The 53,394-nt window shown below is 47.8% G+C and carries 47 protein-coding genes (1 of these 47 only partly in view); 45 read left to right on the top strand and 2 right to left on the bottom strand.

Annotated elements, in window-relative coordinates; translation table 11 throughout:
* From HMPREF9469_RS10025 to HMPREF9469_RS09935, 19 genes are all read left to right on the top strand, one after another.
* On the top strand, window positions 1-601 hold a 601-nt coding region (locus HMPREF9469_RS10025), incomplete at its 5' end, for a polysaccharide biosynthesis protein (RefSeq protein WP_007861524.1).
* 288 nt (window positions 602-889) lie between these two features.
* Window positions 890-1,402 (top strand): antiterminator LoaP, encoded by a 513-nt coding sequence (gene loaP, locus HMPREF9469_RS10020; protein WP_007861517.1) that lies wholly within the window; start codon window positions 890-892, stop codon window positions 1,400-1,402.
* Between the two features lie 17 nt (window positions 1,403-1,419).
* Window positions 1,420-2,664: a DegT/DnrJ/EryC1/StrS family aminotransferase gene (locus HMPREF9469_RS10015; protein ID WP_007861515.1), complete on the top strand. Its 1,245-nt coding sequence runs from the start codon at window positions 1,420-1,422 to the stop codon at window positions 2,662-2,664.
* A gap of 25 nt (window positions 2,665-2,689) precedes the next feature.
* Window positions 2,690-3,331: a sugar transferase gene (locus tag HMPREF9469_RS10010; RefSeq protein WP_007861513.1), complete on the top strand. Its 642-nt coding sequence runs from the start codon at window positions 2,690-2,692 to the stop codon at window positions 3,329-3,331.
* Window positions 3,328-4,527 (top strand): ATP-grasp domain-containing protein, encoded by a 1,200-nt coding sequence (locus tag HMPREF9469_RS10005; protein WP_007861512.1) that lies wholly within the window; start codon window positions 3,328-3,330, stop codon window positions 4,525-4,527. The genes HMPREF9469_RS10010 and HMPREF9469_RS10005 overlap by 4 nt, the downstream gene beginning before the upstream one ends.
* A 14-nt stretch (window positions 4,528-4,541) precedes the next feature.
* A complete protein-coding gene (locus HMPREF9469_RS10000; protein WP_007861511.1) occupies window positions 4,542-5,849 on the top strand; it encodes an ATP-grasp domain-containing protein in 1,308 nt (435 codons plus the stop codon).
* A gap of 19 nt (window positions 5,850-5,868) precedes the next feature.
* Complete coding sequence (locus HMPREF9469_RS09995; RefSeq protein WP_007861510.1) at window positions 5,869-7,233, top strand: MmgE/PrpD family protein; 1,365 nt, start codon at window positions 5,869-5,871, stop codon at window positions 7,231-7,233.
* A 21-nt stretch (window positions 7,234-7,254) separates the two neighbouring features.
* Window positions 7,255-8,220, top strand: a complete 966-nt coding sequence (locus HMPREF9469_RS09990) for an aldo/keto reductase family protein (protein WP_007861509.1) — start codon at window positions 7,255-7,257, stop codon at window positions 8,218-8,220.
* 14 nt (window positions 8,221-8,234) lie between these two features.
* Window positions 8,235-9,389: a phosphonopyruvate decarboxylase gene (gene aepY / locus HMPREF9469_RS09985; RefSeq protein WP_007861508.1), complete on the top strand. Its 1,155-nt coding sequence runs from the start codon at window positions 8,235-8,237 to the stop codon at window positions 9,387-9,389.
* A 2-nt stretch (window positions 9,390-9,391) separates the two neighbouring features.
* A complete protein-coding gene (locus HMPREF9469_RS09980) occupies window positions 9,392-10,285 on the top strand; it encodes a hypothetical protein (protein ID WP_007861507.1) in 894 nt (297 codons plus the stop codon).
* 6 nt (window positions 10,286-10,291) lie between these two features.
* Complete coding sequence (locus tag HMPREF9469_RS09975; RefSeq protein ID WP_007861506.1) at window positions 10,292-11,446, top strand: HpcH/HpaI aldolase/citrate lyase family protein; 1,155 nt, start codon at window positions 10,292-10,294, stop codon at window positions 11,444-11,446.
* A 15-nt stretch (window positions 11,447-11,461) separates the two neighbouring features.
* Window positions 11,462-11,965: a fumarate hydratase C-terminal domain-containing protein gene (locus HMPREF9469_RS09970; protein WP_007861505.1), complete on the top strand. Its 504-nt coding sequence runs from the start codon at window positions 11,462-11,464 to the stop codon at window positions 11,963-11,965.
* A gap of 12 nt (window positions 11,966-11,977) precedes the next feature.
* A complete protein-coding gene (locus HMPREF9469_RS09965) occupies window positions 11,978-12,832 on the top strand; it encodes a fumarate hydratase (RefSeq protein WP_007861504.1) in 855 nt (284 codons plus the stop codon).
* Between the two features lie 46 nt (window positions 12,833-12,878).
* On the top strand, window positions 12,879-13,886 hold the full coding sequence (locus HMPREF9469_RS09960; RefSeq protein ID WP_007861502.1) for a glycosyltransferase family 2 protein: 1,008 nt from the start codon (window positions 12,879-12,881) through the stop codon (window positions 13,884-13,886).
* A 29-nt stretch (window positions 13,887-13,915) separates the two neighbouring features.
* Window positions 13,916-15,415, top strand: coding sequence for an O-antigen polysaccharide polymerase Wzy family protein (locus tag HMPREF9469_RS34065; protein WP_007861500.1), 1,500 nt, complete (start codon window positions 13,916-13,918; stop codon window positions 15,413-15,415).
* The gene (locus HMPREF9469_RS09950; protein WP_007861498.1) at window positions 15,412-16,860 is read left to right on the top strand and encodes a flippase; all 1,449 of its coding nucleotides are present in this window, start codon (window positions 15,412-15,414) and stop codon (window positions 16,858-16,860) included. The genes HMPREF9469_RS34065 and HMPREF9469_RS09950 overlap by 4 nt, the downstream gene beginning before the upstream one ends.
* 20 nt (window positions 16,861-16,880) lie before the next feature.
* Entirely contained in the window at window positions 16,881-18,311 is a 1,431-nt protein-coding gene (gene glmM / locus HMPREF9469_RS09945; RefSeq protein ID WP_007861484.1) for a phosphoglucosamine mutase, read from the top strand.
* Between the two features lie 22 nt (window positions 18,312-18,333).
* Complete coding sequence (locus tag HMPREF9469_RS09940; protein WP_007861482.1) at window positions 18,334-18,780, top strand: AfsR/SARP family transcriptional regulator; 447 nt, start codon at window positions 18,334-18,336, stop codon at window positions 18,778-18,780.
* A 36-nt stretch (window positions 18,781-18,816) separates the two neighbouring features.
* Window positions 18,817-21,063, top strand: a complete 2,247-nt coding sequence (locus HMPREF9469_RS09935) for a PspC-like choline-binding domain-containing protein (protein ID WP_040415879.1) — start codon at window positions 18,817-18,819, stop codon at window positions 21,061-21,063.
* A 110-nt stretch (window positions 21,064-21,173) separates the two neighbouring features.
* On the opposite strand, the gene HMPREF9469_RS33765 is transcribed toward HMPREF9469_RS09935, so the two are convergent.
* Complete coding sequence (locus HMPREF9469_RS33765) at window positions 21,174-21,266, bottom strand: DUF6783 domain-containing protein (protein ID WP_322746753.1); 93 nt, start codon at window positions 21,264-21,266, stop codon at window positions 21,174-21,176.
* Between HMPREF9469_RS33765 and HMPREF9469_RS34060 the strand changes: the two genes are divergently transcribed.
* The 16 genes from HMPREF9469_RS34060 (at window position 21,240) to HMPREF9469_RS09860 (ending at window position 40,539) form a co-directional block, all read left to right on the top strand.
* The gene (locus HMPREF9469_RS34060) at window positions 21,240-21,347 is read left to right on the top strand and encodes a hypothetical protein (RefSeq protein ID WP_306797695.1); all 108 of its coding nucleotides are present in this window, start codon (window positions 21,240-21,242) and stop codon (window positions 21,345-21,347) included. The two genes, HMPREF9469_RS33765 and HMPREF9469_RS34060, sit on opposite strands and share 27 nt — an antisense overlap.
* Window positions 21,326-22,522, top strand: a complete 1,197-nt coding sequence (locus HMPREF9469_RS09930) for a nucleotide sugar dehydrogenase (RefSeq protein WP_007861478.1) — start codon at window positions 21,326-21,328, stop codon at window positions 22,520-22,522. Before HMPREF9469_RS34060 ends, HMPREF9469_RS09930 begins: the two co-directional genes overlap by 22 nt.
* Before the next feature lie 26 nt (window positions 22,523-22,548).
* On the top strand, window positions 22,549-23,703 hold the full coding sequence (locus HMPREF9469_RS09925) for a glycosyltransferase family 4 protein (protein WP_227884201.1): 1,155 nt from the start codon (window positions 22,549-22,551) through the stop codon (window positions 23,701-23,703).
* A complete protein-coding gene (locus HMPREF9469_RS09920; RefSeq protein ID WP_007861473.1) occupies window positions 23,700-25,214 on the top strand; it encodes a lipopolysaccharide biosynthesis protein in 1,515 nt (504 codons plus the stop codon). Before HMPREF9469_RS09925 ends, HMPREF9469_RS09920 begins: the two co-directional genes overlap by 4 nt.
* A 42-nt stretch (window positions 25,215-25,256) precedes the next feature.
* On the top strand, window positions 25,257-26,294 hold the full coding sequence (locus tag HMPREF9469_RS09915) for a glycosyltransferase family 2 protein (protein WP_007861472.1): 1,038 nt from the start codon (window positions 25,257-25,259) through the stop codon (window positions 26,292-26,294).
* 10 nt (window positions 26,295-26,304) lie between these two features.
* Complete coding sequence (locus HMPREF9469_RS09910; protein WP_227884200.1) at window positions 26,305-27,570, top strand: O-antigen ligase family protein; 1,266 nt, start codon at window positions 26,305-26,307, stop codon at window positions 27,568-27,570.
* Window positions 27,567-28,838: a hypothetical protein gene (locus HMPREF9469_RS09905; RefSeq protein ID WP_007861468.1), complete on the top strand. Its 1,272-nt coding sequence runs from the start codon at window positions 27,567-27,569 to the stop codon at window positions 28,836-28,838. The genes HMPREF9469_RS09910 and HMPREF9469_RS09905 overlap by 4 nt, the downstream gene beginning before the upstream one ends.
* Window positions 28,835-30,658 (top strand): diguanylate cyclase domain-containing protein, encoded by a 1,824-nt coding sequence (locus HMPREF9469_RS09900; protein ID WP_007861466.1) that lies wholly within the window; start codon window positions 28,835-28,837, stop codon window positions 30,656-30,658. The genes HMPREF9469_RS09905 and HMPREF9469_RS09900 overlap by 4 nt, the downstream gene beginning before the upstream one ends.
* Window positions 30,659-32,368 carry a glycosyltransferase gene (locus tag HMPREF9469_RS30620; protein ID WP_050814447.1) on the top strand — a complete coding sequence of 570 codons (1,710 nt, stop codon included), beginning with the start codon at window positions 30,659-30,661 and terminating at the stop codon, window positions 32,366-32,368.
* Window positions 32,369-32,438: 70 nt separating this feature from the next.
* Window positions 32,439-33,338 (top strand): 6-hydroxymethylpterin diphosphokinase MptE-like protein, encoded by a 900-nt coding sequence (locus tag HMPREF9469_RS09890; protein WP_007861462.1) that lies wholly within the window; start codon window positions 32,439-32,441, stop codon window positions 33,336-33,338.
* On the top strand, window positions 33,335-34,375 hold the full coding sequence (locus HMPREF9469_RS09885; protein ID WP_007861460.1) for a glycosyltransferase family 2 protein: 1,041 nt from the start codon (window positions 33,335-33,337) through the stop codon (window positions 34,373-34,375). Before HMPREF9469_RS09890 ends, HMPREF9469_RS09885 begins: the two co-directional genes overlap by 4 nt.
* 18 nt (window positions 34,376-34,393) lie before the next feature.
* Window positions 34,394-35,065: an acylneuraminate cytidylyltransferase family protein gene (locus HMPREF9469_RS09880; protein WP_007861451.1), complete on the top strand. Its 672-nt coding sequence runs from the start codon at window positions 34,394-34,396 to the stop codon at window positions 35,063-35,065.
* The gene (locus tag HMPREF9469_RS09875; RefSeq protein ID WP_007861447.1) at window positions 35,065-36,276 is read left to right on the top strand and encodes a glycosyltransferase; all 1,212 of its coding nucleotides are present in this window, start codon (window positions 35,065-35,067) and stop codon (window positions 36,274-36,276) included. The genes HMPREF9469_RS09880 and HMPREF9469_RS09875 overlap by 1 nt, the downstream gene beginning before the upstream one ends.
* A gap of 56 nt (window positions 36,277-36,332) precedes the next feature.
* Complete coding sequence (locus tag HMPREF9469_RS09870; protein ID WP_007861444.1) at window positions 36,333-37,331, top strand: radical SAM protein; 999 nt, start codon at window positions 36,333-36,335, stop codon at window positions 37,329-37,331.
* A 22-nt stretch (window positions 37,332-37,353) separates the two neighbouring features.
* The gene (locus HMPREF9469_RS09865; RefSeq protein WP_007861437.1) at window positions 37,354-39,093 is read left to right on the top strand and encodes a two-component system response regulator; all 1,740 of its coding nucleotides are present in this window, start codon (window positions 37,354-37,356) and stop codon (window positions 39,091-39,093) included.
* A gap of 42 nt (window positions 39,094-39,135) precedes the next feature.
* On the top strand, window positions 39,136-40,539 hold the full coding sequence (locus HMPREF9469_RS09860; protein WP_007861436.1) for a sugar transferase: 1,404 nt from the start codon (window positions 39,136-39,138) through the stop codon (window positions 40,537-40,539).
* 88 nt (window positions 40,540-40,627) lie between these two features.
* On the opposite strand, the gene HMPREF9469_RS09855 is transcribed toward HMPREF9469_RS09860, so the two are convergent.
* Window positions 40,628-41,755, bottom strand: a complete 1,128-nt coding sequence (locus HMPREF9469_RS09855) for a glycoside hydrolase family 88/105 protein (protein ID WP_007861435.1) — start codon at window positions 41,753-41,755, stop codon at window positions 40,628-40,630.
* A gap of 431 nt (window positions 41,756-42,186) precedes the next feature.
* Between HMPREF9469_RS09855 and HMPREF9469_RS09850 the strand changes: the two genes are divergently transcribed.
* The 10 genes from HMPREF9469_RS09850 to HMPREF9469_RS09800 form a co-directional block, all read left to right on the top strand.
* Window positions 42,187-43,536, top strand: a complete 1,350-nt coding sequence (locus HMPREF9469_RS09850; RefSeq protein ID WP_007861434.1) for an ABC transporter substrate-binding protein — start codon at window positions 42,187-42,189, stop codon at window positions 43,534-43,536.
* 80 nt (window positions 43,537-43,616) lie between these two features.
* Window positions 43,617-44,510, top strand: coding sequence for a carbohydrate ABC transporter permease (locus HMPREF9469_RS09845; RefSeq protein ID WP_007861433.1), 894 nt, complete (start codon window positions 43,617-43,619; stop codon window positions 44,508-44,510).
* Window positions 44,511-44,516: 6 nt separating this feature from the next.
* Window positions 44,517-45,368: a carbohydrate ABC transporter permease gene (locus HMPREF9469_RS09840; RefSeq protein WP_007861431.1), complete on the top strand. Its 852-nt coding sequence runs from the start codon at window positions 44,517-44,519 to the stop codon at window positions 45,366-45,368.
* A gap of 178 nt (window positions 45,369-45,546) precedes the next feature.
* Entirely contained in the window at window positions 45,547-47,145 is a 1,599-nt protein-coding gene (locus HMPREF9469_RS09835; protein WP_007861429.1) for a glycoside hydrolase family 28 protein, read from the top strand.
* 35 nt (window positions 47,146-47,180) lie between these two features.
* Window positions 47,181-48,227 (top strand): LacI family DNA-binding transcriptional regulator, encoded by a 1,047-nt coding sequence (locus HMPREF9469_RS09830; protein ID WP_007861427.1) that lies wholly within the window; start codon window positions 47,181-47,183, stop codon window positions 48,225-48,227.
* Window positions 48,196-49,047, top strand: a complete 852-nt coding sequence (locus HMPREF9469_RS09825) for a sugar phosphate isomerase/epimerase family protein (protein ID WP_007861425.1) — start codon at window positions 48,196-48,198, stop codon at window positions 49,045-49,047. The genes HMPREF9469_RS09830 and HMPREF9469_RS09825 overlap by 32 nt, the downstream gene beginning before the upstream one ends.
* A gap of 41 nt (window positions 49,048-49,088) precedes the next feature.
* The gene (locus HMPREF9469_RS09820; protein WP_007861424.1) at window positions 49,089-49,913 is read left to right on the top strand and encodes a TrmH family RNA methyltransferase; all 825 of its coding nucleotides are present in this window, start codon (window positions 49,089-49,091) and stop codon (window positions 49,911-49,913) included.
* 703 nt (window positions 49,914-50,616) lie between these two features.
* Window positions 50,617-51,114, top strand: coding sequence for a QueT transporter family protein (locus HMPREF9469_RS09810; RefSeq protein ID WP_007861423.1), 498 nt, complete (start codon window positions 50,617-50,619; stop codon window positions 51,112-51,114).
* Window positions 51,115-51,291: 177 nt separating this feature from the next.
* On the top strand, window positions 51,292-52,677 hold the full coding sequence (gene murC / locus HMPREF9469_RS09805; RefSeq protein WP_040415866.1) for a UDP-N-acetylmuramate--L-alanine ligase: 1,386 nt from the start codon (window positions 51,292-51,294) through the stop codon (window positions 52,675-52,677).
* 350 nt (window positions 52,678-53,027) lie between these two features.
* A protein-coding gene (locus HMPREF9469_RS09800) for a DnaD domain protein (protein WP_007861421.1) crosses the window boundary here: on the top strand, window positions 53,028-53,394 show its 5' portion. Its footprint extends 1,085 nt past the window's final position; 367 of the gene's 1,452 nt are visible here — the first part of the coding sequence; it begins with the start codon at window positions 53,028-53,030; its stop codon lies beyond the right edge, outside the window.

The raw sequence follows: 53,394 nt of genomic DNA, 5'->3' as shown, positions 1-53,394 counted from the left end.
CAACGGAAGTGTCATCCCGCTGTTTAAAAGACAGATTGAAAGCGGCGGACCGGTAACTGTGACACATAAGGATATCATACGGTACTTTATGACCATACCGGAGGCGGTCAGCCTGGTGATACAGGCAGGAGCCTATGCAAAGGGCGGGGAAATATTTGTCCTGAACATGGGAAATCCGGTCCGGATTCTGGACATGGCCGAGAACCTGATCCGTTTGTCCGGCTATGAGCCGTACAAGGACATTGATATCTGCTTTACCGGACTCAGACCCGGGGAAAAACTGTATGAGGAGCTGCTCATGGATGAAGAAGGTCTCCAGAAGACGGAGAATGAGCGCATTTTCATAGGAAAGCCCATAGAAATGGATTATGACAGGTTTGAGCGGGCGCTTTACCGTTTGGGGGAGGCTGCCAAAAGCGAGACAGGAAACGTACGCCAGCTGGTACATGAACTGGTGCCGGAATACCATTACAAGGGTATGGACTCAGATCTTGCTGCCGCAGAGGCTGCAGCGGGTCGGGAATCCGGTGTTGTGGCTTTGAACGCAGACCGGTTGACCGGGCATAAGAAGGTTGCAATGTATCAATTGGGATTAAAGTAGGATGAAAAGGGTATGAAAGCAGAATTGTCGCTTTGCCGCATTCTGAGGTCATACCTGTTATATTGTTACTCTCAGTGGACAAGGGGACACATGCCGCAGAAGCGCAAATCTGTGGCGCAAAGCCGTGTGTCCCCTTGTCCACTTAGGGTAAGCCTTTTTCTATGGAAAGATTGCCGGATCCTTTGGAGAAACGTAAGGCGGCAGGTCTTGTCCATGGGATGGCGGAGCATGCCCTTTTGAAAGGTATATTCTCCCGGAGTATATATAGGACAAGTGGAGGAGACAGTAGTGGAAGATTGGTATGCAGTGCAGGTAAGAACTGGCAGGGAAAGAACTGTGGTACTGTTAAGCCAAAAAATTGCAGACAGAGCTGTGTTGAAAGAATGCTTTATTCCGTACTGTGAACGCATGAAGCGTTATCAGGGAAAATGGCATGTAGAACATCATATTCTATTCCCTGGATATGTTTTTATGGTTACAGGGCAGGTGGAGAAACTGTTTTGGGAGTTAAAGAAGTTATCGGGTTTTGCAAAAATTCTAGGGAATGGAGTTGACTTTATTCCTATAAGTCAGGAAGAAAAGTCGCTTCTTCTGCATATAGGAGGAGAAGGCCACCAGTCGGGAATGTCCCAGGGAGTTATTGAAGGAGATACGGTGATTATCACATCCGGTCCGTTGACAAAGCTGAGTGGGGAGATTACTTATATTGACAGACATAAGCGTCTGGCAATGGTGAGGGTGGAGATGTTCGGCAGGTTAATGGATGTGAAATTAGGACTGGAAATTGTACATAAGGAATAAGAAGGAGAATGAATGTTGTGGGAAAAATTAAAGATTACAGAAGTATACCTTTCAGCCCGCCTGATATCACAGACGCTGAAATCAATGAGGTGGTGGATGCACTAAAATCCGGGTGGATCACAACAGGGCCTAAAACAAAAGAATTGGAGCGGCTTGTTGCGCAGCGCAGCGGGACGTCAAAGGCAGTCTGTCTGAACTCCAATACTGCCTGTGCTGAAATGACCCTTCGTATTCTTGGTATTGGTCCCGGTGATGAGGTGATCGTCCCGGCGTATACATATACGGCTTCCGCCTCTGTGGTGGAACATGTAGGTGCAGATTTGGTACTTATTGACTGTGAACCCGGACGCTTTACAGTGGATTATGACAAATTGGAGGCCGCTGTTACGGAGAGGACTAAAGTAATTGTTCCGGTGGACTTGTTTGGCATACCGGCGGACTATGAGCGTATCATGGAAATTGTGGAGAAGAAAAGACCGCTTTTTACTCCTTCTGCCAACCCTATTGTAAAGGCAATCGGCCGCGTGATCGTTATGGCAGATGGTGCTCATTCATTTGGTTCCATCTATAAAGGAAGACCTACTGCCTGTTATCCGGACTTTATAAATTACAGTTTTCATGCTGTGAAAAATCTGACCACAGCTGAAGGCGGGGCGGTTACATGGCGGGATATCCCGGGAGTTGATAACGAGGAACTGTACCATCAGTATATGCTGATAAGCCTTCACGGACAAAGTAAGGATGCCCTTTCAAAGACAAAGCCGGGCTCGTGGGAATATGATATAGTCGCTCCCTGGTATAAATGTAATATGACAGATGTACATGCAGCCATCGGGCTGGGGCAAATAAGACGATATGATGCCATACTCGACCGCAGGAAATCTATCATCGAGCAGTATGACCGCGCATTTAAAAGCCTTCCGGTAAAGGTAGAGAAACATTACACAGAGGAATATTCCAGTTCAGGGCACTTGTATATCATAAGGCTGTTCCATAAGAATGGAGCTGCTGTAGAAAATGAGGTCAGGAATGACTTTATAACCAAATTAGCTGGATTAGGAATTTCGGCTAATGTCCATTATAAGCCGCTGCCCATGCACACAGGATACAGGTTACTTGGGTTTGACTGTAAGGATTATCCGAATGCATGTAACCAATTCCAGAATGAAGTGACCCTGCCTCTGCACACTTGCCTGGGAGAAGAGGATGTAGAATATGTGATTGAATGCGTTAAGGCGGTATGCAAAGAACTGCTGGAATAAGGCTGTAAAAGGACAGGAATATACTATGTACAAAAAACATATAAAACGCTGGCTGGATTTTCTGCTTGCGCTGATGGTAATGCCATTTGTTCTGCTTTTGATTATCATAATGGCACCGTTCATATATTTATCGGATCCAGGACCGGTTTTTTATAACGGAAAGAGGAGAGGGAAAGATGGAGTTCCCTTTAAAATGTTTAAGTTTCGATCCATGTATGTAAATTCGCCGGATATCAGAAATTCTGATGGATCCACCTTTAATGGGGATCGAGATCCACGAGTGACAAAGATTGGCAGATTCATGAGAAAAACCTCAATTGATGAAATGCCGCAGCTGTTAAATGTTTTATTGGGAGATATGAGTTTTGTGGGACCAAGGCCTACATTGGCAACAAAACCATTTGATGAAGTGGAAGAAGAAAGAAAAAGACGGTATGATGTACGTCCCGGCATAACAGGGTACGCGCAGGCGTATTATCGAAACTCAATTTCACAGGAGGACAAATTTAAATATGATCTGTATTACGTGAATCATATATCTTTTGTGCTGGATATGAAGATACTGTTTAAAACAGTGATGTCCGTACTAATGCGAGAGAATATTTATGTTTCCAGAGAGAATGCCGTGGGTCATGGCGGCAATGAAAAGGAGACCATACATAAATGAAACGATTGTTAATAATTGGTGCCTCTATATTACAGCTTCCAGCCATTGAAACGGCAAAGAAGATGGGACTATATGTGGGAGTTGCGGATTTTGATCCCACAGCAGTGGGAATTCCCTATGCGGATCGGTATTTTAATATCAGCACCATTGATGAAGAGGGGATCTATCAGGCGGCAAAAGAAATGGAAGCTGATGGTATCATGACATTGGCTACGGATATGCCAATGCGTTCTGTGGCGTATGCTTCTCAGCGGTTGGGACTTGTAGGAATATCCTACGATACGGCAATCAAGGCCACGGATAAGGGCGAGATGATCAAAGCTTTTGAAGCTGCGGGAGTGGAGCATCCCTGGTACTTTATCTTGACAGACATAAGGGACCTGGAGCATGTGGCAGATAATATAATATATCCCTGTATCAGCAAGCCGGTGGACAATGCCGGAAGCAGAGGTGTTATGCTGATCAAATGCAGAGAGGAGTTAAAGGAAGCGGTTCGGTACAGCTTTGCAAATGGGCGCAGGGGCGGAGTCATTATTGAGGAGTATCTGCAGGGAAGTGAAGTTAGCGTTGAGGTCATGGCATTGGAAGGAGACATACATATCCTTCAGGTAACAGACAAACTGACAACCGGGGCTCCCCACTTTGTGGAGATGGGGCACAGCCAGCCAAGCTGTCTGGGAAAGAAAGCTGTTGATTCTATTAAGGACCTTGCGGTCAGAGCAGTCAAGTCCCTGGGAATCTATAACGGTCCGGCTCATGTGGAGATCATGCTGACTGAGGCGGGTCCCAGGCTCATTGAACTGGGAGCCAGAATGGGAGGAGATTGTATAACTACTCACCTTGTTCCACTGTCTACCGGAATCGATATGGTGGAACTTGCAATCAGGATCTCTCTTGGGGAAAAGCCTGATATTGGGCCGGTATACGAGAAGGGCTCTGCAATTCGGTATTTTAAGGCTCGGCCTGGGAAAATAAAGAAAGTATCCGGTATAGAAGATGCAAAGAAACTATATGGAATTTATCAGATTACCTTGATTAAGAAACCAGGAGATGTGATAGGAGAAATTGGCAGCAGTGTGGACCGCATTGGATATGTAATATCCCAGGCAGATAATGCAGAATCTGCAGTACGATGCTGTGAGCGTGCAATAGAGGGGATCACTATTACGGTAGAAGAACAGAGCGAGAATGGATAATGGCGGTAAAGCAAATGGAGATTGATAATCAGGAATTTCGGGACAAACGTCTGCTGGTGTTAGGCGGAACATCTGCATCACTGGATCTGGTCAGGCTGGCGCGGACAATGGGTGCATATGTTATTGTTACAGATGAGGCGGATGTGAGCCAGAGGATTTCCAAACAAATTGCAGATGAGGCAGCTATGGTTAGTACGGATGACATACCGGGACTGATACAGCTTGTGAAAGATAAAAAAATAGATGGGGCGTTCTGCGGCCCAAGTGAATTTAATCTAAAAAATTTAATAGAGCTTTGTGATCAGTCAGGACTTCCCTGTTATGCATCACCAAAACAGTGGGAACTATGTTCCAATAAGAAAATATTTAAGGAATACTGCATTAAAAATAAAGTTCCCACAGCACAAGAATATTCCATTGACAGGTTTACGAGAGACGGGCAGGATCACGGGGTTGAGTATCCTCTTATTGTTAAACCTGTGGACGGATGCAGTTCCAAAGGAATATCCATATGTAATAACAGGGAAGAGGTGACAAGGGCTTATGAAGCGGCTCTGGCTGCATCAGTGTCCAGGCATGCCGTAATAGAGCAATATATTGATAATGGAGGTGAGATATTCAGCTTCCGTTATATTTTGGATGAGGGTGCTTATGATCCGTATCTGACCTTTGATACATATATTGCCGATCCAGTTAATAAGAAATATCTGATCAGTGCATTTACCTGCTTTCCCTCCAAACACACGGAGGCATTTCTCCATGACCTGGACCCAAATGTCCGGAATATGTTTGAGGACATGGGATTAAAAAATGGAGTGGCATTTATACAGTCCATTCCCTATAAAGGGAAAATATACTGCCATGAGATGGGGTACCGGCTTAGTGGTGGAATGATCTATAAGATCACGGAACCGCTTATGGGAATCAATGATATGAAAATGATGCTTCGCTATGCACTTGGCGGAACAATGGTCAGACCGGAAGAAATAAAAAAAATTCGGTTAGATTATGAGGACATTGTTATGGCACAATTGATGATCCCTCTGGACAGCGGAACCATAGGCTCTATTGAAGGACTTGATGAAATCATGAAAATGGAATGCATTGTGGATTTTCTTCAATATTACAAATCAGGGGACACCATTGGTCCCGAGGTTATGGGAACCTTGGGACAGCACTTTGGACGGTTTACCCTGAAAGCCTTTAATAGGGAAGACATGAAGACCGCCGTACAGATGATCCAGAGCAAACTGCTTGTGAGGAATACGCTGGGGCAGGATATGTATTCCATGAAATTTGATATGGGAAGATGCGGATGGTAGGGAAAGGAAAAGCAGACGGATGAATGATACAACATCAAAAACAAGTACAGCAATTTTTTTACATGGAATCATGGAGTTGTTCAGAAAGGATATTCCACAATCTGTACTTGATAAGGCGAGATTATCATTGGCTGATTATATAGGTGTGACCCTTGCCGGAGCAACGGTAATGAGGGATAAGATCGAAAGATATGTACAACAGGAACAGCTAGAACCCGGTGAAATAAAGGCTATTGGCATGGATCAGGGAATGAATTTGAAGGATGCTGTCTTTTTTAATGGTCTGAATGGGCATGCATTAGATTTTGATGACGGTACCAACACAGGTATTATCCATTTGGGCTCTCCTATTTTTTCTGTATTATTGCCGTTAGCCCAAAAGTATAAAGTTGACAGTACAAAGTTTTTGGAAGCGGCGGTAATTGGGTACGAAACATCATTTACAATGGCAGCATCCATTCAGCCGACACATAAAGAGCTGGGATATCACGCAACAGGAACCTGCGGAGTCCTTGGTATTTCCCTTGCTGTAGCATATATGCTGGATTTTACTGAGGAGCAGGCCCAAAATGCTTTTTCAATTGCATGTGTCTCTGCAACCGGAATGTTAAGCGTATTGGACGACCATTCTGAATTAAAACCATATAATGTTGCAAAAAGTGCCTTGCTCGGTTTGATATCCATACAGATGGCCAGAATGGGGTTTTTAGGTCATTCAGATCCTCTTGGCGGGGGCCGGGGATATCTGAAAATGATGACAGGAGAAGCATTGGTTGATTTTAAGCAGCCTCATCTAAATGGAACTTATGCTATAGAAAAAACATATACAAAACCATATGCGGCTTGCCGATATTGCCATCCTGCAATTGAGGCAGCTATTACCCTGAGAGAAAAATATAGAATTATTGCATCAGAGGTTTCGGCCATCCATGTCAAAACCTATTATTGGGCTGTCAATAAACATGACCATACAGATATTTCAGGAGTTTCTTCTGCTAAAATGAGTATTCCTTATGGAATTGCGGTAGGCTTGATCTATGGAAAGGCTGGCCTTTCAGAATATACAATGGAGCAGGTGAAAAATAGGACGATCTTAGACTTGACATCAAAGGTGTCTGTAGAATCAGATGATGAACTGACTGCCCAGTTTCCGGCAGTCACAGCGGCAGTTCTCACGCTGACAACTAAGTCAGGTCAGGAGTTTATGGAACGCGTGGATTTCCCTAAGGGAGAACCTGAAAATCCGATGACTGAAAAGGAGTTTACAGAACGATTTATAGAATTAGCGGTATACGGAGGGAAAAAAAGGGAGGAGTCAGCAGAAATGCTTGAATTCATCAAAAAGATGGACGGATGTATGGATAGATTATATCAGTATCTTTAATGAGAACGGAGGAATAAAAATATGCCGTCATGTGTAAATCTGGTTCTCGGGACCATGACATTTGGTGAGCAGGTCTTTGGGGAAAATGCAGCAGAGATGGTGGATCGTTTTCTTTCATACGGATACCGGGAATTGGATACCGCCTATGTTTATAACAATGGGGAGTGTGAACGGATTCTCGGTGCGGTGCTAAAAGGGAGAGAGCGGGGCGCGTTCAAATTGTCAACCAAGGTAAATCCAAGGGTAACCGGGAGACTGGATAAATACGCGGTGCTCACCCAACTGAATACATCACTGGACAGATTGGGACTTGACAAGGTGGACACTCTTTATCTCCATTTTCCTGATCCCGACACGCCGGTGGAATCCGCATTGGAGGGCTGCGCCCAGTTGTACGATGAAGGAAAGTTCGGTGAATTAGGACTGAGCAATTTTCCGGCATGGATGGTGTCTGAAGTTTACAATATCTGTAAAATGCATGGGTGGATGCTGCCCGGGGTTTATGAAGGTTTGTATAATCCTCTCAGCCGTTTTGCCGAACGCGAGTTGGACCAGGCCCTTAGTTATTATGGGATGAGATTCTATGCCTATAATCCTTTGGCAGGCGGTATGCTAACCAGTAAATATTCAGGTAAAGACAGAACAATAAAAGAAGGCCGTTTTATCAACAGGCCCAATTACCAGCAGCGGTACTGGAAGGATTCCTATTTTGATGCGGTAGATAAAATCAAAGAGATATGTGCCTCTTACTGCATGGACGCTGCGGAGGCGGCCTACAGATGGCTTGTGCATCACTCCATGCTGAAAGCAGAAAGAGGGGATGCGGTCATTGTGGGGGCATCGAGGCTGACACAGCTGGAACAGAATATGCAGGCAGCGGCCGGAGGAAAACTACCGGATGATGTTGTGGAGGCGGTCAATCATGCCTGGGAAATCAGCAGAGTGGATGCACCGGAATATTTTAAATATTATGAACCGAAGAAATAAAGTGGAGGCGAAAAATGATTAATCCGGCAAGATTTTTAAACGTGCTGCAATCAGAAGGGGTTGAGTTTTTTACAGGAGTTCCGGATTCTTACCTGAATGGATTCTGTAATTATCTGTTGGGGAATGTTCCGAATAATAAACATGTGATTGCTGCCAATGAGGGGAATGCTGTGGGAATTGCTTCCGGCTATTATTTCAGTACTAATACCATGGCGCTGGTATATATGCAGAATTCAGGGATGGGAAATGCCCTGAATCCAATCATCTCACTGGCGGACAGGCATGTGTACCGTGTACCGATGGTGCTTTTGATCGGATGGCGCGGAGAACCGGGAAGCGGTGACCATCCTCAGCATCAAATGCAAGGGGAAATAACAGTAAAGACATTAGAAATGCTGGATATCCCTTATGTGATCGCGGAAGACGATGATGACAGGCTGGAGGAACAGACAAGATGGGCGGTCGAAACTGCAAAAAACAGCTGTAATCCAGTTGCGATCATTGGAAGAAAGGGTGTATTTGCAGGTGAGAAGAAGTCAAATATGACAGATTCAAGATATCCGTTAAGCAGGGAGGACGCAATTGAAATAATTCTTGATACAATGCCGGCAGATACTATCTATACAGCTACCACAGGAAGAGCGACCAGAGAACTTTATTTCTTAAGAGAGCGCAGAGGGGAAGGACATGGATATGATTTTTTGAATGTTGGGTCCATGGGGCATGCATCCTCTGTTGCATTGGGAATTGCACTTGCCCATAAAAACCGCAGGGTGATCTGCCTGGATGGAGATTCTGCTGCTCTTATGCACATGGGAGCATTTTCCATGGCTGGAAAAATCGATGTGCCCAATATGATGCATATCATTCTTAATAATGGCGCCCATGAGTCTGTGGGAGGACAGCCCTCCGCAGGACATTTGGTGGACTTTACCCGGATTGCGGAAGGATCCGGATATCTGACAATGGGGCATCCGGCCGAGGATAAGGAAGAACTGGTAAATGCATTGAGAATACTGTCTTCACAGCAGAAAACTTCTTTTATTGATGTGAGAATCCACAAAGGATTGAAAAACAATCTTCCGCCTTTAAAAATATCACATCAGGGGCTGATTGCAGAATTAATGGAAGAATTACAAACAAAAAAAATTGACATACGGAGGGATTGATCGTGCAGAAGACAAGAGCTTTTTTGAAATCAATAGGAATGCCGGAAGGGGATGCTTATCATCTGCCCACATCGGAAAAACGTTTTGCTGATGGAGCTCAGTATCGTTTTGAGGTTCCGGGTATTCAGGGGCCGAAGGTTATGGAGGCCCTTTTGGAAGCAATGGACCAGTACGGTATAGCCCTGCACCGTGTCACGCAGACCAAGGGAATTATGATGCTTACGGACCAAGAGATCATGGAAATGGTACGGTTGTCCAAGCAGGCGCAGACAGATTTGATCCTTGCAATAGGACCGCGGGCTACTACAGATACCAGTGCATCAGTCAACACTCCGGAAGGCGTACGGATGGGATACCGTCTTCGCGGCCAGGAGCAGGTGGTCCGGGCAGTGGAGGATGTAAAGAGAGCAGCAGCATTTGGCTGCCGTTCATTTCTTGTATATGATGAGGGCTGCCTGTGGCTTCTTAATGAAATGAGAAAATCCAGAGAGATCCCAACCGATTGCCGCTTTAAGATATCCGCACATGCCGGGCATGGAAATCCGTGCTCCGCAAAGCTTCTAGAGCTGATCGGAGCTGATTCCATTAATCCGGTCCGGGATATCCAGCTTCAGATGCTGGCTTCCATGCGGCAGGCAATTGACATTCCCATTGACATCCACACGGAAAATCCCAAATCTACAGGCGGATTCATCCGTCATTATGAAGTGCCGGAAATGATACGTGTAGCTGCCCCGATTTATTTGAAAACCGGAGGTTCTGTTGCACAGACCCACAGTTGGGAATCCTCGGCGGATGATGCGAAAAAACGCGCAAAACAGGTATCTCTTGTGAAAAGAATGATCGATACATATTACCCAGAGGCAATTAGCTCAGAGAAAGGTTCTATTAGGTGACAAAAGATGAGACATCATAAATATAATCCGGATTTTAAGTTTGTAAAACAACCAGAAGAATTTAATAAATACACAGACAGAGAGGTCCTGCAGTATTGTCTTGGGGCTACTATGTACATGCCCGGGACAAAAGATTTTTCACAGAAAATACTGGATCACCAGCTGCCGGGCCTTACCTCCATGGTGTTCTGTTTTGAAGATGCCTGCCCGGAGGGAAGGGTTGAGGAAGCGGAAAAGAATGTGATCCATGTTCTGGATGTACTTGCAACCGCGCTTGACAACGGTTCCCTGACTTATGATGATCTGCCGCTTATTTTCTGCCGTGTCAGGAGTCAGGAGCAGTTCATCCGTTTTGCAGGGCAATTGACAAAGCATCATGTGAAAGCCCTGACAGGTATCAATTTCCCCAAATTTAATGCCCACAATGGAAATGTATATATGTTCTATCTAAAGCAGCTCAATGAAAAATTCGGAGAGATTCTTTATGGAATGCCGATTATTGAGGACCCAGAGGTTGCATTTAAGGAAAACCGGATAACAGAACTTATGGGTATAAAAGAAATCCTTGATAAATATAGAGAACTTGTTCTACAGGTACGTGTAGGAGCCACGGATTTTTCATCCTGTTTTGGTGTGCGCAGAGGTGTAGATTATTCAATCTATGATATTTTGACGGTCCGTGAAATCTTATCCGATATTATCAATGTGTTTGGACGAAATAATAACTATGTTATTTCCGGCCCGGTGTGGGAATATTTCCGTGCCAGCAAACAGATGATGTTTGAGGAACTGCCAAGCTATGATATTGAGGACTGCCTGCTCAAGAGGATACCGATTGTCAATACGGAGATAGATGGATTGTTAAGGGAAGTCATTATTGATAAGGCGAACGGCTTTGTTGGAAGGACAGTGATCCATCCCACCCATATTAAATATGTAAATGCCATGCAGGCCGTAACAAAGGAGGAGTACCAGGATGCTGTAAATATCCTCCAAAGTGGCGGGAGCGGGGTATTTAAGGGAGAGAGCGGAAATAAGATGAATGAGGTAAAACCACATACCAATTGGGCAACCAAAATTTATATGAAATCCCGTGCCTATGGCGTTATTGAAAATGAAAACAGCTACATTAAACTCTTCTCTCCCCAGTCTGAAGCTTGACAAAAGGAGAACAGAATGAAAACACTGACAACACCAATATCAGAAGAGGCAGCAGCCCAATTACATACAGGTGACATGATTTTGATTACCGGGAGGATTTACTGCGGCAGAGATGCGGTGCTTCCTAAAATTTGCAGACTGATTGAGAAGAATGCCCTGGGTCAATATGGCATTGATCTGCAGGGAAGCGTAATCTTCCACACGGCAGTGAGTCCTGCAGGGGTAGGTCCTACCTCAAGCAATAAACTTGAAATTGAGGAAAGTTTTCCCGCATTGTCAAAAGCAGGAGTTAAGATCCATTTGGGAAAGGGTGCAATTGGAAAGAATACGGTTGCAGCTTTGAACCGGTTTAACAGTGTGTACGCGGTTATACCTCCGGTTACAGCGCTGCTTGGTGAAAACATGGTATCCTGCAGATTGGCTGCATTTCCGGAACTGGGGATGGAGGCTTTTTATGAACTGGTAGTAAAAGAGTATCCGGCAATGATCGGCGCTGCACATGATAAGAGTATCTATTAAGGGAGATTAGGTATGGATTATGATGAAATAATTGTAAATAAGGTATGCAAAACACTTGTCCGTGCCGGTTCAGCCTTTCTTCCCGATAAAATGGCAGCATATGAGAGGGCGGTCCAGAGAGAGACAAATGAACAGGCAAAGTGGACAATGGAGATGATCCTTCAGAACGCCCTGATTGCTGAAAAGAATGCCAGTCCATTATGTGATGATACAGGTATACCTCACCTGCTTTTGGAAATAGGACCTGACAGAGCAGTAACCGGCCGCATAATGGAGTCTATTGAGGAAGGCGTGAAACAGGGATTAAGAACTTTGCCTGGCCGCCCGATGGCTGTAAGAGGTGATGACTGCGACCGGATCAGCCAGGCATTGGGCATGGAGGAGGATCCAGGGGCCCTAAAATCAGCCCCGATTCTCATAAGAACAATTGAAGAAGATGTGATAAGGCTTCATGTGATGATGTTTGGAGGCGGACCCGCGATCAGGGCAAAGACTTACCGAGTATTTCACAAGCATAGTGTTCAGACTGTACTGGACGAGATTGTGTCCTGGGCCACAGATTCTACGGCTTTGCTTGGTTGTACACCATGTACCATTGCAGTGGGCGTGGGGCGCTCCCATTATGAGGCGGCGTCCCTGATGCTTCAGGCCCTTGTAGATGGAACCTATGACAGGCAAAGCAGCATGGAGAAGGAGATAACCGACAGGGTTAATGCTGCCGGGATCGGTCCACTGGGACTTGGCGGAAAGACAACGGTTTTGGCTACATTTATGAAAGTTGGACCACAGAGAGCCAGCGGTGTAAGGATAGTCTGTATGAGACCATGCTGCTGTTTTGAGCCAAGAATTGCGGCGGTAGAATTATAGAGAGACATGGAATCTGTCGGTATCATAGCAGTGGGAAAGGAAATTTATGGCAAAAGTATCAATAATCGTACCCGTTTATAATGCGGAAAAGACACTGGTCCGGTGTTTAGAGAGTATTGTGGGACAGACTTATCTGGACAGGGAGATCATTCTAGTAAATGATGGGTCCACGGATAACAGTCAGGCAATCTGTGAGGAATTCGGACGTAAATGGCAGGAGATATGCTTGATCACCCAGAAGAATGCGGGGCCTGCTTCCGCACGCAATACAGGTATCGATAATGCCACAGGCAAATACATCGCCTTTATTGATGCAGATGACTATGCAGAAACAACAATGATCGAAGCCATGGTCCATGCAGCAGAGGCTAACCGGGCGGAGATGGTGATCTGCGGATATTATCAGGAATTGTCAGGGAATGTCTGTGAACATAAATTTGCGTATGATCCTGGTTTATATGAGGGAGAGCATGCCAGGAAGATTGGGATCGATCTGATCAGTGATGTGTCTGACACAAGAATTCCACCGTATTCCTGGGTGCGCATGGTTCTGCGCAGCGTTTTGGAGCATCCTAAGATGCGTTATCCGGCGGGCATGGTACGAAGCGAAGACTATTACTTTTATGTTCAGCTTCATTTTCGTATTAACAGACTGTATTTGCTTACCGATCAACCCTTATACCATTATATGGAGGTCAATGAATCTATCACACATCGATATGTTAAGGAATATTGGAAGTCGGTGAAGGAAATCTATCTGGGGTTAAAGGAGAAGCTTCCGGAACAGAGCGATATAAGGGCCCGGTTAGATATTATGCTTATTCAGCGATCTTTAATTGCGCTGAATAATTCCAGCAGGTATAGGGATAAAAAAGTGTTTAAAAGAGAGATAACGGAGATAACCAAAGATCGTCTTTTGAATTCTGTGATTAAAAAAATGCCGTTAAGTGAAGGAATCAGACAGTTTGGAACATATTATATTTTGATGAGGACCAGAGTATATTTCCTGGTGTTTGGCCGGTATTTAATTAAATACTATAAACATAATGTATAATTTCCTGCACAGGTCAGGCGGAGGGATATATGCTCAAAGTAAATGAAAAAGACTTTAAAATATTTATGTTTTTGTTCCTGTTGTTTTCTCTTTTTGGCTTATACATATTGGCAGCAGAAAAGTACTCCCTGCTGATCATTTTGCCCTGTATTGTATTTGCGGGCGGTATCTTATATGCTGTGCGATCCTTTTATGATAACATTTTTTTGTTTTGTTTCTTATTGTGCCTGTTCACCTTTTTGCTGTGCGGCCAGGTTATCAATAAGTTCATGCACGTATACGGTTATAACTTTTCAAATGAAATAGAGATGCATGCAGATATAGTGCTGTTAATCAGTCTGATCGGCCTGCTCTCAGGATATATAATCACGAACCACTGCAGCAAAAATAAATCGGGAAAAGCCCGGGTTGCCTACAACACCAGTTATTGTAAAAGTATTCGGTATATTAGTAAACTGTATTTCTATGCAACATATCTGCTGTGGATCTTGACTTTATTGGATACAATCCTCTATGTTGTACAGTATGGCTATGCCAGTTATTATCTTTCATACTCAAGCAGAATACCTGCTCTTATACGGGAAATCGGATATATGGCTCCTGTAGCATTATACATTTTTCTGGCTGCGATGCCCGGAAAAAAGGAAGCAAGGCTGCCGCTTATCATGTATATTTTGTATTCCCTGCTGTCATTGGGGACAGGCAGGCGGATACATTTTATGACGGGTTTATTGTTTGTTTTTGCATATATGATGTTTAGAAATGTTATCTGTCCGGAAGAGGAACCATGGATCAGCAAAAAAACAATTATCGGTATTTGTATTGCAGTTCCAGTTTTACTGGGATCCATGTATATATTTGAATATGTGAGATCAGAGTATTCAGTTGGAACCGCATCTCAATATTCACCGGTAGCAGGATTCTTTATACGGCAGGGGACCTCGATCAATGTGATAAAATACACAGAACTGTTTAAGGACCGCCTTAACCCGGAAGCTCATTATTCTTTGTATAATACAATGCAATGGTTACAGGGAAACATTATTGACAAATTTTTGGATCTGGATCTGTCGTTTCAGTTCGGAAAACAGTCTAAAAGTACTGCATCCTATGGAACGTATTTGGCGGATTTTGTATCATATAATGCCAATGCCTCCATCTATTTGGCCGGTATGGGGTATGGGTCGTGCTACATTGAAGAACTATATGTGGATTTTGGGTATATGGGTGTGTTTTTAGGTAATGTGTTATATGGATTTCTATTGTGCAAGCTTTTGAGGAATGCCTCATCCCAACGCAATATCTGGCTGACTGCAATTGGTTTTTTTATGGTAAATGAGTTGTTTAAGGCGCCACGTGCAACCTTTGACGCATTTTTTGGACGGTTCCTATATTTCAGCTATTGGGGACCCATTGTACTGATATATATATTTGTTACATTGAATCATCGGAGACGGAGTACGAACAATGCCAGGAGAATACAGCGAGATGGAGGATGGATAGCAGAAAGGGAGCAAAGGGGTCGATGAGCAAAAAGAAATCATTAGGAATCAACGCGGTATTAAATGGAATACGGACCCTGCTCAATATGCTGTTCCCCCTGATCACATTTCCGTATGTATCAAAAGTACTCCAAGTGGAGAATATTGGGAAATATAATTTTGCCGCCTCGGTGAACAATTATTTTCTGCTTTTGGCGGCCCTGGGAATCTCTACTTATGCCATAAGAGAAGGAACAAAATTCCGGGATAACGGGAGAAAATTCGATAGGTTTGCCAGTGAAATATTTTCAATTAATATGGTGTCCACCCTGGTGGCGTATGTGCTTTTGTTTGCCTGTATTTTTGTTGTGCCCAAGTTCCGGGGTTATATGGTGATTATTCTGGTGTTCAGTATTGAAATTATCTTCACAACACTGGGAACTGAATGGATCTATTCCATATTTGAGGAATACGCCTATATTACGGTCAGGAGTATCCTGTTTAAAGTTATTTCCATTGTACTGCTTCTTCTATTTGTGAAAGCGCCGGATGACTATATTGTGTATGCAGCCATTACTGTTTTTGCCAATGCCGGATCGAATATCCTGAACTTCATACGTGCTAGGCGTTACTGTGATATAAGGCTGACCCTGCATTGTAACTGGGGGAGGCATTTGGCTCCCATATTAGTCATATTTGCATCATTGGCAGCAACTTCTATTTATGTAAATTCAGATACCACAATGTTGGGATTTATGGCATCTGATTATGAGGTGGGTATTTATTCGGTTTCATCTAAGATATACAGAATTGTTAAGCAGATGTTGTCCGCAATCCTGATTGTCTCAATTCCCAGGCTGGCACTGCTGATGGGACAAAGACGTATGAGGGAATACCGGAAAACATTAACGCAGATTTTTAATATACTGACAATGCTTGTTCTGCCCGCGGTGGTAGGTTTGTTTATACTGAGTAAAGAGATTGTGCTTCTGATTTCTAGTTCTGCCTATATAAGGGCTGTCAGTTCGCTGCGCCTGTTAAGCATAGCCCTTATATTCTGCATATTTGGCTGGATTTTTAACCAATGCGTTTTGATCCCTGCCAAAAAAGAAAAGGTTGTTTTAGCTGCAACTGTTATCAGTGCAATCGCAAATATTGTAATCAATTTTTTCTTAATACCAATATGGAAGGAAAATGCAGTTGCCTTTTCAACGGTTATAGCAGAGGCGATCATGATGATCATCTGCTCTTTTTACGGCTTACGGATCATAAAGTTAAATTACGGGATAAGGAACAATATGATTACAGTGATTCTTGGGTGTATGGTTATTTCAGTTATCTGTGTATCTATTCAGAGACTTAACCTTTCTGCTGCATGGACTCTGATTCTTAGTGTGTTTGCATCAGTACTGGGCTACGGTATATCGCTGATTGTTTTCCGAAACCGTGTTGTATTAAATTTTGTATATAAAATGTATTCCCATATTATGTAATTAAGGAGAGAAAAAAACTCATGGCCAAATACTTCGGCACCGATGGCTTCCGCGGCGAAGCCAACAAAACACTGACAGTGGAGCACGCATACAAGATCGGCCGGTTCCTGGGCTGGTACTATGGCAGGGAACATGATGGCAGGGAAGAAGGAGACAGGGAACAAGGAGACAGGGAACAAGTGGACAGGGAACAAGTGGACAGGGAACATAAGACATGCCGGGTTGTCATCGGAAAAGACACCCGGCGTTCTTCCTATATGTTTGAGTATGCCCTGGCAGCGGGGCTTACAGCGTCCGGCGCGGACGCCTATCTTCTCCATGTGACCACAACCCCCAGTGTCTCATATGTGGCCCGGACGGAAGGATTTGACTGCGGTGTTATGATCTCGGCCAGCCACAATCCCTATTATGACAACGGCATTAAGCTCATCAACGCCCAGGGGGAGAAGATGGATGAAGACACGATCCTTCAGGTTGAAGCATACCTGGACGGCATTTCCGGGGAGATACCCCTAGCGGTCAGGGAGCGGATCGGCCGCACCGTGGATCATGCCTCGGGCCGGAACCGGTACACGGGCTATCTCATTTCCCTGGCCACCCGCTCCTATAAGAACATGAAGGTGGGACTGGACTGTGCCAACGGGAGCGCATGGATGATCGCTAAAAGCGTGTTTGACGCCCTGGGGGCATCCACCTATGTGATCAACAATGAACCGGACGGACTGAACATTAACACAGGCTGCGGTTCCACCCATATGAAGGGCCTGATCCGATTTGTGAAGGAAAAGAAACTGGATGTGGGCTTTGCTTTTGACGGAGATGCGGACAGGTGCCTTTGTGTGGATGAGAAGGGAAATCTGGTTGACGGGGACCTGATCCTCTACATCTATGGCCGCTATATGAAAGAGCGGGGGAAGCTGGCTGGGAATAAGATCGTCACCACGGTCATGTCCAACTTCGGCCTGTATAAAGCCCTGGATGAAGCGGGCATTGAGTATGAGAAAACAGCGGTGGGAGATAAATACGTGTATGAAAACATGGCCTTAAACGGTTACCGCATCGGCGGTGAGCAGTCGGGCCATATTATTTTCCGGAAATATGCAACCACAGGGGACGGTATTCTCACAGCCATCAAGATGATGGAGGTGATCCTGGAGAAAAAGCAGCCCCTTAGCAGGCTTGCGGAGCCGGTCCATATCTATCCTCAGGTCCTTGAGAATATCCGTGTAAAGGACAAACAGGCGGCCAGGGAGGACCGGGATGTGCAGGATGCGGTGAACCGCGTGGAACAGGAACTGGGAACAGAGGGGCGCGTCCTGGTAAGGGAAAGCGGTACGGAACCTGTCATGCGTGTAATGGTGGAGGCCCGGGACGGGCACAAGTGCAGGGAATATGTGGACCGGATCATACGGGTGATGGTGGATAAAGGCCATCAGGATGTGCTGTCTTAAGGGGAAAAGAGGAGAACGGGAAATGCCGGAAACAGAAGATATTTTCATACAGACCTTTAACGGGTTTGATGTATGGATCAATGGCAGGGCTATCTACTTTTCCAGCAGCAGGGCCAAGGAGCTTCTGGCGATCCTGGTGCATAAGAGGGGAGGCAGCGCCTCCCTGGCACAGCTGGCATACCTTTTGTATGAAGAGACGCCGGAGGATACGGCCAAGCAGAATATAAGGGTGGTGGCTCACCGCCTGTGCAGGATCCTGAAGGAACATGGGTGTGAGGAGCTGGTGATCCACAGACGGGGAGTTTATCTGATCGATCCAGGGTTATTTACATGCGATGTATATGAATTTATGAAAGGGGACAGGAAGTATTTGTCCGCTTACACCGGAAGCTATATGCCGCAATATCCATGGGCTTCTGATACGGTTCCCTATCTGGATGTGATATATGGGAAATACAGAGAGGGATAAGAAGCCGGGAGGGGGAGAAAAATGGGATACATAAAAATGATCATCGGGACAGCTGCATTTGCTGCCGCGGTTTTGATCATGCCGGCTATCCCTGCAAAGGCAGCGGATGGCTGGCAGCAGGACTCGGCCCAGGAGTGGGTCTATGTGGAACACGATAAAAAACTGGTGAACCAATGGGTTCTCTGGCCGGACGGAACCATGCGCTATGTGGGGGACAACGGCCGGATCGCTGCGGACCGCTGGGTCAATGTGGGAGAAGCCCGGTACCGTGTGCGCGCAGACGGTTCCAGGTATGAAAATGAGTGGTTCAGCCTTGTATCCAAGCCATCGCTGCCCTCAGCCTCCCCTGTCACCAGCTGGTACTACGCGGGAAATGACGGAATCATTCTGAGAAACGGATGGTATGAGCTGGGAGGAAAGGACTACTATTTCTATGAGTGGGGCAATTCTCCCAGAAAGGCATTCTTTAATCTGGAGGACAAGCGGTATTACGTGGATGAGGAAGGGGCCAGGAAGGCCCCGGGCTGGTTTTCCATTGACAAAGTGGACAGCAGGGGGAACCCCTACAGCAACTGGTATTACGTGACCGGGGACGGCTCCCTTTTAAGGGACGGGTGGCATGAAGTGGAAGGCATGACCTGCTATTTTGATACCTACGGCATAGCCTACCGCAACCGATGGTTTAACCTGGGCGATGACCGGTATTATGCGGATAAAAACGGAGCCCGCCAAAGCGGCTGGTTCTCCATTTCCGGCACGGGGGGCAATGGACAGGAATATACCAACTGGTATTACGGCGGCTCCAACGGCGTGCTCTGGCGCAACGGCTGGAGAGAGATGGACGGAAACTGGTACTTTTTTGACACCAACGGCCTGAATTACAGAAAGCGCTGGTACACGGACGGAAACGGGGAACGGTATTATCTGGATGAAAATGGAGTCCTTCAGGAGGATGGCTGGTTTAAGATTGAGAATACCAACAGCAGCACCGGTGCCGTGTCCGAGAGCTGGTACTATGCCTTAGAATCGGGTGCGGTGCTCAAAGGCGGTTTTAAGGAACTGGAGGGAAGGAAATACTATTTTGATTCCAACGGCTATAATTACCGGAAGCGGTGGATGAATGACGAGGATGGCAGGAGACGCTACATCGGGGAGGAGGGGTTCCTGTACCAGGACCGGTGGTTTGTCATGAGCGGCCTGGATTCCAGAAATTCGGAGTACAATAACTGGTACTACGCGGGCAGCGATGGATATGTACGCAGTGAAGGCTGGTATAAGATTGATGGGCAATCCTACTGTTTTAATTCTTCCGGCGTGATGCGTACGGGTTGGCTGACAAAGGAGGCTGACCGTGATGATGACGAGGATTCCTATTACTACTGCGGGGAGGACGGCGCCAGGGCCGCGGGATGGCAGTGGCTGAAGATCCCGGACAGCTGGCTGGATCAGTCCTACGTGCTGGATTATGTGCAGGAGCACGGACAGTACGCCTATTTTTATTTTAACCGGTCCACGGGGAATAAAAAACGTTCCTCAGGCTGGAAAAAGGAAGTCAAGGTGGATGGGGTGACCTATTGCTTTGATGAAAAGGGGATCATGCATCTGGGGTGGGTGAAGCTAAGCGGCACAACACCGCAGATAAAGGGATACCGCTATTTTTACCAGCCGGAATCAGAGGGGGATCAGGCGTTTACAGAGGGAGAAAAGGCAGCCGGGACATGGTTAAAGCTGGAGGGGCCGCCCGACCTTGGAAGCGCGGGGCAAAAGGAATGGTACTACTTTGACCGGTCGGGGAAACCCATATGCGGGCCGGAAGACGGCTACGCCGTGGAAAAGATCCACGACAGCTACTACGTATTTGACATGTATGGAGCCGCCCAATACGGGTTGGTTGAGGTGAAGGGCGAGTTTTATTATTGCGGAGCGCCGGAGGGGGACAGGAAATGCGTTATTGGAAAAACAATGGTGGACGATGGCATGGATTCCTCCCGGTCCCGGTATTATTTTGACCTGAAGGGAAAAGGGATCACGGGTATAAAAGACGGAAGCTTTTACTACAAGGGAAAACTTCAAAAGGCGGACTCCGCTGCAAAGTACGAGGTATTTGATATACCCGGGGAAGGAAAGCGCCTGATCAATTCCAGCGGGAAGATCATGAAGAATACAAAGGTGACGGACGGAAATGACCAGAGGTGGACCCTTGGCTCAGGAGGAAAGATAGTAAGCTATGGTTCCAACGAGGTGGCGGAGATCCTGGAACCGGAGGCTGTGGTCTCCTACTAGAGCGTGTTTGTAAATTCATTCCCGTCATCTGCCCTAAGGAATCCCCCAGGCTCTGCCCGGTACCCCTTAGGACAAAGCACGCCCCATTTCGCGGGTTATTTGGGCCAAATTCAGTTAGCGTAGCCCGCTACGCCGCCTTCATTTAGCCCAAATCCCCCACAAACTGTGACGCACAGCTGCCAGAAAGCAATTTTCAAACACACTCTAGAGCGTGCAAAGAGCAATCTTTAACACGCTCCAATACGGCAAGGAGGAAGGTCGGATGGAAAAACAGCAAAAGATAGCGGTGGCCGGCATGGGATATGTGGGGCTGTCCAATGCCGCGCTGCTTGCACGGGACAATCCTGTATGCGCAGTGGATATACAGCCTGAAAAGGTGGATAAGGTCAATAGGGGGCGGTCGCCGATCGCGGACCCGCAGCTGGAATCCCGCCTGGGTGAAAAAGGCCTGATGCTGTCAGCCACAACAGATATCAGGGCAGCGTATGGGGATGCGGATTTTGTGATCATTGCAACGCCCACTGACTATGACGCGGAGCAGAACTATTTTGACACATCCTCTGTGGAAGCCGTGGTGGAAGCGGCATTAAGGATCCAGCCGGACGCCTGCATTGTCATAAGATCCACGGTTCCCCTGGGGTTTACAAAGGAGATCAGTTCCAGGTACCCGGACGGATGCATCCTGTTTTCCCCGGAGTTTCTAAGGGAAGGCAGGGCTCTTTATGACAACCTGTATCCCTCAAGGATCATCCTGGGGCTGGATACAGGGGACCCTGTCCAGATGGAGAAGGCCCGCCTGTTTGCCGGCCTTCTAAAGGGGGCGGCCCTGAAGGAGGATGTCCCTGTCCGCTACATGGATGCAACCGAGGCGGAGGCCGTTAAGCTGTTTTCCAACACATATCTGGCCATGAGGGTGGCTTTTTTTAATGAGCTGGATACCTATGCGGAGGTGTACGGGTTAAACACCAGGAACATAATAGAGGGCGTGTGCCTGGATCCAAGGATCGGCACCCATTACAACAATCCCTCCTTTGGATATGGGGGATACTGTCTGCCCAAGGACACAAGGCAGCTGCTGGCCAATTATGGGGGCATTCCCAACTGTATTATGACAGCCATTGTACAGGCCAACCAGACCAGGAAGGACTTTATTGCAGGACAGGTGTTAAGCAGATCCCCAAAGGTTGCAGGGATCTACCGCCTGACCATGAAGGCGGATTCGGACAACTTCCGCCATTCCTCCATCCTGGGGATTATGCGGCGGCTGGAAAAAAAGGGCGTTAAGATGGTTATCTATGAACCCGCATTGAAAGCCGGAGCATTTTTAGGCATGGAGATCATCTCTGATCTGGAGGAGTTTAAACAGAGATCGGATGTGATCCTGGCAAACCGGTATGACAGGCAGCTGGAGGATGTAAGGGACAAGGTATATACCAGGGATCTGTTCCTGTGTGACTGAATAGTTACGGATTAAGAAAGATAAAGATGAGGATAAAGGCAGGGATGGGCATGAAGATTGGAATGATCGGACATAAACGGGTTCCCTCCAGGGAGGGCGGGATCGAGATTGCGGTGGAAGAGACAGCCCTGCGCCTGGCAGCCATGGGACATCAGGTGGACTGTTACAACCGGTGGCAGGATTTTAGAAGGAAGGAGGACCGGGCTCCCAGGGAGTACAGGGGGATCCGCCTGATCCGGATCCCCACCCTGTCCCATCCGTCCCTGAATGCATTTGTCTACTCCGTACTGGCTGCCATACGTGCTGTGTTCGGAGGGTATGATGTGCTGCATTTTCATGCGGAAGGGCCCGGCGCCATGACCTTCCTGCCCAGACTGCTGGGAATCCCCGTGGTGGCAACCATACATGGGCTGGACTGGCAGAGGGCCAAATGGGGAAGGTTTGCCACCCGTTACCTTTTGTGGGGGGAGAAAAATGCGGCCCGTTACTCCAATGCCCTGGTGGTGCTGTCCCGTGGGAACCAGCGCTACTTTATGGATACATATGGAAGGGAGTCCGTCTATATACCTAACGGGGTGGAGATGATACCCTGCCGGGAGCCGGAGGAGATCGGGCGCAGGTGGGGCCTTAAGAGAAACACCTATATCCTTTTTCTGTCAAGGCTGGTACCGGAAAAGGGCCTGCACTACCTGCTGGAAGCATATAAAAACATGAACACCCAAACCCGCCTGGTCATAGCGGGTGAACTTACAAAAAACAATGATTATGTAAACCGGATACGCCGCATGGCAGAGGGGGATGAGAGAATCCTGTTCACGGATTTTGTCCAGGGCCGTGTGCTGGAGGAGCTTATGTCCAATTGCCGGGTCTATGTGCTTCCCAGTGATATTGAGGGCATGTCCATCAGCCTGCTGGAGGCCATGAGCTGCGGAGCCAGGTGCCTGGTCAGCGACATAGAGGAGAACGTGGAGACTGCCGGAGGATATGCCAGGTATTTTCCAAAAGGGAATGTCCCCGTGCTGGGCTCCTGCCTGGAATCCATATTGGGCGAAGATGAGGATCTCCATGACCGGGAAGGGCAGATGTCCTTTGTAAGGGAGCGTTACAGCTGGGATACCGCAGTACAGGAACTTTTGCAAGTCTACGAAAATGTAAGAAAGAAAACCACAGCACAAATATGAGAACTGAAAAAAGTATCCGCAATCTATTTTATGGTGAGGTCAACATAATCTTTACCGTGCTGCTGAGCATGGTCACCAGAACCGCGCTGGTCCGTATCCTGGGACTTTCAGCAGTGAGCCTGAACGGGTTATTTACGGAAGTGATCGCTGTTTTGTCCCTCGCGGAGCTGGGGGTGGGTTCTGCCATCACTTATCATCTGTACCGGCCCCTGGCTGAACATGACAGGAAAAAGGTGGTACAGCTGATGTGGTTTTACAGGAGCGCATACCGGATGATCGCAGGAGTGATCCTGATCTCCGGCCTGGTCTTCCTGCCCTTTGTACCTTGGCTGATCAAGGATGCGGCGTTTAATGTCAGATATTTGAGGCTGGTGTATGTGATATTTTTGCTGAAAACAGTCAGCTCCTATTTTTTCTCCTATAAGAGGACGCTTCTGGACGCGGACCAGAAAATGTATCTGATATCCATGACCAATACAGTCTTTCGGTTTATTACCGTGGCCTCCAACCTGGGGATTTTGATCCTCACACAAAATTTTATCGCCTACCTGTTGTCTGACGGGATCGTCACGGTGGCCAATAACATTGCCATCGCCCATATTGCGGACCGGCAGTATCCTTTTTTAAAAGAGGCACGGAAACTTCCAAAGGAGGAGCAGAAGAAGATATTCTTCCATATCAGGCAGCTGTTTATCGGGACATTATCAGGCAAGATCACCAATTCCACGGACAATATCCTGATCTCCGTTTTGGTGGGGACCTTGCAGGTTGGACTCTATTCCAACTATTCCCTGATCATTTCCAATGTAAGGAGGATACTGCTCCTGATCCCCGATGCGGCGGCGGGAAGCATTGGGAACCTGGCAGTGTCTGAGACCAGGGAGCGGTGCCACCAGGTCCTGTGCCGAATGACGTTCATTATTTTTATGGTCACATCATTTTGCGCATCCTGCATCATGTGCATGTCGGATCCCTTTGTGGAGATCCTGTTTGGAAGGGAGTATCTTATGGACGATATCCTGAAATACTCCTTTGTGGTGAACTTTTTTTACTATGTGGTCAGGGAGCCGCTGTGGCGGATGATGCTGGTGTCAGGATTATTTTCCAAGGATAAAAACATATCCATTGCCGGAAGCAGCATAAACCTGATCGTCTCCGTGGCGCTGGGGCTGAGATGGGGGATTCTGGGAATTATGCTGGGGACCACGTGCACCCTTGTCGTCCAGATCATTTTAAAGACCAGGCTGCTCTACCGGGAGTTCTTCTACATGGATCCGGCCTATTATCAAGGGCTTATGGTAAAGATTTCCGCAGCGGGCCTGTCTTCGGTCCGGGTCTGCAAAATGCTCTGTGACAGGATTACCCTGGCATCCCCCTATGGAAGGCTGGGCGTTTACTTTGCGGTGGCGGGGAGTGTCTCGGTGATATTGTCCGTTGTATGTTTCCATAAAATGGAAGAGTTCCGCTATTGCAGGGATCTGGCAGCCGGAATGTTTCAGAAGAATACGTAAGGAAAACGGCTCAGAAGCCGTCTGTACAAAAGGGAGAAAACAATGAAATTTTCCATTGTGGTTCCTGTGTATAACACGGAACCAGCCTATTTCCACCAGTGCATGGAATCCATATTGGGACAGGATTACAGGGGAAGATATGAGGTGATCCTCATTGATGACGGGTCCACCACGGATATCGGCAGGATATGTGATGAGTACGGGCGGAGGGATCCGCGGGTCGTGGTGGTGCACCAGGAGAACAGGGGCGTTTCCGAGGCAAGGAACCAGGGAATCTGCAGGGCGTCAGGGGAATGGCTGTATTTTGTGGATCCCGATGACTGGATCCAGACGGATACGCTTAAAAGCGCGGCGGAGCAATTGGAGCAGCATCAGCTGGATATTCTCTGCGTTGCGTATCAGGAGGAATACGGACAGGAGTCCATTTCCTATGGATACGGCTGGTCAGAGTACCGGGATCTGGGCCCGGAGGTCATAGATACCATCTGTCTGGGACTTATGGATCCTTCATACTGCAGCCTGCCCTGCTCCTTTGGTTCGGTGTGCACCCAGTTTTACAGGGCGGATTTCCTGGGAAAAGGGCATCTGATGTTCCCGCCTGACCTGCGCAGGATGGAGGACACCATGTTTAATCTTCAGACCCTGGAAGCAGCCCCGCGCATGGGGGTATTGGACCGGGTGTTTTACCACTACCGGCAAAACCCCTCCTCTGTCTGCAACCGGTATAACCCTGGGATCCAGGATCATATACTGGCGTTTAATGAGGCGCTGTACCGATACATACAGGGAAAACCCGGGGAATGGAAGCAGGCGTTTGAATATAAGATGACCAGGAATTACTGCGAGATCCTGCGCTTATATTATTTTAATCCCGGATGGACAGGCGCCAGGGTGCAGAAGCTGGTACAGTGGAACCGGCTGGTCAAGCACACGGCCTATGCCCAATATCTGGGAAAGCACAGTTATAGACATATATGGAAAAAGAGCGGACGATACGGGGTCATATTATTCCTGACCTATAATCTGCCGTCTTTTTTCCTGCTGCAGTGTTTTTGGAAAGCGTACAATGGGACCAGGTGATCATTTGGATGTGAAAACAAGTAGAGGGATCGAAAGATTCATGGCAGGGACATTTATCCTGATCATGACAGCTGCGTTTTATGCCACAGCTGAATATAAGGGGGGATTGCCGGTCCTGCCTGTGGGAATACGCTATGCGGCGGATGTGCTGGTCATAGGCATGGGTGCTTTATGGATCATGGTCACGGTGGATATGCCTAAGATCCGGTTTCTATATTCCATCTCTGTTGTCATGATGGTCCCGGTCATGGGCATTGGACTGATATCCATGGCCATATGGCTGATCCGGTGCCAGGAGACATCCTTTGTCACCAGGGGGGCCATCAATATCGTATGCCTGCTTTTAAATATATTGTGCGCCGGCGCGGGGTACTATATGTTTGGAAAAAGGACCGTTTCTTATATGCTCTATGCCGCATGCGCCACCATTGTCATCATTGCATTGGATCTTATAAAGACCTATGGGGCGGGAAATGTCCTGTCGGAATATGTGACGCTGATCACCACATTTTCAAAGAATACCGGCCCGATCATGAGAAAGCTGGAGCTGCACGACCTGACCCAGGGGCTGGGCGTGTTTGTAATGTATTATCTGTACTGCATCAAAAACAGGCAGTGGCACATTGGGGAGCTGATGGCGGCAGCATTTTTCTTTTCCACAGGTCTGAAGAGAATCGATGTGCTGGCAATCCTCACAGCGATTGCAGTGGGACTTTTGTATGATGTTGTGTCTGAAAAAATGAAGACAGCCCTGGTGGCAGTCCTGGTGGCAGGGTTGTTTGTATTTTCCTATCTGTATCTGTTCCTCATAAAAAAGGGCTGGTATCAGCCGCTTATGGATCACCTGGGGATCGATACCATGAGCAGGGGGTACATATACGATTTCTTTAAAGAGTACTATGAAATGTCCCCCTCATTTTTGGGATATGGGATCCGGTATATTTTCAAAATAAGATACGACTACAAACAATATAATGTGGGTCCCTATGTTCCGGGCATGGCCCACAACGATATCATGACCCATTTTATAGAACTGGGATTCTGGGGATTTATTTACTGGCTGTGGAGCAATACCTGGTATAAGGTCATGGCAGTGAGAAAGAAATTCGGATCACGCGCCTCTGCATTCATGCTGATGACAGTGGTATATTCTTTTGTCACATACATAACTGACAATACATTTTTTTATTATTCCATCAACATGATGGCGCATATCACCGTGATCGCATACACAGACCAACACCGCAAGACAAAAGAAGGGGGAGACGGCACATGATCAATAAAAGCAGTATGTTTGTATTCCTGAATACGATCCGAATGTACAAGTGGAAACTGATGCTGTGTATGGCGGCAACCGTGCTGGTGCTGGGATGTAAGTTTTATGAGAGCAGTTTTAAAGTCTCAACCATCTGGTTTGCCTACAATTATGAGAGGGCATCCAAGGGACTGAATCCCAACGGGTCCCGGTTTAACGCCTATGAGATCAAGTCGGAGGAGGTGCTCAGGCGGGCCCTTACCCTGGCCGGGGTCACGGAGATAACCCCGGAAGAGCTGGGAGAGCATATAACCATCCAGGTGCCTGCAAAAAGCGGCCGGGACTATATTGCTACCCAGTATAAGGTCACATATACGGCCAACGGGGACTTAACATCCGTGGATGCCCGGTCCATGCTTCAGATGGTTGCCTATGCTTACCTGGAATATTTTTATGCCAATTATACGGACAATCTCTCCGTGCTCCAATATGAACCGGCGGACCTGGAGGGATTGGAGTACCGCCAGATCGCCAGCTACTACAACACAAAACTGATCCAGCTGAAGAATTATGTGAATGGCAGGATTGATGAGAATAAAAGTTTTATCTCAGATGACGGCATCACCTTTCAGGATATCGGGGCCCGGATCGATAATCTCCTTCAGATCAACCTTGCTAATTTCCGTTCATTTGTCACAGAGAAGGGGGTATACAAAAACAGGCAGGCCTATGTGGACCTGCTGGATTACAAAAATTATAAGGACCGAAACATATACTCCATTAACACCAAAACATACGGTTTATATAAAAGCTGCATTGACCGGTATGATCCGAAGATGACAGGGGTGGTGCTGGTGCCCTCCGTGGACAAAAACCAGGATTTTTATATGTCCAAGACAAAGACGGGCATCGACCATCTGGCGGAATATGCAGTGGATGCGGAGGAGATAGCGGAAAAGAAACAATCGGATATTAAAAACAGGCAATCCATCATTGACCATATCAGCGTATCCGTAAACCAGGCGGATGACCTTATAAAGGCGGAAGGGATGATCCAGGCCATTGATCTGGAATTAAGGGATATTTCCCGGCAGGCCGTACAGATCGACATGGAATATTCCAGGTACAAAAACAAGGACTATGTCACGGTAAAGGATAACGAGATCGGCCCTCTTACCAGAATGGGTTTTGTAAGGGCCGTTATCATAGGGGCTGCGTTTACAACAATGGCGGCAATGGCTGTAATGCACAATGAGAAAAAGCGCAATGCAAGGGAGGATGGGAAGTGAAAGATTTCCAGATTGTCCGGTATGTAAGCAGCTGGAAATACCTGATCGCTTTATGTACGGTCATAGGAGGCGTGGTTTTTTACAGCTACTTCAGCCGGCAGCAGGTGTACACTGCTTACGCAATTATTTCCTACACAAATTTGGATGCTAAAAGCGGAAAAACCCCATCGGGAGCCGACATTGATGTCAGTGAAATATACTCCCCCAATGTGGTTGCGGATGCAATTGAAAAGCTGGAAAGCAATGTCAGTGTGGATTTTGTCAGGAGCAGGATAAAGGTGGAGCCCATTGTCTCAGATGAGGAGCAGAAACGGAAGGAGGCGATCCTAAAAGAGGGGGAGGAGTATGAGGAGTATCCCACAGACTATTATATTACCTTTTCCGTGGAAAGCGATTACTCCGAGGACTTTGCAAAAAATATGCTGAACACCGTGCTCAGCAGTTATTTCGATTTTTACAGCGAAAAGTATGTTGCAAGGGCGGTCATACCAAACAATGTGGTGAATATAGGCAATGACAATTACGATTATATTGAGATCATTGAGATCATGAAGCAGTCCATAGGTGAGATACTGGAGTATCTGGACAGCAACCAGGCCGGCTTCCGTTCCTCCAGGACAGGATACAGCTTTTATGATCTGATCACGTCCTACCAGCTGCTGGAGGCAGTGAGCCTGGACCGGCTGTATGTGAACGTGCTGTCGGGACAGAAAACAAGGGACAGGGCGGTTCTCATTGAAAAGAACAATGCAGAGATTGAAAGCCTTCAGATCCAGCTGGAAAAAATGAAGGCCCAGTCTGCCGAACTGCTCCTCACCATTGCCCAGTACAACCCAAAGATCCTGGAAGCCCAGGAGTACAGTACGGATACAAAGGATGCGGAGACTGCCAATTCCATCATCCTTCAGGACATTTATGAGAGAAAGGACCAGGAGGGAAATATCCTATACAGTGAGAATACATATGATACCCTGATCTCACGGTATGTGGATTATAACAAAGAGATATTCAGCCTGGAGCAGCAGATCGAGGAAAAGCAGTATATCCTGTCGTGTTTTCAGGCAGAGGACAGCGGGGAGGCTTCCGAAAGTGAGCGCATAAATGAGGGCATAAGCGATGAGGAGCTGATGGAGGGGATCAACCGTCTGGCCGAAAAGCTGAATTCCCTCCATGAGATCGTGGCCCAGACCGGCCGGGAGTATAACGGCTATTTGGTCAGCAAGAACATTGCAATGCAGAACAGCGTGGATGCATTTTCCCAGCTGAACCTGAAGATCTATATGGCGATGGCTTTTGTGCTGTTCTTCGGGATCGGGTGCGGCGGGGCGATCGTCATTGGGCGGATCGGGGATATTGTGGAATACACCCTGTACGTGGACCGAAAGACCAAACTCCCAAGCCGTTTAAGCTGTGATGAGCGGATCGAGAGCATTAAGAAAAGAGGGGCGCTGGGGACATTTACCTGTGTGGTGCTTTCCATTGACAACCTGAGAGAGGTGAACCGCGCCATCGGATATGCTGCCGGAGATAAAATATTGGAAGAAATTGGAGATACATTGAAGGCATTATCAAGGGAATACGGCTTTATCGGCTATAATGGGGCAAACCAGTTTTTGTGCCTTCTTGACAATTGTACCGGTGAAAAAGCGGAGTTCATGCTGAGTTTATTAAGCGAATCCATTAAGCAGTTCAACGAGGGGAATCCCGGGGTCATGATAGAGATGAAAGCCCGGATCGCGGACTCAAAAAAGACGGGGATTTATCAGATCAATAAACTCATTTCAAAAGCATATGAAATGGAAGGGGAAAAGATAGGTTAGATGATGGAGACAGGTTTAGTCAGTGTAATAATCACCACGTATAAACGGGAATTCTCCATGCTGAAGGAGGCCCTGGACAGTGTGCTGGCCCAGACATACGCCCGGATGGAGATCATTGTGGTGGATGACAATGGGGAAAAGGGAGAAAGGTCCCTGCAGATTGAGGAAGGGCTGAAGGCATACCCCCAGGTCCGGTATATAAAGCTGCCTGATAATTCCGGGGCCCAGGTTGCGAGAAATACCGGGATCCAGGCCAGCAGCGGTGAGTTTATTGCGTTTTTGGATGATGATGATCTCTGGGAACCGAAAAAGCTGGAAATGCAGATACCCTGTTTTGAAGATCCGCAGGTGGGACTGGTGTTCTGCCAGGGCTATGTATTTGAAGACGGTGACATGGAACACAGGCGTTTATACCACCGGGAGGGGACCTTTAAAGAAACCGTGGATTTTGACGGGATGCTGGAAAATGACACCGTGGGAACCACTTCCCAGGCGGTTGTAAGAAGGTCGGCGCTGGATGACTGCGGAATGTTTGACGTGGCCCTCCCAGCCAGGCAGGACTATGAAATGTGGCTGCGGATTCTGAAAAGGTACAAGGGGGCAGGGGTGGATGTCCCCCTGTTTAATATGAGGATCCATAAGGGGGAGAGGATCACCTCCCATCCCATGAAGGGGATCCGGGGATACCAGAAAGTTTACCGGAAGTATAAAAAGGATTTTAAGAAAAACAAAGCGGCCCGTACCAACATGCTGAATGAGATATGCTGGAGATTATGGAAGCAGGCCCACCGGTACCCGGAGAGTATGGTGTACGCGGTCAGGCTGTTTTTTGTGAACCCCGGATTTGTGCTGAAAAAGGGGCATATGGGGAAACTCCGCCGCGTCATTAAATGGCTGCTGGCCGTTCTCCTGTCTGCGCTTCTCCTGTTTGCCGCCTGGCAGAAAATACAGGCGGACCAGAACACGCTGGAACTTTCCTTTTACCATGTAAAGTCGGAAAAGGTCAAGGAGGGGTTCCGTATCATCCAGCTTTCAGACCTGCACCTGAAGGAATTCGGGGAAAAGAACCGGGATCTTGTTGAAAGGGTGAACGCCCTGTCGCCGGATATCATTGCGGTCACGGGGGATATGAACATGGAGCACAATGACGATTACCATGTGGTCCTGGACCTGTGCAGGCAGCTGGTGGAGATCACTGATGTCTACTATGTGATGGGAAACCACGAGCTGGTGGATTACGCCCACCGGAAGACCGGTATCAGGGATGATATAGAAAAGACCGGTGTCCATATGCTCTTTAACCGTGCAGAGATGATTCAGGTAAATGGCAATGAAATCTGCATAGGCGGTCTGATCAATGAACCCTACAACTACGTGGAGTATGGGGGAAAGAAGTTTATGGATGAATATGTCCGGAGTGAGGACTTTAAGCTGCTTCTGGTCCACTATCCCGAGTATTTTATGGGGGAACTGGAGGACATGCCAGTTGACCTGGCGTTATGCGGCCACACCCATGGAGGAATCGTCCGTCTGCCTTATATAGGCGGGGTATACGCAACGGAACAGGGATTTTTCCCCCCGTTCACAGAAGGGCAGCACGAAGTAAATGGATCCGTGGTCATTGTCAGCAGGGGGCTGGGAGAGAGCCATAAGATACCCAGGATCAATAACAAACCGGAGATCGTGATCGTGGATGTGAACTGGTATTAAACAGTTGCAAAATATTCAGACAGGAATTGGCTGCAGGACAGATGCCGGAGGATGCGGCGGGGGAGGGAAGATGAAGGAACGGGCAATGAAGGAGGGGAACATCAAGGCGCGGATTAAAGCCGCTGTGGTACGCTCTGATATCTTATCAGCGTTTCGCAGGCGGGCCGTGGCGGGAATGGGGGAAATCTCATTCCGCATTATGAAACGGTCATATGGGCAGACCGCCTATGGAGACAGGATCAGGGCATTCAGGGGAAGATATGAGGGAAAACGGTGTTTTATCATAGGAAACGGGCCCAGCTTAAGGCCCGAGGACCTGGATCTGCTGAAACAGGAATACACCTTTGGGGCCAACCGCATTTACCTTATGTATGGCAGGACCCTGTGGCGGCCCACCTTTTATGTCTGCCAGGACAAGGACATGCTGAAGGCGGAACAAATGAATATCACAGGAGGGAAGGCCGGGGTGGATCCCTGCAGCTGCTTTATCGGCTATAACTCCATGAAAAAGACCGGGACCCGGTTTCCGGATTCCAATCCATACCTGATGGATAACCGGGCGGCCCTGTGGAGAAAGGAGGGGCTTCCTTTTTCATTTGACTGCGAAAGGCAAGTGGCTGACGGGACCACGGTCACCTACTCCAGCATCCAGCTGGCAGTGTATATGGGGTTTACCAGGATCTATCTTCTGGGAATGGACCACCACTTTCCACATACCATTGATAAAAACAGGAGGATCACATATGATGCCGCGGTCCGGTCACATTTTGACCCAAGATACAAGGACATCTATGAGACCGTGGAGCAAAAGAGGAAGATCGTCCTTGCCGTCTATGATCAAGAGATGGCGGAAGCGGCTTATAAAAGCGCACTGGCGGCAGCAGGCAGCAGGGGAGTTGGGATATTCAATGCCACCAGGGGCGGTGAGCTGGAGGTGTTCCCAAGGGTCAGATTGGAACAGGTGATATGACGATACAAATGATGAAACAGATGACGAAACAGATTTCCATTATTATTCCCATGTATAATGCCCAGGCATACATAAAGCGCTGTATTGGCTCCGTCTTAGACCAGGGATTTGAGGACCTGGAGGTCATTGTGGTGGATGACGGGTCCGCCGATGACTCCTGCCTTGTGGCCGGCAGCTTTGGGGACGGCCGGATCCGGCTGGTAAGCCAGGGGAGAAAGGGCGTGTCATGGGCCAGGAATACCGGACTGGACCTGGCACAGGGAAGATATATTATCTTTATGGACGCGGATGACCAACTTTTGGACCATGCATTAAAAACCATGTATGATACCATATCATCCAACAAAGCGGACCTGGCCGTGTTCGGATATATCAATGAAAAGAATGGCGTGAAGTATGAAAAACGCTTTGAAGCGCCTGAGACCATGGGGCGGGATGCGGCGTTTATCCAGGTGTTCAGGAACCCGGCCTTTCGCGGCGTGTTATGGAATAAGATTTTTGTAAGGGAGAGGATGGAAGAAAGCCACATCAGGTTCCCTGCCGGCTATACCCATGGGGAGGACCTGGTCTTTGTGACGGAATATCTGAAGCAGTGCACCCGTATCTGCGTGGATCCCAGGCTGGTGTACATGTATGCCGAGAACCCCAATTCCCTTTGCAGGCAGATGTACCATGTCAATGCATTTAATGACAACTACCTGATCCTGTATGAAGCGGAAAAGGCTGTTTACACCTGTATCAGCAGGGAATCATCCGCGGTGCTGCATGCATTTGCCTTCAAACATGTGGAAACCTGCATCGATATCCTGAACCGCCTGGCCCACTTTGGATTGTTCCGCCATCAAAAGGTAAAGGAGATTTCCAAAGATGTAAGAAAACATGCAAAACAGTATCTGTTTACAAGGGACCAATATCCGAAAAAATGGATCAATGTGATCAGCGTACTGCTGATCAGCGCCTCCGGCCCTCTGTTCATGCGGGTGTATCATGTGGTTAAAAAGATTGCCTGGAGCCTGGGATTTCGGAGCAAGGTATGATAAAGGAGGAACCGTCTTATGAAAACTGCCTGTTTTATTCCCATTAAAGCCAATTCGGAACGTGTTCCCGGCAAAAACTTCCGGGTCCTTAACGGCAGAAAGTTATATGAATATATCATCAGCCATGCCATGGAAGCATGCTGTTTTGACGCCATCTATATTGACACAAACAGCCCTGAGATCACTGAATATGCCCTGGACCATGGGCTTCAGGTGATCGAGCGCCTGGAAGCCCTTGCCCAGAATACCGCCAATGGGAACGACCTGTTAGTTTACCATCAGCAGCTCCACCCGGAATATGATTACTATTTCCAGCTGTTTGCCACCGCGCCGTACCTTCAGCCGGACTCCATAAAAGGCTGCGTCAACGCGCTGGTGGACAGCGAAACCTATGACTCCTGTTTTACGGCATTAAAAAACCACGGGTTTTACTGGCTGGATACCCATCCGGTGAATTACCGCCCGGGCATCCTGCCCAGGAGCCAGGATATGCAGCCGATCATTGAGGAAACCACGGGCCTATACGGCATCTCAAAAAACTCCCTCCAGCGGTACCGCTGCCGTATCGGCAGAAAACCCTGCATATTCTTTGTGGACAAGTTTGAAGCCATTGACATCAACACGGAGGAGGACCTGGTGATGGCCGAGTACGTGGGCCGGACCCATTGGCATTATGAGGAGATATATTAATGAAAATTCTGATCATAAATAAGTTCCTAATGCCAAAAGGAGGTTCTGAGACTTACATCATCCAGATCGGGAACTGCCTGGAGCAAATGGGTCATGATGTCCAGTATTTTGGGATGGATGAACCGGGCCGCACCCTTGGAAACCGTATCAACCAGTACACATCAAACATGGACTTCCACACCAGGGGCTTTGGCCGCCTGGCCTACCCCCTGCGGGTCCTGTATTCCAGGGAAGCCAGGCAGAAGCTTACGCGGGTCCTGGAGGATTTCCAGCCGGACGCGGTCCATATCAATAACTTCAACTACCAGCTGACCCCTTCCATTCTCTATGGCATCAGGGACCATGAAAGGAGATCGGGGAAAAGGGCGGCCGTCCTGTACACGGCCCATGATTACCAGCTGATCTGCCCCAACCACATGCTGAATTCACCGGGGGACGGACAGAACTGCGAACTGTGCGTGGATGGTCACTATGTTAACTGCGTCAGAAAACGGTGCATCCACCTGTCCATGGCAAAGAGCCTGTTGGGCGCTGCGGAAGGGATGGTGTACAGAAAACTAAAGGTATACCAATACATTGACCGGGTCATCTGCCCCAGTTATTTTATGGAAGAGAAGATGAACCATGTGGATCTGTTTCGGGGCAGGACCATCACCATGCATAATTTTGCCGTCCGTGGGGAGGAGGTCCCCGGCGTAAAAAAGGACTATGTCCTGTACTTTGGACGATATTCCAGGGAAAAGGGGATCGGGACCCTTCTTAGGGCCTGCAGGGAACTGCCGGATATCCCCTTTGTCCTTGCGGGCGCGGGGCCACTGGAGGACAGGATCAGGGGCATCCCCAACATAAAGAATCTGGGGTTTGTCAAGGGGGAAGGGTTAAACAGGCTGATCCGGGAAGCCCGGTTCAGTATCTATCCCTCGGAATATTATGAAAACTGTCCCTTTTCCGTCATAGAATCCCAGCTGCTCAGGACCCCGGTCCTGGGGGCCAGGATCGGAGGAATCCCGGAGCTGATACAGGAGGGAGTGAACGGCGCCCTGTTTACCAGCGGGGACCTGGGAGACCTGAAGGAGAAGATCAGGTATCTGTGGGACCGGCCCCAGCTGTGCGCACAGTGGTCCGATCGCTGCAGGGACATCCCATATGACACCGTGGAGACGTACTGTAACAAACTGCTGGAACTATATGGAGCAGGCCGGGAGGGGTGATGGCCGGGACTGCGGTGGATCCTGACGGTGACCAATCAGGAAAGCAAGGAGAGAAAATGACAAGGAATCTGTATGGAACCGTGATCGTAACATACCGCTGCAATGCACACTGCAATATGTGTGATTGCTTTAAATACCCCACAAAGCCGGAGGAGGAGATCACCCTGGACGTGGTCGGGAAGCTGCCTGAGATGGCATTTACCAACATCACCGGAGGGGAACCCTTCATACGCAGGGATATACCGGATATCGTAAGGGAGCTTTATAAAAAGTCGGACCGTATCGTGATCTCCACCAACGGTTATTTCACGGACCGTATCATTGACCTGTGCAGGGAATTTCCAAAGGTGGGGATACGTATCAGCATCGAGGGCCTTCAGGAGACCAATGACCGGATCCGTGGGATCCCGGACGGATTCAACCGTGGTTACCGGACCCTGACCGCCCTGGTTGGAATGGGGCATCCGGATGTGGGATTTGGGATGACGGTCCAGGATATGAACTGTGAGGACCTGGTCCCCCTCTACCGCCTGTCGGACCAGATGGGGATGGAGTTTGCCACAGCCGCACTGCACAATTCCTTTTATTTCAGGAAGAACGATAACCGCATAGAAGATAAGAAAAAAGTGGCTGAACATTTTGAACAGCTGATCTGTGAGCTGTTAAAAAGCAGTTCACCCAAGAAATGGTTCCGGGCGTATTTTAATCACGGGCTGATCAATTACATATACGGGAACCCCCGTCTGCTCCCCTGCGACATGTCCAGAAACGCATTTTTTATCGACCCTTTCTGTGATGTGATCCCCTGCAACGGAATGTGCCAAAAGGCGGTCATGGGAAACTTAAGGGAACAGGAGTGGGAGGAACTGTGGAACTCAGAGCAGGCCAGGCAGGTGAGGCGCCTCACAAGGGAATGCCAAAGGAACTGCTGGATGATCGGAAGCGCATCCCCCGCCATGCACAGATATATCTGGGTACCGGCCTGGTGGGTTATAAAGCACAAGTTTCTTAAGGGGGGACGGTATTCCCTGGATGAAAATTCTTTTATATTATGAAAATAGCGGCAGGAGGGCGACAATGGATGAACATAGAAAAACCATAATGATGGTGGACAGCCGACCTGTACAGAGAGAGAAAGTAAAAGAAATACTTGAAGGCACATATGAAATCAAAGAAGCTGAAAGTGAGGAGGACGCCATCCTGCAGCTCACATGGGCAGGTCCTGTGGATGCCATACTTCTGGGCAGCCTGATGCATGGGAGCAGGACCGTGGGTTTTCTGGACCATATCCGTAAGTCCGGTTACGCCTCCGTCCCTGTTATTGTAATTCTGGAGGATTCCGGGGAAGAACGCGGTTTAAAAGCCCTGGACCACGGGGCGTGGGATTACGTGACCGGGCCCATCCGGCCTAAGACGCTGAAAAACAGGCTGGACCATGCGCTCCTGTCCCACAGGATGCCCCTGTCTCCCGGGAGCTCTCCTGGGAGTGAGTTTTCTCCATACAGCACATCACTTCACAAGGAGTTTTGCTATATGAGGGACCGGGACCGGCTTACAGGATTGTATAACCGTGAAAAGATGTTTGCGGAAACAAGGCGTATGATCGACCGGCATATGGATATCTTGTTTGTATTTCTGCGTTTTGATATAGATAGGTTCCGGCTGTATAATGCTGTGTTTGGCGAAAAAAGGGGAGATAAGCTTCTCCTGCTGCTGGCAGATACCATAGAGGGCATAACCGGGTGCTTTGAGTTCTGTACCTATGGAAGGATCAACGCGGACACATTCTGCATATGCGAGCCATATGACTGTGAAAAGCTGAACATGCAGGTGCAGATGGTAAAGGAGGAACTGGCCGGATTTGAGGAGGACTATCTCTTGGAACCCACGGTGGGCGCGTATATTGTGGAGGAGCCTGATCTTGCAGTGGAGGAGATGTATATACGGGCATTTATAGGAAGCAAAAAATGCAAAAACAAGTTTGCCTCCTATCTGGGATTCTACGATATGGACGAGGGGATCAGGGAGGCGGAGGAGGCAGCCATTGTCAGCAGCATGCAGACAGCCATGGATGAGGAGCAGTTTGTCGTCTATTTCCAGCCCAAATTTGATATTACCAATGAAAGGGATGTTGGGGCGGAGGCATTGGTGAGATGGAAGCATCCCGATACGGGCCTGCTGTCACCAAAGTATTTTATCCCTGTTTTTGAAAGGAACGGTTTTATCTCCAGGCTGGACTATTATGTATGGGAGCATGTGTGCAGGCTCATACATAAGTGGCTTCAGGACGGGATCAGCCTGCACCCCATTACGGTGAACATATCAAGGATCAGTCTGTATAACCCCAAGCTGTCATGCATTCTGCTGGAGCTGATCAGAAGGTATGATGTGCCTATCGGCCTGCTGAATCTGGAGATAACGGAAAGCGCCTATGTGTCCGACCCGGAAGTGATACAGGAAGCGGTCCGGAGACTGCACCAGGCAGGATTCATATTGCTCATGGACGATTTTGGAAGCGGTTATTCTTCCCTGAACATGCTCAAGGACATTGAGGTGGATGTACTGAAAATCGACATGCAGTTTTTGTCTGGCGGCGTATCTCCCGGGAAAGGGAAGATCATCCTGGAGTCCGTGATCCAGATGGCAAATAACCTGGGGATGCCTGTTGTCATGGAGGGAGTGGAGACTCAGGAACAGAAGCGGTTCTTATACAAAATAGGCTGTAATTATGTACAGGGATTCTATTATGCCAGGCCCATGCCCCAGGAGGAGTATGAGACAAAATATATTTACAGGAAAAAAGAGGTTAGGGGATGACCCGGGGGTTAAAAGAGTGAGAGCACAGGGGGAAGGAACACCATGAAGAACGCAAGGACAAAGCATCTGGATTTTATTATTGGGGATATGCTGGCTTTGGGCATGGCCCAGTTTCTGATGATGATCCTGAACCAGGATAAACTGAACAGGGTGCTGTATACGTATTACATCCAGCTGGGGATCCTGCTGGTGGTCATCACCCTATCGGTTGCATTTATGACCGATGGCTACAGTAATATCCTTCACAGAGGGTACCTGAAGGAAATGATCGCGGTAAGCCGTCAGATGACCATAACCTTTGCAGTGGAGGTCATATGTCTGTTTGCATTCCAGTTAAGCGGGCTTTTCTCAAGAGTGGTCCTCTTTGCCATATTCGTTCTCGGCATCCTGTTTATATATGGGGAACGTCTGCTGATAAAAAGATTCCTGAAAAGGAAATACCAGAAAATCAAATATGCCCGGACGATCATGGTGATCGCCACAAAACAGCAGGCAGAAGTTTTGATCGGGCGTTTGTCTGCCAGGGATTTTTCAGTCTTTCATATCCAGGGACTAGCGGTTACTGACCGGAATATGAAGGGGGAGAGGATACAGGGGATTACGGTGAGTTGTTCCATGGGTGAGGTGACCGATTATGTAACCGGCCATATTGTGGACGAGATCCTGTTAAGCATACCGGATGATCCCCAGCAGGAATCGGAACTGGCCAATCAGTTCCTGTCCATTGGAATGGTGGTCCATGTCTATATTGAACAGTTTCTTCAGGACATACCCAGGAAGACCCTGGAAAAGATCTGCGATATAAATGTGGTAACCTGCTATAACCGGGAGATCCCCCCGAGATCATTGTTTTGCAAACGGATGCTGGACATTGTGGGGAGTCTGATGGGGGTGGTGATGGCATTTGGGGTGGGCCTTGTGATCGGACCCATGATATACATGAAGTCTCCGGGTCCCATCCTTTTTTCCCAGATCAGGGTGGGAAAAAATGGCCGCAAATTCAGGTTATATAAATTCCGTTCCATGGTTATGGATGCGGAGCAGCAGAAGGAAAGCCTGATGGCCCGCAACAAGATCCGTGGAAATATGTTTAAGATCGATGACGATCCCAGGATCATTCCTGGCATTGGCCAATTTATCAGAGGGACCAGTCTGGATGAATTTCCCCAGTTCTTTAATGTGCTCAAAGGGGATATGAGCCTGGTGGGGACAAGGCCGCCCACCGTGGACGAGTATGAGTCATACAGCTTTGCCCACAAAAAGCGTCTGGCCATGAAGCCGGGAATCACCGGCCTGTGGCAGATCAGCGGAAGAAGCGACATCACGGACTTTGAGCAGGTGGTAAAACTGGACAGCCGGTATATTGACCAGTGGGATTTGGAAATGGACCTGAAGATCATTTTCAGGACGATCCTTGTCATGCTGAAACGAAAGGGGAGCGTGTGACAGCGGGTATGACAGGGGGTATGACAGCGGGCAGAAAACAGTCCGGTACACGGACCGGACTGAGGGCGGCTATTCCGGGGCAAAGTTATTACCGTGACCGGAACATGGTTTCTATATAGGCAAGAATAAGTGGCGCGATTCCTTTTGCATCATTTTCCACCACGGGTTCGCGCATATAATAGTCAAAGGTCCCTTCACGCATATCTGAGTTGCCAAGACCGGCCACCAGACAGATGCCCCCAAGCTGCAGTTTTCCGTCTTTTTCGGAAAGATAAGTTTTGCAGATGCCATTGAAGGCCCTTTCACCGTAACAGTAATATTCATCAGGCAGATATCCCAGCCGGACGCTTTTCATAATGGCATACGAGAAAATAGCTGAGCCGGATTCCTCCAGATAATTAGGAAGGATACCGCCCCGGTTAACTACCTGGTACCACATGCCGGAATTTTCATCCTGATAGGGCAGCATGGCATCGATCAGTTCCCTATAGATTGAATTCATGCGTTTCTTTTCTTCCTTCATGAAGTCGGGCATGACTTCCATGGTGTCGATCAGGGCCATGGCGTACCAGCCCATGGCTCTGAGCCAGAACGTATCAGACAGCCCGGTGACCTTATCACACCAGAACATCCGGCGGGAGTCGTCATATGCATGGTAATAGAGGCCGTTCCTGGTATCACGCATCAGCTGATAGACATTTAAAAACTGCTCATATGAGTCCATACAGTTTTTGCAGCTGTTATATTCTGTCTCATACTGCATATAAAAGGGCTGTGCCATATAGAGGCCGTCCAGCCATATCTGATTGGGATATATTTTTTTGTGCCAGAAGTTGCCTGTGGATGTGCGCGGCTGTCCAAGAAGCTGGCTGTAGACCGTGTCCATGGCCCGGCGGTATTTTTCCCTGTGTGTAAGATGGTAAAGGTCAAAGAGTGTTTTGCCCGCGTTTACATTATCAAGATTATACTCCTTGGGGTTATAAGATAGGATCGATCCGTCTTCCTTAACAAAGTAATCAATAAATCCATCGGCAAAATCCAGAAACTGTTGTTTCTTTGTTATATAATACAGTTCAATGACAGCATTTATCATACACCCATCAATGTAATTCCAATTGGGTTTTCTTCCTTCTTTTATGTTCTCAATATTCCATACAGGAGCTTGCGGTGTACTCTGTGCAAGCAATTGATCAATATAACAATCCAGAATTTCCATCTTTCAAATACTCCTTTATAATTATCGGTAATATGCCTTCAGTCAAATACATCATAATGTGATGCGGAAACGTTTGCAATAATATCAATGGTAAATATTCCTATTAATGATCGGAAATATCCCAAGTTGTAAAAGATTATTACTACAAATTCCATAAAAAATTGAATATATAGCTTTAGAAATATATTACCACAAAGACACCACAAAGATAAATGTAAATCATGCACAAAAATATATGAAAATACTATACATAATGCACGGTTGACATCGAACAAAAATGGTGTTACTATGAAAATACAAGAAAATAAAATGCATATTTGCTTGAAAAAATCGAATTGTAATAGCTTACAAATAGCAGATATGCATAATATTTTAAGTTTATTTGCAAAGGTTTGCAAATTGGAAAAGTAAGAATGGAAGGGAGAAAAAGAATGAAGAAAAGAATGAAAAAGGCAGTATCACTGGCTCTGGCGGCAGCAATGGTATTATCTCTTGCAGCCTGCGGGAATGGAGGCGGCTCCAAGGAGGGAACAAGTCAGGCGGCAGCTGAAAGCGGTGCGGCGTCAGACGGAGAAGTAAACCTTAAGTTTTGCTGGTGGGGAGGCGATTCCAGGCATGAAGCCACTGAAAAGGCTGTGGAGGCATTCATGGTCAAGTATCCGAATATTAAGGTGGAATGCGAGTATGGCGCATGGACCGGATGGGAGGAGAAACAGTCTCTGGCAATCCAGGGAGGCAATGCTGCTGATGTGATGCAGATCAACTGGAACTGGATTACCTCTTACAGCGGCAACGGCACCAACTTTGCCAATCTGGAAGATTACAGTGAGGTCCTGGATCTGGCACAGTTTGACCAGGGCAGTCTGGAGCAGTGCAAGGCCGATGGCAAGCTGATGGCTGTGCCGGTAGCGATGACAGGGCGTTTGTTCTACTGGAATAAAACCACATTTGATGAGGTTGGATGTGATATTCCTGTGGATGAAGCTTCTCTTTTAGAGGCGGGAGCAAAGTTCAAGGCATTTAATGAGGGTTACTATCCTTTGGCCATGATGGAATATGACCGCGCTGTTTTTATGGTGTATTATCTGGAAAGCGTATATGGGAAGCCCTGGGTTGAGAATGGAGAGCTTCAGTATACGGCGGAAGAGATCCAGTCAGCTATGGATTTCATGACAAAGCTGGAGGAAGCTCATGTTATCCCGACCATTGCCACGCTTCAGGGTGATATGGCTGATTCTCTGGATAAGAATGCAAAGGTTATTAACGGCCAGTATGCGGGTGTGTTTGAGTGGGATTCGGCAGTTACCAAAGTTCAGAAGGCAATTGTGGAGAGCACTGATAAGCCCGGACAGGAACTGGTGATCGGTGATTTTATTAAGTTTGGCGATTACAATGGCGGTTTCACCAAGATTTCCATGGCTCTGGCAGTATCCGCCAATTCAGCCCATCCGAAGGAAGCGGCTATGCTGATAAATTATCTGTTAAATGATGAAGAAGGCATCGAAATTTGCGGTACTGAGCGAGGAATCCCCTGTTCAGCCCAGGGGATGGCAGTACTCAAAGATAAGGGGATCGGTGACGCCCTTGTTATGGAAGCCAATGAAAAGGTTTTGGGATATTCCAAATTCCCCCTGGATCCCATGTTTGAACACAATGACTTAAAAGCCAATCCGGACGGAGTATATTATAAAGTGTTCGGCAAGTTAAGCGCAGGCGACATCAGTTCGGCCAAAGCCGCAGAGGATCTGATGAAAGGCATTGATGACTGTTACAATTACTAACAGTATGGGGTTTGCAGCAGGCATGCTGCCTGTGTAAAAGCAAAAAGGCTTTTTGAACAAGAACATTTGGAGGTAACCGTATGAAAAACAAGAAAGGATTCCTGGCAATGAACATCGGCCTGATTTATATTCTCCCGTGGCTGGTCGGATTTCTTTTGTTCAAGGTATATCCGTTTGCATCTTCGCTGTATTACAGCTTCACTAACTACGACTTGTTTAACGGCATAACAAAGACAGGGCTCATGAATTACGAAAAAATATTTACTGATGAAGATATTATCAAAGCATTTGCGGTTACCTTTAAGTATGCCATATTTGATGTACCCCTGAAGCTGGCCTTTGCACTGTTTATTGCCTATATTCTGAACTTTAAGCTGAAAGGCGTTAATTTTTTTAGGACAGCTTACTATATCCCCTCCATTCTGGGCGGTTCCATTGCCATCGCTATCCTGTGGAGGGCCGTGTTCAATACAGACGGTTTGATCAACACGGTAATCACATTTTTCGGCGGTCCTAAGATCAACTGGATGGCCGGAGCAAACAGCGCTCTATTTGTGATCGTGCTTTTGCGTGTGTGGCAGTTTGGCTCTGCCATGGTAATATTTCTGGCAGCATTAAAAGGTGTGTCGGAGGACCTCTATGAGGCTGCTTCCATTGACGGGGCCGGAAAATGGACTCAGTTTTTTAAGATCACTGTGCCGCTGATCACGCCGGTTATCTTTTATAACCTGATCACACAGCTCTGCCAGGCGTTCCAGGAATTTAACGCTCCGTTCCTGGTGACAAAGGGAGGACCGAACGGAGCCACGACCCTGATTTCAATGCTGATTTACAATAATGCATTCCTGCGTCATAAGATGGGCATGGCAAGTGCCCAGGCATGGATCCTGTTCCTGATTGTCATGACTTTGACCGCGGCTGCATTCATAAGCCAGAAAAAGTGGGTCTATTATTCAGATGAGGAAGGAAGGTAGGGCCTGATGACAAGAGAGACAAAACATAAAATCAGTACAATAATCCGTTATACTCTTTTAATCCTGGTTGGTTTCATTATGGTATATCCGTTGATCTGGATGGTGGGCGCTACCTTTAAGACTAATTCCGAGATATTCACCAGCGCATGGTTTATTCCCAAGAATCCTGTGTTTGACGGTTATAACAATGCGTTTAAAAGCTACGGCGGCAAGATAAGCCTGATCACTTCCCTGATCAATACATATAAGATCGTAATCCCCAAGGTGATCTTTACAGTGTTTTCCGCTGTGATTGCAGCATACGGATTTGGAAGGTTTGACTTCAAAGGAAAGAAGATATTTTTTGCCCTGCTGATGTCTACCCTGTTCCTGCCCCAGGTAGTGTTGAACGCACCCCAGTACATCATGTTTAATAAATGGAACTGGGTTAACACCTACCTTCCCCTGGTCCTGCCCTCGCTGTTTGCAGTTGACACATATTTTGTGTTCATGCTGATCCAGTTCCTGAGAGGAGTGCCAAAGGAACTGGAGGAGGCCGCGAAGATTGACGGGTGCAATACATTAAAAACCTTGTGGTATGTGATCGTACCTATGCTGAAGCCGTCCCTTGTGTCCTGCGCATTGTTCCAGTTCATGTGGACGAACAACGATTTCCAGGGACCGTTGATCTATATTTCCGATATGCAGAAGTATACCAATTCCGTATACCTTCGCATGTCCATGGACAGCGATGTGGGATTCCAGTGGAATCGTATCCTGGCCATGTCCCTCATTTCCATACTTCCGTCCCTGATCGTATTTTTCTGTGCCCAGGATTCCTTTATTGACGGTATTGCCGCAGGGGGAGTTAAAGGCTGAGAAAAATCGGAAAATTATAACTGCTCAGAACGTCCGATGTGAAAACGGTGCCAAAACGGACTTATAATTTCTGTAATAGTGGGGAACTCCGGTCAGGGGTCCCCGCTATTACTGTATATGAACCGTATATACTTTACGCCTGGATTGTGCTAAAATATTTTGAAAGGAGTCTGGATCTATGGAACTAAAGGTGATTTACAAAAATGCGCGCTGTGCCGTGCTGGAGATAGGGGATGGAGGAGCATACGAGACCCTGGAACCCTATGATATTTTCCTTAATGGGGAATTTTTTTTGGAAACAGAAAGGACCATAACAAGCCTGTATGATCTAGAACCGGAGACATTTTATAAGGTGGAAATCCGGCGCGCGGCGTTTGGGGACAGAGCGGATGCACAGGAAGATACTGCGTTTTGCGCTGAGGCAGGATTCACAACGGACCGGGAATTTGTGACGCTGAATGTGCGGGATTTCGGTGCCAAAGGAGATGGGATACAGGATGACACGCTGTTTATTCAGTCTGCCGTCATGGCCTGCCCAAAGGACAGCCGGGTACTGGTACCGGCAGGTACTTACCGTATTGTATCACTGTTTCTAAAAGATAATGTGAAGATTGAGTTGGAAAAAGGGGCGGTTTTGTCTGCTGATACAGACAGATCCAGGTTCCCGGTATTGAAAGGGATGATCAAAAGCTTTGATGGTAAAGATGAATACAATCTGGGAACATGGGAGGGGGATCCTCTGCCCATGTTTTCAGCAGTGGTCACGGGCATTAATATAGAAAATGCCGTCATCTATGGCAGGGGAGTGATTGAAGGAAATGCAGGATTCGGTGAAGAAAACTGGTGGCACGATCCCAAAAGGATGAAAACAGCTTTTCGGCCGCGGATGGTTTTTCTGGAACGGTGTAAGCATGTGGTTATACAGGGACTCACTCTGCGCAACAGCCCCAGCTGGAATATACACCCTTATTTTTCAGAGCATTTAAAATTCCTGGATCTTAGGGTATTGAGCCCTAAGGACTCGCCTAACACAGATGGTTTGGACCCGGAGTCCTGCAGGGATGTGGAGATCACAGGGATCTGTTTTTCAGTGGGAGATGACTGTATTGCTGTCAAATCCGGTAAGATTTATATGGGAACCACTTACAAAAGACCTTCGGAGGACATTGTTGTATCAAGATGCTGCATGAGGGACGGACACGGTTCAGTTACCATAGGAAGTGAGATGGCGGGGGGAGTTAAGAACCTGACGGTCAGGGACTGTGTATTCCGGCATACGGACCGGGGGCTGCGCATTAAAACCCGCAGGGGCAGAGGGAAAAATGCTGTGGTGGATGGTATCCTGTTTGAGCGTATCCACATGGATCAAGTGAAGACGCCGTTTGTGATCAACAGCTTTTATTACTGTGATCCGGACGGAAACAGTGAGTATGTAAGGACAAAGGAGAGGCTTCCTGTGGATGACAGGACCCCATGGATCAAGCATCTTACATTTCGGGATATAGAGGCGGTGAACTGCCATGTGGCGGCCGCCTATCTGTACGGTCTTCCTGAGCGGAAGATAGGAAAGGTGGAGATGGAACGCGTCTCCATAAGCTTTACACCGGAGGCGCAGAAGGGACAGCCGGCCATGATGGAGGGCTGCAGTGAGCAGACCTGCCGCCAGGGGATCTATGCAAATAATATAGAAGAGCTGGTTCTTCGGAATGTGAAGATAGAGGGGCAGCTGGGGCCGGAGATTGAGACGGAACATATAGGACATATAGATAAAAGATAATGGGATAACGGAGGGTTATCAAAACGGGGGTTAATATGGCAGTGACGATCAAGGATATCGCCAAAAGGGCAGGAGTATCCTATTCAACGGTATCAAGGGCGCTAAACGGCATAGGGACAGAGAATACGGAGAATAAGAAGAACATCCTTCGTATTGCCAGGGAGATGGGGTATGTGCCGAACCAGGCAGCCATTAATCTGAAAAAATCCAGATCCTATGTCATAGGGTTGTATTTTTCCGCGATCAGTAAGATGACGTCCCCATTTGTATTGCATGATGTGCTGACAGGAGTTTATCAGATTACAGGGAGCAAATATAATGTAGTGGTTAAGGGTATTGATATGCATGATACAGGCACCCTAAACCCCACATTTTATGATGGGATCATTGTTCTGTCCCAGCGCAGTGAGGATATGGATTTTATGCAGGAAGTTCTGGGTAAAGGTATTCCCATGGTTGTGATCTGCCGTACCGTTGATGTGGATGCTCCCAATGTGACAACAGACGAGGAACGGGCCATGGAACTTGCCATGGATTACCTGATTGAGAACGGGCACAGGAATATTGGGATCATTGAAGGCAATCCGGAACTGGATTCCAGCAGACTGCGCCGGCAGGGCTGGCGCGCTTCTGTGAAACGCCATGGAATGAATCCTGACAGCCTTCCGGTTATCTGTGGAAATTACCGTTATGCCAGTGGATATGCTGCGGCAAGTCAGCTGCTGGCCTATAAACCTACGGCCATGCTTTGTTTTAATGACGAGATGGCCTTCGGGGCCAGAACCGCCATAACACAGGCCGGGCTTGAGGTGCCTGGCGATGTGTCCCTCATTGGGTTTGATAATTGGGATATGTCAGGGTACTCGGATATGCGCCTGACTACGGTGGAGCGTAATATGGGACAGATTGCCAGAGAAGGGGCCAGAGTGCTTCTGCGCCAGCTGGATGATGGGATCATAGATAACCGCAGGATCTATCTGAATAATAAACTGATTATCAGGGATACTGTCAGGAACCTGAATGATACGGTAAGGAATGAGAGGTGGGAGAATGAAACTGAACATAGGCATGAGATGCCATGATCTATGCCCTAAAATGGAGATGGAAAGGGTGTTTGAAGAAGTTAGGGACAATCACATACATCAGATCCAGCTGGCTTTTTCAAAGTCGGTGAGCAATTACGATTTTACCACAGGACATTATAGCCCTGGGTTTGCCCGCTATATTGCCTCGGAACTGGAAAGGAACCATCTGCATGTGGCTGTACTGGGGTGCTACATTAATCCTGTGAATCCCATTGAGGCCCGGCGGAAAGCGGAAGTGGCGCGCTTTATCGAGCATTTGAAATATGCCCGTATTCTGGGCGCCGATATGGTTGGGACGGAGACCGGGCGCCTGGACCCGGATTTTAATGTCACTGGTGAAACTTATACAGAGGATGCATACCGGCTTCTTTTAAAAAGTATGAAGGAGATTGTTTCTGCAGCTGAAAAGCTGGGAGTTATAGTGGGAGTGGAGGGCGTGTTTAACCACACCCTTTACAGCCCGGCCAGGATGAAGCGCTTTCTGGAAGATATAGATTCTCCCAATGTGGAGGTGATCCTGGACGCAGTGAACCTGATCCATCCGGATCAGGTGAGGCCCGAACAGCAAAAGCAGGTCATTGACAGGGCGTTCTCATATTATGGTGACAGGATCAGTGTTCTTCATGTAAAAGATTTTGTATTTGATGGGGAAGATCAGCTGTTCCGCCATGTGGGAGAAGGCCTGTTCTGTTATCCGCCGTTAATGGAACGGGTGAAAGAGATGAAGCCGCATATTACCATGCTGCTGGAGAATTCCAGCAGGGAACGGTTTTGGAAAGACGTGGAATTTCTTCAAAGAATATATGGCAACATCTGATTCGGGAGAACAAAGCCGGTTACAAAAGCAGGAGTTTACATATGCCAAATATAATCGAGATAACGGATTTTGCCGCCCCGGAGCTTGACATTTATGCCCGGCTTACAGAAGGGCAGCTTTTAAACCGGCACGAGCCGGACAAGGGGATCTTTATTGCGGAAAGCCCCAAGGTCATAGAACGCGCCCTGGACGCGGGCTGCGTTCCCATTTCCATGCTGATGGAGATGAAACACGTGGAGAGCCAGGCCCAAAAGATCATCAGGCGTTGCGGTGAGATTCCTGTGTACGCGGCGGAGTTTGATGTATTGACACAGCTTACCGGCTTTCATCTGACCCGGGGAATGCTGTGCGCAATGCATCGCCCGCCTCTGCCAAAGCTTGAGGAGGTCTGCGCCGGGGCACGCCGGATCGCGGTGCTGGAAAATGTTATGAACCCCACCAATGTGGGGGCTATATTCCGTTCGGCCGCGGCACTGAATATGGATGGGATCCTGCTCACATCCGCATGCAGCAACCCTTTGTACCGCCGCGCTATCAGGGTGAGTATGGGGACCGTGTTCCAGATCCCATGGACGTTTCTGGACAGCGGGTATTCCTGGCCGGGGCAGGGGGTCCGCCGGTTACATGAACTGGGATTTAAAACTGCCGCAATGGCATTAAAGGATGATTCCGTCACCATTGATGATACGAAGTTGATGCGGGAGGAAAAGCTGGCCATTATTCTGGGGACAGAAGGGGACGGACTGTCGGCGGGTACCATTGCCGACTGCGATTACACGGTCCGTATCCCCATGTCCCATGGTGTGGATTCCTTAAATGTGGCGGCGGCAAGCGCGGTTGCATTTTGGCAGCTGGGACGTAGGTGACGGGCGGGGATGGAGGGAGTCTATAGGATAAGAATTTTTTTATTAGAGCGCGCCAGAACTTATGGTTTTAGTACGCTCTGTTTTTTGTCAGGATAATAAGATACGTGTACCGTGTTTTGGTTTTCAATGCATCACAGGGCAGGAAAATGGACATCATAGGCTTAAACATGTGAATAGCTGAAAGAGAGGTACACTGTGGATTATAACAAAAGGGAATATTCCCTGTTAAACCAGAATGGATTGACCAATAGTGCGTCCCATTACTCATTTACAGATATGAATGGGGAACAGGAAGGAATATTTTATTCAATCAACCAAATGAATGGAATGGACAGTCAAGGGATCTTTCATTGGCGGCATCTGAATATTTCCCCCATATACTCCTGACAACCAGGGCTGGGAGATGAATGATGGCGAACGCATTTTAGGGGCCGGGAAACCGGCCCCTTTTTCCAGGAGAGAATATTTGAGAAAATACTTGGGCAGATATTTGATGATATTTGATAAAAATGAGGATAAAAATGCTTAATGGGGTAAAAATGTGGTACGGCTTGCGTTTTCTCTAAAAATATGCTAAACTATCCCCTGCAATAAGGTCGCAGATTCCCGGCGCCTATCAGCATTTCAGGGACGATCTGCAATCACAGACCGGTGTGTTCGAGACCTTCCACACCTAAAACAAAACTAAAGGAGACAACAGAATATGAGAGAAAACAACACCAAGCTGTACATGCTGGTCCAGGGGGCCATGATTGCAGCCATCTATGTGGTGCTCACTATGGTGTTCGCGCCCATCAGCTTTGGCCCGGTCCAGTTCAGGATCGCGGAGGCATTGTGCATACTGCCGTTCTTTACGCCGGCTGCCGTGCCGGGACTGTTTGTGGGGTGCCTGCTTTCCAACCTGCTCTGCGGCGCCATGCCGCTGGACGTGGTATTCGGAAGCCTGGCCACACTCATTGGAGCAGCAGGATCATGGTATGTGAGGAGGCACAGGTGGTTTGTGTGTATTCCGCCTATTTTGGCCAATACCATTATCATTCCATGGGTTCTCAGGTATGCCTATGGTTCAGAGGACCTGATCCTTGTGGCCATGGGAACGGTTGGGATCGGCGAGATCCTTGCAATCGGAGTCCTTGGCAATGCCCTGCTCATCACCCTGGTCAGGTATAAAGACCTGGTTTTTAGACATAGGACAGCATAAATGCTGCCTGCGCACCATATATTTTAATAAAGTCCATAATGGAGAATTGCCGTGGAACCGGTAATTCTCCATTTTTCTTATAGCATTTCAGCTTTTTTTTGATATAATAAGGAAGAGATATTTTTGTGCAGACAGCGCTTAAGACAGCCGGGAAGGCACAGGGAAGGACAATTTATTATGTATCAGATAGATTTTAGCAAACCAGAACATGTTCATTTTATAGGAATCGGAGGCATCAGCATGAGCGGCCTGGCCGAGATCCTTCTGGAAGAAGGGTTTACGGTCACTGGCTCTGATTCCCATGAGACAGAGCTTACAGACCGCCTTACGGATAGAGGGGCAAGGGTGTATTACGGCCAGAGGGCTGCCAATATTGAGAAGGAGCCGGGGATTGATGTGGTGGTGTATACGGCGGCCATCCATGAGGATAATCCTGAGTTCATGGCGGTAAAGGAAAAGGGGATTCCCATGCTTTCCAGGGCTGAACTCCTGGGGGAGATGATGCGCAACTATAAGCAGGCGGTGGCTGTGTCCGGAACCCATGGAAAGACCACCACCACATCCATGATCACGGATATACTGCTGGCAGGCGACATGGATCCCACCATTTCCGTGGGTGGTATCCTTCAGGATATCGGAGGCAATATCCGGGTGGGCGGGCCGGAGCTTTTTGTGACAGAGGCGTGTGAGTATACCAACAGTTTCCTGTCCTTTTTCCCAACCATGGAGGTCATACTGAATATTGAGGAAGACCACCTGGACTTCTTTAAGGATATCCAGGACATACGCCATTCCTTCCGGCTCTTTGCTGAGAAGCTGCCGGCTGCCGGACTTCTGGTGGTGAACAGCGGTATTGAGGCGGTGGATGAGATAACAAAGGACTTAAAGTGCCGGGTGGTGACTTTTGGAAAGGACGCTGCCAGCACCTATACGGCACAGAATATATCCTATGACGAATACGCAAGGCCATCCTATGACCTGGTGGTGCAGGGAGAGATCGTTAATCGCATTACACTGGGAGTGACCGGTGAACACAATGTATATAATTCCCTTGCAGCCATTGCCGTTGCCATGGAACTGGGAGTGGGATTTGATGCGGTTATGTCCGGCCTTAAAAAGTTTACGGGCACGGACAGAAGGTTTGAGAAAAAAGGTGAGGTGGGCGGAGTCACCATCATTGATGACTATGCACATCATCCTCAGGAGATCAGGGCCACGCTGTCGGCTGCGAAGAATTATCCCCACAAAAGGCTGTGGTGTGTGTTCCAGCCCCACACCTATACCAGGACAAAGGCATTTTTAGACCAGTTTGCAGATACCCTTTCCTCAGCGGATGTGGTGATCCTGGCGGATATCTATGCTGCCAGGGAGACGGATACCCTGGGAGTGAGCTCCAGGGATATCGCGGACCGGATCAAAAAGCTGGGCACAGAGGTCCATTATATCCCGTCTTTTGATGAGATAGAAACATTTATTTTGGAAAATTGTATGAACGGTGATTTGTTGATAACTATGGGAGCCGGAGACATTGTAAAAGTAGGGGAAAAGCTGTTAGGGCAGTAGTTATCCACATTATCCACATAGTTTTCAACATTTTATGTAAAGAAGCTATGTGGATTCTTTGATTAACATAAAAAAATGTCAATCAATTCCGAATTTCCAGGATTTATACGGAAAAAAGGGGATTTGGACATGCCTGAGAACAATTATGTCCACTATCTATCCACATTATCCACAATGTCCACAAGTCGGATTGTGTAAAAGTGCGCCTATTTTCTTTTGTAAGTGGATGTGTTATTATATGAATATGCCGCCTGATTGGCATTGTCACTGTATTTGACAGGCTTTTTTCCATGGAGCCCGGTATCGGCGGGCAGGGGGAATGAGCCGGACAGCAGTAAGGAGTGGTGAACATGGGTGGGAATTTGAAGGACAGATGGAGCGTGCCGTCCACGGCGGTGGCTCATAAGTTTATTGATGAATATATGGCGGCTGCCAACGGGGAATATGTGAAGGTATATCTCTATGTGCTGCGCCATCAGGATGAAGAGATTACCATAGAACAGATAGCTGACGCCCTTAACCATACGGAATCGGATGTGCGGAGGGCGCTTTCATACTGGGAAAAGCAGGGCGTGATCACGGCTGCCATGGAAGGGCGGCAGGGGGATTGCCCGGAGTGCCGGGAAGTGCCCCGCTCCAGCGGACAGACTGCCGGTGACCGCGGTTTAAAGGATGGATCTTTAAGGGAAGCTCCTTTAAGGAACCAGGGGGCAAGGG

The sequence above is a fragment of the [Clostridium] citroniae WAL-17108 genome (genome assembly GCF_000233455.1).
GTDB classification, from domain to species: domain Bacteria; phylum Bacillota; class Clostridia; order Lachnospirales; family Lachnospiraceae; genus Enterocloster; species Enterocloster citroniae.
The sequence above is the reverse complement of the archived record's forward strand: the minus strand, read 5'-3'. Positions and strand labels throughout refer to the sequence as shown.

What these genes read in the sequence shown, in the direction of transcription:
- HMPREF9469_RS10010 (WP_007861513.1), top strand. Translation starts at nt 2,690, where the DNA reads ATGTACAAAAAACATATAAAACGCTGGCTGGATTTTCTGCTTGCGCTG.
- HMPREF9469_RS10005 (WP_007861512.1), top strand. Translation starts at nt 3,328, where the DNA reads ATGAAACGATTGTTAATAATTGGTGCCTCTATATTACAGCTTCCAGCC.
- HMPREF9469_RS10000 (WP_007861511.1), top strand. Translation starts at nt 4,542, where the DNA reads ATGGAGATTGATAATCAGGAATTTCGGGACAAACGTCTGCTGGTGTTA.
- HMPREF9469_RS09995 (WP_007861510.1), top strand. Translation starts at nt 5,869, where the DNA reads ATGAATGATACAACATCAAAAACAAGTACAGCAATTTTTTTACATGGA.
- HMPREF9469_RS09990 (WP_007861509.1), top strand. Translation starts at nt 7,255, where the DNA reads ATGCCGTCATGTGTAAATCTGGTTCTCGGGACCATGACATTTGGTGAG.
- aepY (WP_007861508.1), top strand. Translation starts at nt 8,235, where the DNA reads ATGATTAATCCGGCAAGATTTTTAAACGTGCTGCAATCAGAAGGGGTT.
- HMPREF9469_RS09975 (WP_007861506.1), top strand. Translation starts at nt 10,292, where the DNA reads ATGAGACATCATAAATATAATCCGGATTTTAAGTTTGTAAAACAACCA.
- HMPREF9469_RS09970 (WP_007861505.1), top strand. Translation starts at nt 11,462, where the DNA reads ATGAAAACACTGACAACACCAATATCAGAAGAGGCAGCAGCCCAATTA.
- HMPREF9469_RS09965 (WP_007861504.1), top strand. Translation starts at nt 11,978, where the DNA reads ATGGATTATGATGAAATAATTGTAAATAAGGTATGCAAAACACTTGTC.
- HMPREF9469_RS09960 (WP_007861502.1), top strand. Translation starts at nt 12,879, where the DNA reads ATGGCAAAAGTATCAATAATCGTACCCGTTTATAATGCGGAAAAGACA.
- HMPREF9469_RS34065 (WP_007861500.1), top strand. Translation starts at nt 13,916, where the DNA reads ATGCTCAAAGTAAATGAAAAAGACTTTAAAATATTTATGTTTTTGTTC.
- HMPREF9469_RS09950 (WP_007861498.1), top strand. Translation starts at nt 15,412, where the DNA reads ATGAGCAAAAAGAAATCATTAGGAATCAACGCGGTATTAAATGGAATA.
- glmM (WP_007861484.1), top strand. Translation starts at nt 16,881, where the DNA reads ATGGCCAAATACTTCGGCACCGATGGCTTCCGCGGCGAAGCCAACAAA.
- HMPREF9469_RS09940 (WP_007861482.1), top strand. Translation starts at nt 18,334, where the DNA reads ATGCCGGAAACAGAAGATATTTTCATACAGACCTTTAACGGGTTTGAT.
- HMPREF9469_RS09935 (WP_040415879.1), top strand. Translation starts at nt 18,817, where the DNA reads ATGATCATCGGGACAGCTGCATTTGCTGCCGCGGTTTTGATCATGCCG.
- HMPREF9469_RS09930 (WP_007861478.1), top strand. Translation starts at nt 21,326, where the DNA reads ATGGAAAAACAGCAAAAGATAGCGGTGGCCGGCATGGGATATGTGGGG.
- HMPREF9469_RS09925 (WP_227884201.1), top strand. Translation starts at nt 22,549, where the DNA reads ATGAGGATAAAGGCAGGGATGGGCATGAAGATTGGAATGATCGGACAT.
- HMPREF9469_RS09920 (WP_007861473.1), top strand. Translation starts at nt 23,700, where the DNA reads ATGAGAACTGAAAAAAGTATCCGCAATCTATTTTATGGTGAGGTCAAC.
- HMPREF9469_RS09915 (WP_007861472.1), top strand. Translation starts at nt 25,257, where the DNA reads ATGAAATTTTCCATTGTGGTTCCTGTGTATAACACGGAACCAGCCTAT.
- HMPREF9469_RS09905 (WP_007861468.1), top strand. Translation starts at nt 27,567, where the DNA reads ATGATCAATAAAAGCAGTATGTTTGTATTCCTGAATACGATCCGAATG.
- HMPREF9469_RS30620 (WP_050814447.1), top strand. Translation starts at nt 30,659, where the DNA reads ATGATGGAGACAGGTTTAGTCAGTGTAATAATCACCACGTATAAACGG.
- HMPREF9469_RS09890 (WP_007861462.1), top strand. Translation starts at nt 32,439, where the DNA reads ATGAAGGAACGGGCAATGAAGGAGGGGAACATCAAGGCGCGGATTAAA.
- HMPREF9469_RS09885 (WP_007861460.1), top strand. Translation starts at nt 33,335, where the DNA reads ATGACGATACAAATGATGAAACAGATGACGAAACAGATTTCCATTATT.
- HMPREF9469_RS09880 (WP_007861451.1), top strand. Translation starts at nt 34,394, where the DNA reads ATGAAAACTGCCTGTTTTATTCCCATTAAAGCCAATTCGGAACGTGTT.
- HMPREF9469_RS09875 (WP_007861447.1), top strand. Translation starts at nt 35,065, where the DNA reads ATGAAAATTCTGATCATAAATAAGTTCCTAATGCCAAAAGGAGGTTCT.
- HMPREF9469_RS09870 (WP_007861444.1), top strand. Translation starts at nt 36,333, where the DNA reads ATGACAAGGAATCTGTATGGAACCGTGATCGTAACATACCGCTGCAAT.
- HMPREF9469_RS09865 (WP_007861437.1), top strand. Translation starts at nt 37,354, where the DNA reads ATGGATGAACATAGAAAAACCATAATGATGGTGGACAGCCGACCTGTA.
- HMPREF9469_RS09860 (WP_007861436.1), top strand. Translation starts at nt 39,136, where the DNA reads ATGAAGAACGCAAGGACAAAGCATCTGGATTTTATTATTGGGGATATG.
- HMPREF9469_RS09855 (WP_007861435.1), bottom strand. Translation starts at nt 41,755, where the DNA reads ATGGAAATTCTGGATTGTTATATTGATCAATTGCTTGCACAGAGTACA.
- HMPREF9469_RS09850 (WP_007861434.1), top strand. Translation starts at nt 42,187, where the DNA reads ATGAAGAAAAGAATGAAAAAGGCAGTATCACTGGCTCTGGCGGCAGCA.
- HMPREF9469_RS09845 (WP_007861433.1), top strand. Translation starts at nt 43,617, where the DNA reads ATGAAAAACAAGAAAGGATTCCTGGCAATGAACATCGGCCTGATTTAT.
- HMPREF9469_RS09840 (WP_007861431.1), top strand. Translation starts at nt 44,517, where the DNA reads ATGACAAGAGAGACAAAACATAAAATCAGTACAATAATCCGTTATACT.
- HMPREF9469_RS09835 (WP_007861429.1), top strand. Translation starts at nt 45,547, where the DNA reads ATGGAACTAAAGGTGATTTACAAAAATGCGCGCTGTGCCGTGCTGGAG.
- HMPREF9469_RS09830 (WP_007861427.1), top strand. Translation starts at nt 47,181, where the DNA reads ATGGCAGTGACGATCAAGGATATCGCCAAAAGGGCAGGAGTATCCTAT.
- HMPREF9469_RS09825 (WP_007861425.1), top strand. Translation starts at nt 48,196, where the DNA reads ATGAAACTGAACATAGGCATGAGATGCCATGATCTATGCCCTAAAATG.
- HMPREF9469_RS09820 (WP_007861424.1), top strand. Translation starts at nt 49,089, where the DNA reads ATGCCAAATATAATCGAGATAACGGATTTTGCCGCCCCGGAGCTTGAC.
- HMPREF9469_RS09810 (WP_007861423.1), top strand. Translation starts at nt 50,617, where the DNA reads ATGAGAGAAAACAACACCAAGCTGTACATGCTGGTCCAGGGGGCCATG.
- murC (WP_040415866.1), top strand. Translation starts at nt 51,292, where the DNA reads ATGTATCAGATAGATTTTAGCAAACCAGAACATGTTCATTTTATAGGA.